This window comes from Bradyrhizobium sp. USDA 4502 (genome assembly GCF_054063355.1).
The window spans coordinates 3,917,633-3,973,742 of record NZ_JBSSGF010000001.1 but is presented as its reverse complement, the minus strand read 5'-3'; the positions used below and the strand labels follow the sequence as shown (position 1 = coordinate 3,973,742).

Below are 56,110 nucleotides of genomic sequence, written 5' to 3'. Positions count from 1 at the left end.
TGGTCGTGTCGTTGCCGCCCACGGTCAGCAGCACGACGTTACCCAGCAGCTCTCGACGGTCCATGTTCCGGGTTGCCGGCGAGTGCGCCAGCATGGAGATCAGGTCGCTTCCCGGTTCGGCGTTGACGCGCGAATTCCACAGGTCCGTGAAGTAGGCGAAGTACTCCGTCATCTCGGCCTGCTTCTGCTCGGCCGTGTCGACCATTCCGTATCCTGGAATCGCGGTCGATACGTCCGACCAGCGCGTCAGCCGCCGCCGGTCTTCTTGAGGCATGCCGAACAGGGTGGCCAGGGTCATGGCCGTCAGCTCCATCGAGACCTTGTCGACCCAATCGAAGGGCTGGCCGATGGGAAGGTCATCGAGAATGCGGGCCGCACGCTGTCGGATCAGCGGCTCCAGCTCCTTGAGATTGGGGGGCGCCAATGCGGGGCTGACCACCCGGCGTTGCGCGTCGTGCTTGGGAGGGTCCATTGCGATGAACATCTCCAGCCGCTCAACGTCCAGGCTGGCCTCGGCCAGGGTGATGGCCGGGGCGGAAGAGAACGCGCCGTGATCGAGCTCGATCGCCATGATGTCGTTGTATTTCGTGATCGACCAGTATGGGCCGTTCTGGCTCTCGGCCGTGTAGTGAACCGGGCTTTCCTTCCTCAATCGTTCGAAATACGGCCATAGCGTATCGGTCGCGAAAAGCTTGGCACGAGCCGGATTGATGTCGGCCAGCGGCATGGCGTAAGCGGCGAGCCGCGCCTGATCGGCGGCGGCGTTGGACACGGAAGTCATGGCAAGCCTCTCTGGTAAGTCGGTCGGTTGACGGTTTAGTGCTGCCCTGCGGGCAGCCGGACAATGAGCCGGGCGGGAGAGGCGCAAACCTTGATCTGACACGAAAGCCGCGAATTCGGTTCAGCCAGGTCCACCATCGAAAGCATTTCCAGTTCGCGATCGCTCGGAGCTGTCAGCCGCGCGGCGTCCTCGGCCGAAACGATGACGTGGCATGTCCCGCACGCAGCCTGGCCACCGCAGTCTCCGTCGATGCCCGGGATATTGTTCTGGACCGCTGCATCCATGACGCTCGTGCCAACCGGCGCGTCGACCTCAAACGAACGGCCGTCGTGAGTGCAGTAGACAATGCTCGGCATTCTTCCTCCTCTATCGCGCCGCGGCCGGGCGACGTCGATCGACGCAATCATCCGGGCGCTTCCGCGGCTACAAAAAATACGAATACGGTCCATTCAGAATTGAATGAGGCGTCGGAGGCCCCGAGTGGTCCTCCGACGCACGGGTGATCGAACCATGACGGCGCCGCCCGGGGCGCCGACTCAGCGTTCAGCTGAACGGTTGCGGCGCGGGCTATGCCGCTGCCGTGATCACGCCTCCATCGACGACGATGGTCTGCCCGGTCATGAAGGTCGAGGCGTCGGACGCCAGATATGCCACCGCACCTGCGATCTCGTCCGGCTCGCCGATGCGGCGGAGCGGCGCGGCGGCGGTGCGGCGTGTCAGGAGTGCTTCGTCCTCCCAGAGCGCGCGGGCGAAATCAGTCTTGACAAGGCCCGGCGCGACGCAATTGACGCGCACGCCCTTCGGCCCCCATTCGCCGGCGAGGCTGCGGCACAGCGCGAAATCGGCGGCCTTCGAGATGCCGTAGGCGCCGATCACCGTCGAACCGCGCAGGCCGCCGACCGAGGAGATGATGATGACGGAGCCACTCCCGCGTTCTGCCATCTGCGGAATTGCAAGTGCCGACAGCCAGATATTGCTCTTGACGTTCGAGCCCATGATCTTGTCGAAGGCCTCGTCGGTGATGTCGAGCAGGGGGCCGTAGTAGGGATTCACTGCGGCGTTGCAGACGAGGATGTCGATCTTGCCGTAGTGCTTGATCGCGCCGTTAACCAGCGCATCGACATCCTGCCTCCGAGCGATGTTGCAGGGAATGAAGATGGCATCACCGCCCGCGGCGTTGATGCCGTCGGCAACCTCCTTGCAGGCGTCGGCCTTGCGCGAGGAAATCACGACCTTGGCGCCGAGCTTGGCGAGCAGTTCGGCGGACGAGCGGCCGATGCCACGGCTGGAGCCGGTGATGACGGCGACCTTGCCGGTGAGATCGAAGGGGGTGTTTTTCATTATCAGCTCCTGATTTGAATTGTTCAGTCGTCATGGGCCGGCTTCTCCGAACCAACCATTGCAGCGGCGCCGCGTAGCCGGCGGCGCGCCCGATCCCCTCGTGCGAGGGCGCTATTCGTCGTGGCTCAGCTCAACCCGCCAGCCTCGGCAACACGGCGCTGGTGGTAGGCGGTGTCGCCAAAGGTGTTCTCGATCATGGTCAGGCGCTTGAAATAGTGACCGATCTTCGCCTCCATGGTCATGCCGATGCCGCCGTGAAGCTGGATTGACTGTTGACCGACGAATTTTAGCGACTTGCCGATCTGCACCTTGGCGGCTGCGATCGCGTTCGAGCGTTCCCCGGCATCCTTGAAATCCTTCGCCATGGTCGCAAACATCGCCATCGAGCGGGCTTGCTCCACGGCCACGAACATGTCGGCGGCGCAGTGCTGGAGGCTTTGGAACGAGCCGATCGCGACGCCGAACTGCTTGCGTGTCTTGAGGTATTCGACCGTCGTCTTGAGTGATTCGTCCATCAGGCCGACCGCCTCTGCACAAAGCGCGGCGCGCGCGTCGTCCACCACGCGCTCGATCAAGGCAAGTGCGTCCTCGGGATTGCCGATCGCCGCACGGCTATCGACCTCGACGCCGGTGAAGGAGAGGTCGGCGGCGCGCAGCCCATCCTGGGTCGGATAACCCTTCTTGCTGATCCCCTTGGCATCTGCCGGCACCAGGAAGACGCCAATGCCCGTCCTGTCGCGGCGCTCGCCGCTGGTGCGCGCCGTGACGATCAAGGTGTCGGCGTTCTCGCCGTTCAGCACGACGAACTTTTCGCCGTCGATGACGTAAGCCGCGCCCTTCTTTTTTGCCGTCGTGGTGACGTCGAACAGATCATATCGCGCGTTCTTCTCGAGCTGCGCGAAGGCAAGCGTCTTGCTGCCGTTGATGATGCCGGGCAGGTAGGCTGCCTTCTGCCCGTTCGAGCCGCCATGACGCAGGAAGCCTCCGCCGATCACCACGGTCGCAAGATAGGGTTCGAGCGCCAGCGCCTTGCCGAGCGCTTCCATCACGGTCATGGTCTCGACACCGCCGCCGCCGAAACCGCCATCGGCCTCCTCAAAGGGCAGTCCGAGCAGGCCCTGCTCGGCGAGCTTGCTCCAGACGGCTTTGCTCCAGCCACCGGTCTGCGTCATGTATTTCTTGCGCTGCTCGAAATCATACGAATCGGTCAGCAGACCGTCGATGCTATCCTTGAGAAGCCGCTGTTCCTCAGACAAGTCAAAATCCACGTTGCTCTCCAAGATCGAGGGTGGTGTCGCCCCTACCTCAAACGTGATCCCGCGAAGGCGGGATCGAGTAATCGCAGCCGGCAGGCACACGTGGCCGCCGCGGCGTACTAGGCCGCCCGGCTTCGCAGCGGACGGCGCCATTGTTACTTTGCTCCGGCTCTCACAATCCCAGCACCGCCTTGGCAATGATGTTGCGCTGGATCTCGTTGGAGCCGCCGTAGATCGAGATCTTGCGGGCGTTGAAGTACATCGGTGCGATCTGGGCGGTCCAATCCATGGCTTCGTTGGAGCCTTCGGCGCCGTGCACGTCGTAGGGCGTCGCGAATGGGCCGACCACTTCCATGAGCAGCTCAGTAATGGTTTGCTGGATGTCGGAGCCCTTGACTTTCAGGACCGAGGACGCCGGGTTGGGCTTGCCCTTGCCGTTCTTACCCTCGTCGGCGACGACCCGGAGCTGGGTGAGCTCGAGCGCCTTCAGCTCGATCTCGCAGGCAGCCAGCTTCTCGCGAAAGGCGGGGTCCTCGATGATGGGTCTGCCGCCTGACTGGATCCTGGCGGCGAGAGTCTTGATGCGGCGAATGCGCTCCTTGGAAGCGCCGACCCGCGCGATGGTGGTGCGCTCATTGCCGAGCAGGAACTTGGCGTAATCCCAGCCCTTGTTCTCCTCGCCGATCAGGTTCTCATAGGGCACCTCGACATCGTCGAGGAAGATTTCGTTGACCTCGTAGCTGCCGTCGATGATCTCGATCGGGCGTACCGTGACGCCCTTCGACTTCGTGCTGAACACGATAAAGGAGATGCCCTTCTGCTGCTTGGCGGCCGGGTCGGTGCGGCAGAGGCAGAAGATCATGTCGGCGTGCTGGGCGAGCGTGGTCCAGGTCTTCTGACCGTTGATGATCCACTTGTCGCCACGGCGCTCGGCCCTTGTCTTGAGGGAGGCGAGGTCCGAACCGGAGCCCGGTTCGGAGAAGCCTTGGCACCACCAGTCGTCGACGTTGGCGATGCGCGGCAGGTACTGCTTCTTTTGCGCGTCATTGCCGAAAGTATAGATCACGGGGGCGACCATGCTGACGCCAAAGGCAAGCGGCGGCGGTGCCGGATGGGACTGCAGCTCTTCGTTGAAAATGTAGTGCTGCACGGTGCTCCAGCCGGTGCCACCATATTCCTTTGGCCAGTGGGTGACGCCCCAGCCTTTCTTGTTCAGGATGCGCCACCAGGTGACCATCTCGTCCTTCGACAGATGGCGGCCTTCCTGCAGCTTGCGCCGCGTGTCCGGCGGCACGTTGTTCTTGAAGAACTCCCGCACTTCCTCACGAAACGCCATCTCGTCCTTGGTGAAAGCGAGATCCATCGAATCCTCCTGTGAGCGTCGCTCTGTTCTTGTTATCGTCTCAGTTGAGGCCGCGCTCCAGGGAACCGGGGGAGCGCGGCCCGCGGTCATCACGCGGCGTTTGAGGCCGCCAGCGAGGCGAAGGTCCTGCCTTCGTCGGCGAGCTTCTTGAGCAGCGGCGCCGGCTCGAGCGAGGGGTCGTTGGTCTCCTTGGCGTAGACGGCCAGGCGATCGGCGATGTGCTTGAGACCGACGGTGTCGGCCCAGAACATCGGGCCGCCGCGATAGATTGGCCAGCCATAGCCATAGAGCCAGACCACATCGATGTCGGACGGACGCGCCGCGATGCCTTCGGCGAGGATCTTCGCGCCCTCGTTGATCATCGGGTACATCATGCGCTCGAGGATCTCATCGTCGCTCACGACGCGCTTCTTGCGGCCGAGCCGCGCCAGCGTCTCGTCGATCAGCTTCTCGACCTCGGGATCGGGCAGCGCCGCGCGCGAGCCCTGTTCATACTTGTAGTAACCCTTGCCGGTCTTCTGGCCGAAACGGCCGGCTTCGCAGAGCGCGTCCGCGATCTCCGACTTGATGCCGCGATCCTTGCGCGAGCGCCAGCCGATATCGAGACCGGCGAGATCGCTCATCGCGAACGGGCCCATCGGCATGCCGAACTTCGTCACCACGGCGTCTATCTGCTGCGGCAGCGCGCCCTCGAACAACAGCTTCTCTGATTGCTTGGCGCGCTGCGATAGCATGCGATTGCCAACGAAGCCGTCGCAGACGCCGACCACGGCCGGTACCTTCGCAATCTTGCGGGTGATTGACACCGCGGTGGCCAGCGCGTCCGGCGCGGTCTTGTCGGCGCGCACGATCTCGCACAGCTTCATGACGTTGGCCGGCGAGAAGAAGTGCATGCCTAGCACGTCCTGCGGACGCTTGGTCGACTGCGCGATCTCGTCGATGTTGAGATAGGAGGTGTTGGAGGCGAGCACGGCGCCCGGCTTGGCGTATTGATCGAGCTTGCCGAACACTTCCTTCTTGATCGCCATGGTCTCGAACACGGCCTCGATCACGAGATCGGCGTCGCCGACGTTCTCGATGCCGACGACGCCGTTGATCAGCGCCATGCGCTTGGCCGGTGCATCCGCCGGAATGCCGCCGCGCGCGGCGGTGGCCTCGTAGTTCTTCTGCATGATGCCCAAGCCACGCTTGAGCTGCTCCTCGCCGGTCTCGATCAGAGTGACCGGAATACCGGCATTGGCAAACGACATCGCAATGCCGCCGCCCATGGTACCGGCGCCAAGGACGGCGACGCGGGCAACCGGACGCGCTTTGGTACCGTCTGGCACGCCTGCGATCTTGGCAGCCTCGCGCTCGGCAAAGAACGCATAGCGCTGCGCCTTGGACTGGTCGCTCGAGACCAACTTCAGGAAGCCCTCGCGCTCCTTCTTCAGGCCTTCGTCGAACGGCAGGTCGATTGCGGCGCCGACGGCGTCGGCGGCCGCAAACGGCGCCTCCAGGCCACGCGATTTCTTGGTCATCGCGGCGACCGCATTGGTGAAGATCGAGCGATCGGCCTTGGCCGCGGCGAGCCTGGAGTCATCATCCCGCAGCCGGCGCAGCGGCCACTTCGCCGCCAGCAGCTTGCGGGCAAAGGCCGCGCCGCCCGATGCCGGACCTTCGACGATCTCCTCGATCAGGCCAGCCTTGAGCGCCAGCTCGGCGTTGATTGGATCGCCGCCGATGATCATCTTGACGGCGAGCTCGGGACCGACCGCGCGCGGCAGGCGCTGGGTGCCGCCGGCGCCCGGCAGCAGGCCGAGCTTCACCTCGGGCAGGCCGAGCTTGGCGTCCTTGGTGGCGACGCGATAGTGGCAGGCCAGCGGGACCTCGAGGCCGCCGCCGAGCGCCGACCCGTGGATCGCCGCAACGATCGGCTTCGGCGAATTCTCGATCTCGAGGAGCACGTCGTTGAGGGCCGGCGGCTGCGGCGGTTTGCCGAATTCGGTGATGTCGGCGCCGGCGATGAAGGTCCGGCCGTCGCAAGCCAGCACGATGGCCTTGATCGCGGGATCAGCAACCGCGGCCTTGACGCCTTCCAGGATGCCGGCGCGGACGGCCGCGCTCAGCGCGTTCACGGGAGGGCTGTTGACCGTGACAATTCCGATTTCGTCATGACGCTCGAGTTTGACTACTTCGCTCACGGCAGATCATCCTTTGTTCAGTTTTACGATGCGGAATTTAATGCGCGCTTCGGCGGCAGAGTTATTTGGAGCAGATGATCCGCTGCATTTTTCGTGGCTTGTTCGCCGAACGCGCATCGCCAACCGACAGCAATCATTCCGGAGGCCGTCATGGCCATAAAAAGTTTTGAGGCGGCCTATTCAGAATTGAATGAGACATTCGCACTTCGGCTTGGTCTAATCTCGTGAAAGACCGAGCATGAAGAACCGGGGAGAGGCGTTCGCTCCGCGGTGCCTCAAAAGGCGCAATCCTTACGCCTCTGCGAAGCGGCTCTGCTTCTTCGCTTGAGGATCGCGACGCGCTCAAACAGGCGCGCTAAAAAATCTGACTGCTCATTATGCAGGATTAAGCTGGCCCCAGGGAGGAACGTTGAGATGACAAATTGCATAGTGATTGTTCAATTTGACCTGCCGAGGCGAACGCAGGAGCAGGCCATTGCTGGAGGCACAAGCTCGGCACCGATCTTTCGCGGGCTGGCCGAAAAAGGGTTGATCCGCAAAGATTACCTCAATGGGGAGGCCGGCACCGGTGGCGTCTATTTGTGGGAGAGCCGCGATGCCGCGGAGGAGTGGTTTACGGAAGCTCGACTGGCTGAGCTGACGGAGCGGTTCGGAGTGCGTCCCCGGCTCACCTGGTATGACACACATGTGACGGTCGATAATTTGAGCGGCGAAACGCGAGTCAACGGCGTGCCGCTTTCGATCGCCGCGGAATGAAAGCCGTGCGGGCGCTGAGCATGCAACTGCAGCTTGCGAGAGTACCCAGCGAAAGGTCGCCCCATACTCCGCGGCGTCTGTAACGGGCGAGCTCGCAGACGCCGCGCAGAAAGCAAAACCTGTGGTTATGGGTCCCGGCTCGCGCGTCGCTTGGCCGGGACGACGGTGAGGAGGAACACCCGCGTGTCTTTTCCACTGCGGATCGAACATCACGACGGGACAGATTGGGTCACGCTCAATCGCCCGGAGAGCCTGAACGCGCTTGATCCCGCGCTGATCGATGCGCTCAACGCCTACTTCCAGGGCCTGCAACGCGACCGCGACACCCGCGTCGTGGTGCTGAAAGGCGCCGGTGCCAATTTCTGCGCCGGCCTCGACCTCAAGCATGCGATGGCGCGCCGCGGCGGCCGGACCGAGTCGCCCGGCGTCACTGAATCCCTGGACTCGCAGCGCCGTATTGCCGACATCGTGATGCTGATGCGGCGCGCTCCGCAGCCGATCATCGCGCTGGTGCAGGGCGCGGCCGCAGGCGGCGGCTTCGCGCTGGCGCTCGCTTCCGACATCCGCATCGCGGCCAGCAATGCGCGGATGAACTGCGCCTTCATCAAGCTCGGCCTGGGCGGCTGCGACCTCGGCACCAGCTATTTCCTGCCGCGCCTCGTCGGTGTCTCCGTTGCTTCCGAGCTGATCCTTACCGGGCGCTTCATCAATGCCGACCGCGCGCTCGCGGTCGGCCTGGTGTCTGAAGTGGTCGATGCCGCCGATCTCGATGCCGCGGCGAATCCTTATGTCGACGCGATGACGACGGCTTCGCCGTTGGGCCTGCGGCTGTCCAAGGAATGCCTCAACATGAGCGTCGATGCCGGCTCGATCGAGGCCGTGATCGCGATGGAGGATCGCAATCAGATTCTCTGTAACCGCTCGGAGGATTTCCAGGAAGGAATCAGGGCGTTCCTCGAGAAACGAAAGCCTGTCTACATCAGGCGCTGAGCGAGATGTCCCCAGTCGGCGTGACTCCGGCCTCAATGCTTAATGCGAACATCGGCTGAAGCTGTGTTTTGACTGACGAAGGAGGGGCGGGCTCTCACGAGAGAATCCCAGGTCGTGGGGACCGATCGATCACGTTGTCCGCGCAAACCCGGCGCGCGAACGGCATCTGTTGGAACCGCAATCTGTTGGACCCGCAATCTGTCTCAATTCTCTGCGCGTTCGCCTCGCTCTTGCTCGTTGCAGGCGGTGTAGTGTAGCCGCGCGCTGCGAGTCTACGCTTCCGTTCACCAGCATGATCCGCCCGACAACCTGGCTGGCACGCAAGGCATCGATCCATTGCTGCACGTCCGCCATTGCTCGCTCCTCGATGGGAGGTGACGTAACCGTCCCGGAACCGCGCCAGCGCCCATCAGTTCCATGGCCTCTTGCAGCGTGCCGGTCATGAAGCCCTCGACGGTCATGCGCTCGTAGACCCATTGCACCTGCGGGACGCTGAAGGTGCCGCCCATCAGGCCCGACACCACGATCTTGCCGCCACGGGCCAAAACCGACATTGCGAAGGCCATCGATTTCTCGTTGCCCGCGAAATCCACGATCTGGTCGAACCCGCCACCGGTCTCGGCAAAGATGCGCTTGACGACATCCGGCTCGCTCGGGTCGTAGGCGAAGGAGACGCCGTTCTTGAGTGCCGTTTCGCGTGCCGGCTGGTGCGCCCTGCATGCGCCATGCTGATCTTACCTGGACGTCTATGCGGCGCGCTACGGCTCCTCGTACGCGCCGTCTCCACGCCATCAGCAAACGAAGCAGGGTTGCTTGGCTTATTTGGCGTCGAGCCCGGTCAGCTGTCAGTGCGATTGACGTGGGAAATAATCCCACGTATTATCGCCGCAACCAAACGCCAAAGCTCTGGCAGCAATCCCTTCCGGACAGGAGGGCAACGGCCCGCTAGTTGTCTCAGTATGTCGTCAGAAACTAGTTTCAATCGAGCCCAACCGCTTCCGCGTGGCTGGAAAACGCCGGTCGAAGTCTTGCCATCGCGGGTATCGGCGCCGAGCGCCGGTTCTCGACGATCTGTGGCGGCAGCCGGCGGCCAAGTGTGGGCACTCATCTGCAGTACAGAAATGCATGGTCGACGGATGCCACCACCATCCTGCGTAGAAGACGAAGCATATCTCGCGACGATTCAAAGCCCTAGCGGCTACGACGAAGCGCGGTGCGGGTCTGAGAGCCATTCCTTCCAAGAATCCGCGACCGTACCACGGCGTCGATTCTTGAACCGTCTTGGCGCATCAGCTGCACGCAAAACGTCAACCTTGAGGGGCGCCGCCAATGTATAACGAGACAGCGCACATGGATGCGCCGAAAGTATTTTTCGATATCTCGTCCATCGTCGAATATGTCGAGTATACTGATAGATACTCCGGCATTCAGCGTGTCGTAACGACGCTTGTCTGCCGGATGACGGACTATCAGGATCCGAAGAGCCTATACTTGTCATACGTTGACAAGAACACCGGACGCCACCTGTGCGTGGATTATGGTCAATTGGGACGAGCCGTCCTCGAATCTCCAGCACGGATGAGAGCGGCGTTTTTCCCTCGGCAGTCCAAAAGAGCTCCGGTGGCACTGGCTCTATTTCGTCGTGGGCGACATCCTATCAAGTATCTGTTCTATAAACTAAATCTCGCGCCCATGTACGCGACGACTCGCAAGTGGGTGGTTCGGCAATTTGGCTCGTCTGCGGAAGCATCGATAAGAGAGTTGGCCGGGCTCGATTCCCGAGAACCGTTGCCGCCAACCAATGCCGTCGTGCCGAGGGATTTCTCGTCCGTGGCGTCACCCTCTGACAAGATGCTCGTCCTCGACAGTGCTTGGAGTCCTCGCCATACAAAAGCTTTCAGGGAAGCGAAGGGCAGGGGCGTCGATATTTATACGCTTGTCCACGATTTGATCCCGCTGACAGCCGCCGGCGCAGTGTCGAGTGCAGCGTCCGAAAATTTCTACGACTGGCTTTTGAATTCGGCCGAGTACACGACCCGGTATCTTGCCAATTCGAAAGCGACCCACCGTGACCTGGTCGCCTTTTTGCAAGCGCACAAGAAATACAAGACTGTTACGACCGTTCCCCTGGCGCAAGAAGGCGTTCCGAGCGGAACCGGGCATCTGAGAAACGATCTCGGGAAGCGGACATGGCTGGAGACTTGCGGGGAGCTTTATCCTCTCGTATCCGTGACGCACCAATTCGGCGCAAGCGTTCGGCACTTGGCCATGTCACCTTATGTCTTGTGCGTGGGGACGATCGAGGCGCGGAAAAATCTTTGGCGTTTGGCGGCCGCCTGGAAAACGCTGATCGACAGCGGTAGATGCGACATTCCAAAGCTGGTCTTGGCTGGACGAAGGGGGGCGCTGAGGGATGATCTGGAAGACTTCCTGGCCAGCACCGGAAATCTGTTTGGATGGATTCGCGTCATCGAGGGGCCGAGCGACGACGAATTGGCGTTCCTTTACCGGAATTGCGAGTTCGCCGTTACAGTAAGTCTCTTCGAAGGGTGGGGGCTGCCCGTGGGCGAGGCTCTCGCTTACGGTAAGACGTCGGTGGTTGCCAATTCGACTTCCCTCCCTGAAGTCGGTGGAGACCTCGTCGAATATTGCGACCCCACATCAGTTGCAAGCATCGCGGAGGCGATCTGGCGGCTTTCTTCCGATAAGGAACGGCGCAAGCTGCTCGAAGCCAAAATCCGCGCAACACGGCTCAGAGGATGGAGCGATGTTGCCAAGGATGTCTTCAGCGCCGTGAGCGTCGCGCATCCCGATCCAAGGGTGTGCATGTCGAAGCAACATGCCGACAACTAGACTGGATGCCTCGCATCACTGCGGCTGATCGACCGATCTCCCGCAGTGTCCAAGAGTGCTAGCCACGTTGCATTGTATTCTCCGCGGGCCCTCGGCTTTCATTCCGCGGCAATTATCAAGAACGGCACGCCGTCAACGCGCGTTTCGTCTTTCACATTATCAACCGTGATATGCGTATCATACCAGGTGAGCCGGGGGCGCACACCGAACCGCTCTGTCAGCTCGGTGAGCCGAGCTTCCGTAAACCACTCTTCCGCGGCGTTGCGGCTTTCCCACAAGTAAACACCGCCGATGCCGGTCTCCCCGTTGAGGTAATCTTTGCGGATCAACCCTTTCCCGGCCAGCCCGCGAAAGATCGGTGTCGAGCTGGTTCCTCCGGTGATGGCCTGCTCCTTCGTTCGCCTCGGCAGTTCAAATTGAACAATCACTACGCAATTTGTCATCTCAACGTTCCTGCCTGTGGCATCTCTTGGATACGCTACCAAGCTGTCTCAATCTCCGCGCACGCCTCAGTCTTGGTCGCTGTAGGCGTCGATCCCGTTGAAACGACGTTCTGTAGCTGCGCTCTATCAGTCCACGCTCCCGTTCACGAGCATGATCCGCCCGACAACCTGGCCGGCACGCAAGGCATCGATCCATTTCTGCACGTCGGCCATCGCTCGCTCCTCGATGGGAGGTGCCGTAACCTTCCCGGACCGCGCCAACGCCATGAGTTCCTTGGCTTCTTTCAGCGTGCCGGTCATGAACCCTTCGATGGTCATGCGCTTGTAAACCCACTGCACTTGCGGCACGCTGAAGGTGCCGCCCATCAGGCCCGACACCACGATTTTGCCGCCACGGGCCAAAACCGACATTGCGAAGGCCATCGATTTCTCGTTGCCCGCGAAATCCACGATCTGGTCGAACCCGCCACCGGTCTCAGTGAGGATGCGCGTGACGATATCCGGCTCGCTAGGGTCGTAGGCGGAGGAAGCGCCGTTCTTGAGCGCCGTTTCGCGTGCCGGCTGACTGAGGTCGGCGACCGATATCTGCTGCTCGAACATCGCCCTGGCAAAGGACAGTCCCATCATCCCGACGCCGCCGAGCCCAATCAGGAGCAGGTTGCGCTGGCGCGGCCGATCCACCAGACGCTTGAGCGCGCCGTAGGCCGTAACGCCCGAGCACATCAGCGTCGCGGCGAGATTGACCGGGAGCGGGTCGTAGTCCAGCAGGTACTCCGCGTCGGGCACCAGCACATGGCTGGCGAACCCGCCGTCGACCGCAACCCCGAGAAACCGGTTCTTGAAGCAGAGATTCTCATCGCCACCGAGACAATAGGGGCATTTGCCGCAGCCAATCCACGGAAACACCGCCTTCTTGCTGCCGATCAATCCCGGCGAGGCGTCGGGGCCGACTTCCTCGACCACGCCAGCGATCTCATGGCCGAGCGTGAGGGGCAGGGTCATGCCGCGGGTGGTGTCGAGGCGCTTACCGCCCCCGATTTCGGCATAGCCGTCTTGGATGTGCAGGTCGGAATGACACAACCCACAGCATTCGATTCGAACCAGTACTTCCTTGCCCTGTGGTTTCGGTGTCTCCACGATCGTTTCGCAGAGCGGAGCGTCGAATTTGACGAGCGACTGGCGACGCATCAGTGACATGGTTCTTTTCCCGGCGGTTCAAAGTTTGCGCTCAGTCTGACGATTTACCGCCATCGCAAGGATGGCGCCTTCCTCCGTCCACCACGGCGCAGGGGGTGTACAGGCGATCGACGCAATCATCAGGGCACTCTCACGGCCACAAAAAATTCGCAGATGGTCAATTCAGATTTGAAAGACTCGCCAGTGGGGCGAGGAGGGCGCAGCCCCGCGCGACCAGATCAACGCCCGGAACTGCGTCCACTGCAAAAACCTGCAACGTGGAGGACCCCAATGGCAACGTCACCTAGGTTCCTCCGGAGGGCGGCGGCGGGGTCCGAATTACGAGGCGATGTGAGGGGGGATCTATTACGCGATGGTTCCTGAGCTCCGTAGCCGATCGATGGCGGTGTCATCGTAACCGGCTTCTCTGAGGATTTCTTCGCTGTGCTGCCCAAGAGCCGGCGCCTGCCGAGGCTTCACTTTATCAGCGCCATCCACGAAGAACGGGCTGTCGATCGTCATCATCGTTTCGCTTTCGAACGGCCTAAGAATGCCGGCGTCGATTAATTGCTTGTCCGTGCGAAGATCATTCACCTCGGCGACGCTCGCGAAGACCAAGCCGGCCTCGTCGAGCCGCCGGCGCCACTCGTCTCGATCACGCTTTGCGAATTCGGCATCCAGAACCGCGATCAACTCGGCCGACTGCCCAAAACGGTCAGCTTGCCTGGCAAACCTCGGATCCTCAATCAGGTCCGGTCGGCCAATGCACCGGGCGAATGTCGGCCAATCCCGCTCCTCGCTCACGATGGCCAACAGCAGCCAGCGTCCATCGCGGCAGCGGTAGTGACAACTCAAGGCATTGAAGAAGGTCTCTCGTGGTGGTCGTGGCGTGAAGGTGGCACCGCATAATGCCGCTTGCGCCATGACGCCGTTCGACCAAACACCATTGGCCAATAGCGACGAGCCGACTCGCGTACCGTGTCCGGTCCGCTCACGTTGATAGAGGGCGACTGCGATAGCAGCGAAAAGCGAAACCCCCGAGGGATGGTCACCCATGCCCGTGCTAGTCCTGGCTGGTGGAGCGCTTGCATCGCTGCGGACGATATCCATCAAGCCTGAGCGTGCCCAATAGGCAGTTGCATCGAAGCCGGGCTTACCAACTTCATCACCGCTCTCGCCGTAGCCAGTGAAGGATGCGTAGATTAGCCGGGCGTTCATTGCGGTTAGGCGGAGGTGATCAATCGCGAGCTTTCGACGCACGGCCAGTGGATAGTTGGTGATGAAGACGTCGGCTTGCGTGACTAATCGGTGCAGGACGGCCTGGCCGTCCTGCTTGGCCAGATCGAGCGCAAGCCCTCGCTTGCCCCGATTGTCAAGCATCCAACTATAGGAATGCTCGGACTTGGGAAGGCCGGGAATCTTTTGCAAAGCGCGAAGAGGATCGCCGGCGCCAGGCGGTTCAATTTTGATCACATCGGCGCCGAGGTCGCCCAGTATCGTGGCGGAGGTTGGCGCGGCGATATAGCTGCCGCAGTCAATCACCTTTAGACCCTTGAAAATCGTCATCAACCCTCCTTGAGGCATCACCAATTGCTCGAGCGAGCCAGTGATTGCTCGTCATTAACTAATGTTCTTATCGATGTTGTTCTGGGAACTGATTGCCGCACTTCACGTCAGCGTTCTTGAGCAGCGTGAGCTCAAAGCGCTCGAAGAGTCGGTTTGTCGGCATATGATTCTCTCTGGGGAGAGCGCCGTACTTTATGATCGAGGCAGTCCCGTTGTCCTTTAGACAACGCTAGTCGGTGGTAGACACGACTGCAAATTCACAGCTGAATAGGGCCCCCACAATAATGCTATGGCGTTTGTTGGAACGAAGCAATCTGGGTCGGCGGCAGTTCAGCTACAGGTACGTCGACAATGTTTGAGCCAGCTTGGCCAGAGCCGGCCCCCATTTGTTGGTCAGGGTTCGCCGATCCATAGCGAATGCCTGCGCCACACAGTTGATCGACATGCGAGCGGTACCATCACGAGACACTAGAGGCGCTGCGACGCTCCGAATGTTCTGGCGCCATTTTCTATCGACCATGCAGAAGCCGCGTTCCGCGACGTCCTGCCGCGCCTGATCGATTCCGACTATGAGGGTTTCCCAATCCTCAGGATAGCGTGGCGCCAACCTGGCGATCAACTCGTGCCGTTCGTCCGGTCTGAGCGCCGCAATATAAGCCCGCCCAGTTGCCGTGTGAGCCATATCGACCGCAGAGCCCACGCTAAAGAAATAAGGCATCGCCAGGCCGCTACAGCGGTCGACGTAGATCATGTGAGGCAGGTCGGGGCAGGCGAGTGATACGGTGCAGCCGCTGTCAGTCGCCAATCGTTGCAACTGCTCATGGGCCACCGGCAGAATCTTCATGTTGCTTAGCAGTGAAAAGCCCAAGGTCAGCACGCGGGGGCGCAACCGGTACTTGCCGCGGACGGTGTCGTAGTCGATGTAACCGGCATCGACTAGTGCTCGCGTGAGTCGGGAAACCGTAGCCTTAGGCAGACCAGTGGCTGCAGCGATCTCCGCATTTCCGAGAAGTTCGCGGTCCGGGCCGAAAGCTTCCAAGACATCGAGGCCGCGGAGCAGTGCGCCACTAGGATTGGTTGGCTCAGCGGACGTTGCCATAGATTGAACGGCGGGCGACGACCTTCGTCCAGGCATCTGTCTGGTCCTCCACCCGCAAAACGTCGGGCTGAAGCTTCATATCGGATTTAGGCCAACCTTGACCAAGTTTCGCCAGCATGATTAAGTTTCAATATACGGAACATATGGACCATATAATGAAACGTCAATCGGGCGGTGCTTTGGCAGGGTTTAAGGTCGTAGACCTTTCGCGAGTGCTCGCCGGGCCATTCTGCACGCAGATTCTCGGAGATCACGGCGCCGAGGTGATCAAGATCGAGCCGCCCGCGGGCGACGAGACGCGAGCTTGGGGTCCGTTCACGTCGGAGGGCAGCGCGTACTACAGCGGGATCAATCGCAACAAGCTGCACACTTCGATTGATCTGGCTAAGCCAGAAGGGAGGGCGCTTCTGTTTCGCCTGTTGGATGGGGCCGATGTACTCATCCACAACTTCAAGGCCGGTACCCTGGAGCGCTGGGGCATCGGGTACGAGGATGTCTTATCCAAGGAGTTTCCTCGCCTGATCTACTGTCAAATAACGGGCTTTGGAGAGGACGGTCCTCTTGGTGGCTTGCCTGGCTACGACTCGGTGGTTCAGGCCGTCGCAGGATGCATGAGCGTGAACGGCACTCCGGATTCCGGACCGGTCCGTGTCGGAATGTCGATTGTCGACATTGGTACCGGGATGAACGCCCTGGCTGCGATCCTGATGGCTGCGCTGGAACGTGAGCGCTCCGGACTAGGCCAGAAGATCGATGTTTGTCTTTACGACTGCGCTTTGGCCTACTTGCATCCGCAGGCGGTCGGCTACCTGCAAGCGGGACAATTGCCGGCTCGCAGTGGTAACCAGCACCCCTCCATTGCGCCCTACGAAGAGTTTCAGACCCAAACGGGTCCGATGTTTCTCGGCATCGGCAATAATCGGCAATTCCAACTGGCATGCGACTTCCTTCGTCGTGAGGACCTTCCGCAAGATCCGAGGTTTGCGACCAACGCGCAACGGGTTCAAAATCGAACCGCACTCAGGGAAATTCTCCAAGAGATCTTCTTGAGGCGCGATGGAAAGGAAATAAGCGAGCAACTCCTGAGAAAGGGCATTCCCGCCAGCGCCATTCTCGATGTGCCTCAGGCTCTAGCAGCTCCGCACACGGCCCATCGATCCATGATTTTGTCGGACGGCGATTACAAGGCGCTTGGCTTTCCGATCAAGTTTTCGCGGACACCAGGTAGTTTGCGATCGAAGCCCAAGCCGCTCGGTCAAGACACTCGCGCCGTCCTTCGTGAAGCGGGTCTCAGCGAAGAAGAGATAGACGCCAAGGTTCGCGAAGGCATCGCAATCCAAGCGGACGACCGGAACATCGCGTGAGCCCTCTCATGTCGAGAGTGGCCGGAAAATGCCAATTCGTGGATCCGGAGATATGGGAACGTTCCCACGGGAATCGCAGCGTATATGGGGATCGGTCCCCTTGACCTCAAAATGACGGAGTTTTCGATGAATGCGCCTTTCGATCCTGCTACGCATCGACGCTTTCCCAATCGATGGTTCGATGACTTCAAGATCGGAGAGAGGTTCATCCTTCCAAGCAGGACAATGACGGACGCGCTTTTCCTGGCGTTTCAGAGCGCTAGCGGAGACAATCATCCCATCCACTATGATGTCGAGTACTGTCGCAGGCGGGGGATGCCCCACATGCTGGCGCACGGGTATCAAGTGTTGATTCAAACTGCTGCCGGGGCCGGGGACTTCCCTTTTATGGTGGAGGACAGCCTAATCGGCTTTCTGGACCAGTCTTCAAGGTTTCTTCGTCCGGTTTACAGCGGCGATACCCTTTATCCCTCGCTTGAAGTCGTCGAATTATCACCCAACAAAACCACGGGCGTGATCGCGATCAAGAGCACGGTCTACAATCAATCATCTGTGCTGGTTCTCGATGGAATGCAGCGATACCTGGTCCGGAAAAAGAACTCAGAGTAGAGTTCCAGGGCGGCTCAGCGTTCGCTGCTGACCACGATGCTGTGGAGAGAGCAGTGGCCCAATTGGTGACCTTAGCGGCAAACTGGGATCTGTTTAGGATGTTCATCGGTGTGGTCCGAGCGGGCAGCGCCAGCCGGGCTGCGGTCGAGCTAGGCATAAGCCAGCCGACGCTGAGCCGACGGCTGGCAGAGTTGGAACGATATATTGGTGCACCGCTTTTCTACCGATCGTCGTCCGGGCTGAAACTGACAAAGGAAGGTGAGGAACTCCGGTACTCGACACAGTCGCTGACAGATGCGTTTGGAGCGCTCGAACGTAACCTTCGCGATCGTGTGGCCGCACGAAACTCAATCGTTCGTATCTCAACAACCGAAGCAATAACGAGGCATTGGTTGCTATCGCGCATCGCCATCCTTCAAAAGCAAAGGACCGACTTGAGCCTTGAAGTCGTATCGACCTATCGCAAGCAAGACATTCCCTCGGGTGACTTCGACTTTGTGATTCGCATAGGGAATCCCGATGACGAGGAGCTTATCGGCAAGCGTGTCGGTACAATTGCTTTTGGAATATTTGCTTCGCAGAAGTACCTGGACGGTTCGCCGACTATCGCCTCCGTAGCCGACCTAAAGAAGCATAAGATCATTGGAAGCGCTTCGGACTTTCCGGCGTTCAAAGGCGACGGCACTGAGCGGACACGGCTGATTGATCATTTTCGTGCGGCAGCACAGGGCAGATCAGCCGTTCGGGTTCTACCGATCATCAACCATTACGGCGCAGCGGTCGAAGGTCTCGGTCTGGCCTATTTGGCCGCTCCCTTTGCCGCAAAAGAGGGACTTGTTCGTGTCTTGCCCCGTGAGCGAGCGCTTATGGATGTCTGGCTGCTTTGGAGGAGAGAATGCGACCTGCGGAAGTCAGCTCGTGACGTCAGGCGCTTTCTGGAACAGGAGTTCGCGGCATCGGTCGGCTTGTTCGTTCAAGCTGGTGGCGAGCTCAGGCCGCCGCGCAAAAAGTAAGATCGGCCTGGCTTCCTCCGTTTGATTGTTGAGCTGTTGCTCCGATGTTGGGAGTCTAGATCGAAAGCGAGAAGCGTTCCGGGTAGTTCCACAGTAGTGGCTGGCCAAAAAAGGCCGGGATTCTTAGATCCCGGCCAGTCTTGGGAGGGAAGACCATATCGGTCTTCCTACCCCGAACCGAGTACCCAGCTCGGCTCGGGGATTCATCAAACTTCAATTCAACAGACCGCCGTCAACCAATCGCTCGATGCAGGCGCGCTCAATGGGCTTTTCGGATATGGTCTTGGGAATTTCGCCGAGGATCTGAATGATCTCGGGAACGTCTCGCTTCTGAAGCGTGGCGCGGCAATACTCAAGCAGTGCGCTTTCGGTGAAGTCCGGAATGCTGGGCACGACGGCAGCGACAAGGGTCTTTTCGCCCGCCACGTTCCGCGGCGTTGCAACGCCGTAAACGAAGACGTCGGATACCAATCCGGACTTGATCAATGCCGATTCGACCAGTGCCGTGTTGATGAAATCGCCATTGCGCCGGACGCCGCCTCCAGTTCGATAGTGGAAGAAGAACCAGCCGTCTTCGTCCATATGCACGACGTCGCCGGTCCGAAACCACCCATCCGCGACTTTGGCTTGGCTCGCCTCCGGATTCCTGAAGTAGGAAACCTCGATTGGAACGCCGTCCTTGCGCCGGAAGCGCAGCTCGCCGGGCTGCAGCGGCGGGCAACGCCTCCCGTCATCGTCGAAGACGGCCGCTTCAAGCTCGGGCGGCGGCTTGCCTAGGCTCCCGATTGGACCCGCTCCGGAAGGGTTGGTCAGGGCACCGCCGCCCTCGGTCGATCCATAGATTTCGCAGATCTTCACGCCATAACGGCGTTCATACTCGGTCCAGAGATCCGGGGGCATGCCGGCGCTGATAATGAGACGAACCGGGTTGTCGGCATCGTCCGGCCGCTCGGGGATGCTGTAGATCTCCGGGATCATGCCGCCCAGAATATTGAACATGGTGCAGCCAAAGCGTCGGCAGATCGCCCATAGATGCCGCTTGCTGAACTTACGGCTGATGACGACCGGCAAGCCCGATGTCAGCCCGATGCGGAGGGTACCCTGGGCATTGATATGCGTCAGTGACAGGCCGGTATACAGGACGTCGTCGGCGTTGAGTTCTATCCCATGCATGCCGCGGGCCCGGCTCATATAGGCTCCGTGCGAGATTGCCACGGCCTTGGGGTTACCGGTGGTCCCGGACGTGAACATCAACATCATCGCGTCGGTCGCCGAGACCCGGATCCGGGTCGGCGATCCGCCCTCGCTCAATGCCGCCACATAACTCAGGCGCATGGGTGCCAGCGGCGTAGGCTCCACCCCCGGATTGGTCAGGACGATTGCCCAGGACAGACCGGTGCGGCCAAGGCGGAGGATGGCGGCGCCGCAATCAGCCGAGCAGATGACGCCGCGGCATTTGGCGTGCTGCAGCATGAAGGCGAGCTTCTCGCCGACCGTCCTTGGATCGATCGGAACGAAGGTCGCACCGAGCAGGGCGGCCGCGAGCATCGCCTCGACGAATTCGGGTTGGTTTGCCATCATCAGGGCAAACGTATCGCCCCGCCGCAGCCCCAGTGCGGCGAGCCGTTTTGCGAGCGCTGCGGCGTTACGCTGCAGCTGGGCGTAAGAGCGCACCTCGATCAGATACGTGCCGTCCGAACTCACATCCACGAACGTCAAGGCCGTCTGGCCGGGACGTTTGTCAACATGCCCGGCCACAACATCGGCGATCGTATCGAAGGGAAGTGCGGTCTCCACGAGCATTATTCCTCGAAGCCGTAGTACTTGCGCACCACCGGCTCCCGCAGCTTGCCTGGTTCAAAGATCTCGATCACGACCCCATCCGGAGCGCCGAGCATGAAGTATCCGCCGCCGCCGCCCAGTCGACGAATTGGATTCGGAATGTGGAGGCCGGCGGCCTTCATGCGATCGTAGAGGTCGTCGATACCGACCACCTGCATACCCAAATGATGGACGGCATTCTTGCCTTCGCCACGTGGGAGCTGGTCGTAAAGATGAAGGGCGCCGATGCCAACTTTGATGAAGACGTTGCGGGCGCCGGCGACGTCGCCGTCCCACATCACCTCGGCGTCAAACCACTTCTCGTAGAAATCGATTGTAGCGTCGACGTTCGATGCAAAGAGATGGACGTGTTGCAGATGGTAGCGCTGTTTGGTGCCGTACGGATACTGCCACTCGGCTTCAGGCGTGGTCATGATTGCTCCTATATTCAATGAGGGATGATCACCGCTTAACGAGCGGACACGTGCTTTCCGAGAGCGGAATAGTCAGATCTTTGGCGGGGATGGTACGAATTATATTGTAGAGGTCCCACTCGCCCTTTGAGTCCTTTGGCTCCTTGACGCGCGCCAGATACATGTCGCGCACAACGCGACCGTCTTCTCGAATAGAGGCCCCATGCGTGAATGCGCTCTCGATCGGCGTGGCGCGCATCTTTGCGACCACCTTGTCGGCCTCATCAGTGCCGATCGCTTCGACCGCCTGGAGATAGTGACGAATGGACTCGTAAACGCCGATCTGCATGAACGTTGGGTGCTGACCTTTCATGCGAGCGGCGAACTTCTCCGACCACGCGCGGGTCTCGCCGTTGAGGTCCCAGTAGTAGGGGGTGGTGAGGAATGTGCCGTGGGTCGCGTGCAGGCCAAGGGAGTGAACGTCGGTAAGGAGCAGCAGCATAGCCGCCATCTTTTGGCCGCTCGCGGTCAGTCCGAACTCGTCCGCCTGCTTTATGGTCGAGATCGTGTCACCGGCTGCGTTTGCGAGTCCGACAATGTCCGCCTTTGAGGCTTGCGCCTGGAGCAGGAAGGATGCGAAATCGGTTGTTCCCTGAGGGTGTGCCGAAGTGCCGAGTACCTTGCCGCCGGTGGCTTCGACCACTGCGCTGGCATCCTTCTGCAGCTGATGCCCAAAGGCATAGTCAGCGGTGATGAAATACCAGGTCTTTCCACCGCTTTCGACGACAGCCTTGGCCGTTCCGCGCGCCAGCGCATACGTGTCATATGTCCACGCGATGCTGGTCGGCGAACAGTACTGATTGGTGAGCGCAGTGGTGCCGGGCGAAGAGAACAGGATAACCCGGGACCGGTTCCGGGCAACCTCCTGCACCGCGAGCGCGGCGGCCGAGTTTGGAATGTCGGCGATGGCGTCGACGCCGTCTTGTTCAAACCACCTGCGCGCAATGTTGGCGGCGACATCGGGCTTCAGTTGGTGATCAGCAAATACGATCTGGATGGGTTTGCCAGCGACACGGTTGCCGAACTCTTCCGCAGCCATCTGTGCGGCGACGACCGAGCCCTCGCCAGTGGCGTCCGAGGCAATTCCGGACATGTCGGTCAGGACGCCGATCTTAACAACGTCGCCAGAGATTTGAGCGTGAACTGACGCACTTCCGCAGAGTGCAAGAGCTGCGATGACCGATCTGAATGCTCGCCTCATCGATCGCTTCCCCCCATCATATTTTTGATGGAAGCGTCTGTGTCAGAGGTAACTCAGGCTGACAAACGAGGTTTTGGGATTGCTCCTTGAGTAAAACTCAACGCTAGTGCTCACCGTTTTGAACTACTTCGCCCCTTGGCCCGCGGCGCCTTACGGGTTGGCGGTGTATTTACCTCTGCCTCCTGCTGCCGGGTTGCGTTGCAGAGCCAATCGGCGAATGCCGCCACGGCGGTGTCATCCGCCATTCGTTGCTCATACTCGAGCACAAAGTGCCGTCTTGTCGGGCGTACGATGGCGTGGGCCTTGACCAGGCCGAGGTGAATAAGATCAGGCTCGAGCAGGCTTTCGATGGCGATCGTGGCACCAAGTCCGGCAGCAGCAGCTTCAATCGCAAGGCCGAGATTCTCAAAACTGCTACCACCCCCAACGGCCACATTGGAGAGCTGCGCATGGTCGAGCCAACGCCGCCAATCGTCAGGCCGTGGCCTGTTGTGAAGAAGCGGGACGGACGCGAAATCGAGAGCGCCGTTCTTCAGGAGGGCAGGGGAGCATACCGGCACGGTTGCAATAGGCAGTAAAGGCCGGGTCACCAATCCGGTCCGAGGCAGCCCGTCCGAGACAGCGATTACCGCATCATAACGACTAGCGAGAAGATCAACCGGATTTGCGCTGGTGTGCAGATCTAGCTCCAGTTCAGGGTGTGCAGCCTTCAGGCTCGCCCACTTTGGTAGAAGAAAGCGCGATAGGAAGAACCCGTACACGCCAACAGATAGGCGCCTGAACCGCCTTAGATGAAGACCTTCAGCGGCGGCCGCTATCCGATCTAGCGCATCTCGTGCGGACTCTGCGAAGGCAATACCCGCCGAAGTCAAGGCTAGTCCGCGTGGGCCACGCAGAAAAAGCGTCGTGCCCATGCGTGCTTCAAGCGCGCGGACGTGCCTGCTGATGGCTCCGACCGTCACGTTCAGTTCGTCGGCCGCACGCGTGATCGAAAGATGCCGCGCTGCGGCTTCGAATGCTCGCACCGCATGCAGCGGAGGAAGTCGTCGTGACGCCATTGTTGATCCCAGTCGAGGAGCGTAAAAATTCAACAAGTAAGAGAAGCGCGGTACGCGGAGCTATACGGGTCTCGGCACGAGCATTTACTTTCGCTCAAGCCGCCAACGAAAGAAGTCGTTTGCCCACGGTCGTGTCAAGTCATACCCGACCGCGAGTCGATTGCCGCGCTGCAAAACGACCGAAGAGAGCGCATGATTGTTTAGGCCATTTTGGCATCGCCAAGCATGCTCTGACGTTCTAAGTCGTCGTCACGATAAACCCTTGTCGCCACAAATTACGGGGAGGACGAACGTGAAGCAATTCCATGAGCTATCTGCTTGGGATCTTGCAGAAGGCTACCGCCAAGGAAGCTTCTCGCCGGTTGACATCACGCAAGCCATTATTGAGCGTGTGGGGCGGTATGACCCGCTCGTGAGGGCGACTTACGCGTTCGATCCCGAAGCCGCGATTGCCATGGCTAAGGCTTCGGAAGCGCGATGGCGAGCCGGAAGGCCGTTGATGTGCGGCGATGTCACGCTGGACGGGATCCCGGTGACGATCAAAGAGAACATCGCCACGCGGGGTGTGCCTGTTCCCCTCGGTACTAACGCGACTGATCTCAAGCCGGCCACCGCGGATGCGCCGCCGGCTGCCCGGCTGCGCGAAGCAGGATCCGTCTTCATTACAAAAACGACGATGCCCGAGTACGGCATGCTGTCCTCCGGATTGTCGAGTTTTCACCCGCTCACGCGGAATCCATGGAATCTTGCGATGAATCCCGGCGGCTCCAGTGCTGGCGCCGGCGCTGCCGCCGCCGCAGGGTTCGGGCCGCTCCACATCGGAACGGACATCGGCGGTTCCGTGCGACTTCCGGCTGCCTGGTGCGGGGCTTTTGGCTTGAAGCCGAGTCTGGGGCGTATTCCAATTGACCCGCCCTATATGGCGCGCGCTGCAGGTCCGATCACCAGGACTGCTCGCGATGCGGCCCTCATGATGGCTGTGCTATCCCAGCCTGATCCGCGCGACTACAGCAGTTTGCCCCCCGGTGCGATTGAGTGGACCCGGCTCGATCGAGATATCAAGGGGCTGCGGATCGGCCTGCTGCTCGACGCCGGCTGTGGAATGCCTGTGCACGCGCGCGTGCGAGAAGTCGTGGAGGCGGCAGCAGCGATGTTTGCTGCCGAAGGGGCCATCGTCGAGTTGATGACTCCCTGGATGACCCCCGAGATTCATCGCGGCATCGATACGTTCTGGCGCGTGAGATCCGCCGTGGACATCGGCGCGCTTAGCCGCGAGAAGCAAGACAAGCTGCTCCCTTTGGTGCGCGGCTGGGCGGAGACCGGGAGAGGTCTCTCGGGGGAGGCGGTATACCTTGCATATCAGCAGACCGTAAACGCGCGCTCCGCGACCGTCGCCGCGACGCAGCCCTTCGACTATGTGCTCTCTCCGGTGTCGCCGAATACGAGCTTCCCCGCGGAATGGGGGTGCCCGGTGCCGGACGTGGACAGCACCCAGGCGCATATCGGCTTTACGGTGCCCTACAGCATGAGCGAGCAGCCGGCGGCGTCCGTGTGTTGCGGATACGACGATAACGGCGTGCCGATCGGCCTGCAGATCGCCGGCCGCAGATTCGACGACCTTGGGGTTCTTCGGATGGCTCATGCGTGGGAGGCAATGCGCCCACCGCTGCGACCTTGGCCGAAATTCTGATCATCCCCAGCGACGGCGCCTGGCGCTCGCCATGGTGTGACAGCAAAGCGTCAGCCTGGACCGCAAGCCAGCTCACGATGCGTGCGCGTTGGGACCCGCGGCGGCGTCGAAATCCACCTCTTTTGACTTAGGTTCGCTGGCGCGCGGAGTTCGGCTCGCCAGCGCGTCAGGGCAATCTATGTACCAGATTCAATCGCGGCTTTGAGAACAAGCTCCAGCTCCAGCCTCACGTCATCCAGCGGTTGAGCGCTCCGTGAGGCCCGGCACATCGCTACAGTGCCCTCGATAGATGCAATCACCAACGTCGCGAGCCGCCGGGCACGCGAGGACGCCACACCCTGGCGTGTTATTGCAGACGACAGGATCTCCTGCCAATCGACAAATACGTCCTGGGCGAGCCCGAGTAGATGTTGCTGCGTCGGCTCGTCCGACGTGCCTGTTTCATCCGTGACGTCACTGACATATTGCTCGACAGCAACCGCGAGAACCGGGCAGCCGGCTTTGAAATCCGTCTTCTCCAAAACCTTCCGCCATAACTCGATGAAGGCACGCAAGCCGTCGATCGCGCCGTGCTCGATCGTCAATTGCCGCAGGGGGCCTGAGGCTTTCTGGCCGGCGAAAACGATCGCCTCTCCAATCAGCTGTTGTTTGCCACGTGGAAAGTGATGACTGATCGAGCCGCGAGGGGTGCCCGTATGCCGCACTACCTCGCGAACGCTGGTGGCGTTGACGCCTCTCCGGCTCATCAAGTCCGCTGCACCTGCAACCATTTTCGCGCGTGTATTCAAGGTCATAGCTATCCTCACTGTCGACTAACCTAAACTATGGCGCTTGACATATCCAGAAATTTGGAGGCTATGTCACGTGACATAACGATCGGGTGGTAGACGAGCAAGGAAGCTGACCTATGACCATCATCTACGTGATGACACCCCAGGGGCGCCTCGACGTCGCCCAACGACGTACGCTCGCTAAAACATTGACTGATGCGGTGCTCGTCCCTGAAGTCGGCCGGCAAGCTCCTGAAGCGCGCCGCGGCTATCAAGTTCATTTCATTGAGCGCCAACTCGACATGATGGCCCACGGTGGCGAACTGCTCGTCGACCGGCCGAGCGATGTGATGGTGGTTGATATCGTGGCGATGGAGTGCTGCTGGACGCGGGAAGATCGCGCGGCGGTGATCGGCAATATCCTGGCTGCGTTGACCCAGGCCTGCGGTGTTGAGGCGCCGTCGCCGACCTGGTGGGTCAACTTTCGTACCATCGAGGAAGGCGGCTGGGGATCCCGCGGCCGCGTGATCTCCTTCCTCGATCTGCTCGATCAGGGCGCGAGCGTATTCTCGCCGGAGCGAGCATCGGCCATCCGCACGGCACTCGCAATCAAATACGATAGATAGAAAGAGGAGACGTCAAGATGACTACCGAGGGTAAGATCCGCACTGAGACGCATGAGCATATCTTTAAGATCATCATAGATAACCCCGCGAAAAAGAACGCATTCTCGCCTCTGATGATGGATCAGCTTTCGGATGCGCTGACCGAGCTGCACAACAATGAGGCTCTGTGGGTTGGCGTCGTTTGCGCCGAAGGAAAGGATTTCACGGCCGGCCTCGACATGCCTAAGTTTTTCGGTCCGAATGCAGTGAAGCGCGAGTTCAAAGAGGGCAATGTCGACGTGTTCGGCCTCGTCAAGCGGTGCAAGAAGCCGATCGTCACGGCGACGCAGGGTATCGTCTACACCATGGGCATCGAGCTGATGCTTGCCGGTGATATCGTGGTGGCCGCCGACGACAGCCGGTTTTGCCAGATGGAAGCAAAGCGCGGCATTGCGCCGTTCGGCGGCGCACATTTCCGCTTTCTAACGCGCGCCGGCTGGGGCAACGCGATGTATCATCTCTTCCTCTGCGACGAGTTCACCGCTCAACGAGCTCAAGACGACGGCCTCGTCCAGGAGGTCGTTCCTGCCGGCCAGCAGATTGATAGGGCCATGGAGCTCGCAGCGATCATCGCACGCAACGCTCCGCTTGGCATTCAAGTCACCAAGGAAGCGGCGGCAAAATTTGTCGAGCAGGGTGAGGCCGCGGCGACAGCGTACATTCCAACCATTCGCGATAGGGTGCTCAAAAGTGCAGATGCGCGCGAAGGGGTTCAGTCCTTCATCGAGCGGCGTCCCGCCGTATTTCAAGGGCGCTGACACGGCGATCTCAAGTGCGATCTCGTAGTTGAGGATCGAACTCGAGATAGGATCCTTCCGGAGGGCGCCATCCAGATCGCTGGTGCCGACCGCTTGCGTACAGGCGGTCGTGCTCCTGCGATTACGTAGAGATCCGTGGAAGGAAAAGCGTAGCGGATCGGGTCGTGATGTGGTGCGTCTCGTGCAGCCGGGACGAGGGCGCATCAGCTTTCCCAACGAGTGCATCATCGACCAATCCCGGCCACGGTAGCACCCGGCCTTTGGTTTAGAAATTCGTCGCTGTGCGGGCGACCAGCTTGGAAGCAGTCGTTCCAAGGGGAATGCGGCTGAACCGGATGTGTTCTGACCAGCTCCAGGCGGAGCGCAAACTAGGGAGTGGGGCCCTCGATGACGAGGCACTGGCTAACCAGCTACGGTACGCAGATCCCAGCCGATATCGACCCGGACGCCCATCCGTCCGTGCTTGCCGTGCTTGAGGCGGCCATGAAGCGCTACGTCGATAAGCCGGCGTTCCGCTGCTTTGGCGAGACGCTCACCTTCTCCGACGTCGACCGTTTGTCGCGCAACTTTGCCGCATTCCTCCAAGAGAGACTTGGCGTCCGAAAGGGCGATCGCGTCGCGGTGATGTTGCCGAACGTGCCCGCGTTTCCGCTTGCCATGCTTGGGATCATCCGCGCGGGCGCCATCCAGGTCAATGTCAACCCGCTCTATACGCCGCGCGAGCTCGCGCATCAGCTCAATGATGCCGGGGTGAAGACAATCATCGTCTTTGCCGGCGTCTCGTCGACGCTGGCCGAGATCATTGACCAGGTCGGCGTCGAACAAGTCGTTAGCGTTGGCCTCGCCGACGGTACCAACGCGCCGCTCGTAAATCCGGCAGTCGATGCGAGGCTGAAGCATGTAACTCCATTCACCTTGGCGTTGGCGCAAGGCGCGGCGATTTCCTTGTCGCCCCCACGGCTTGCCGGCGATGACATTCTGTTCCTGCAGTACACGGGCGGAACGACCGGGCTTTCCAAGGGCGCGGCGCTATCGCATCGGAATCTCGTCGCCAACACCGAGCAGTTCAAAGCATTCATGCCTGATGCGCAGCGTGCTGGCGAAGAGATCGTAGTCACGGCGCTGCCGCTCTATCACATCTTCGCGCTAATGGTGAATTTCATCACCTACTTCTCGTTGGGGGCGGAAAACTGGCTGGTGCCCAATCCGCGCGACATGGAGGGATTTGTCGACATCCTGAAACGCGCGCGTCCGACCGTCCTGACCGGCGTCAATACGCTGTTTGCGGGGCTTCTGATGCAGCCCACTATCGGCGAGGTGGATTTCTCACGCCTCAAGGTCGCAATCGGCGGTGGCGCCGCGATCCTCCCGACGACGTCGGAGAAATGGAGGCGGCTCACCGGCAAGGACATCCTCGAAGGCTATGGCCTGTCCGAGACCTCTCCGACCCTCACCCTCAATCCGATGACGCGCGAGGGCTTCTCCGGCACGGTCGGTCTGCCGTTGCCCTCAACCGAGATCAAACTGCTCGGTGAGAACGATATCGAAGTCGCGCTTGGCGAGACCGGGGAAGTCTGCGCGCGTGGCCCGCAGGTGATGCGCGGCTACTGGCAGAAGGACGAGGCCAACGCAGCGGCGTTCACCGCCGACGGCTATTTCCGCACCGGTGATGTCGGCGTGTTCGATCGCAGCGGCTATTTGCGGATCGTCGACCGCAAGAAGGACATGATTATCGTCTCCGGATTCAATGTCTATCCAAACGAGGTGGAGGCCGTCGCGACCGCTTGCGCAGGCGTTGCCGAATGCGCCTGCGTCGGTCGTCCCGATGAGAAGTCCGGCGAATCCATCGTGCTGTTCGCGACGCGAATGCCGGGAGCCAACGTGAACGAAGCCGACGTGATTGCCCACTGCCGGCACGAACTGACCGCCTATAAGGTACCAAAAGAGGTGCGCTTCGTCGAAACGCTGCCGAAGTCCAACGTTGGAAAGATCCTGCGCAAGGATCTGCGCACGCTCATGTAACCAGGTATGAAATCGCTTGCGGATGGGCCTCACCGGGGCTTGGCGGCACAGGAGAGGATTAACTTCGTAAGCGGGACTGGCGGTTGGCGCTTCGGCTAGGCCACGGGCTCCTTCTTTGGCAATACGCGGAAGGTGGCGTTGGCGCGCGCGATCACGACGCCGTCAGCCTTGACCAGGCTCGTTGCAAAGCAGATGGTGCCGCCTGCCTTGATGACGTCGGTCTCGATCGAGAGCCATTGCCCGATATGGGCGCTTTCGATGTAATCGACCGCCAGTGAAATCGTCACCAACGACGAGTGCCAGCCCGTCCTCTGCGCGCAGCTGAGCCCCATCGCATTGTCGGAGAGGGTTGCTATCAACCCGCCATGGATCAGCCCGCGACTATTGGTATGTGGCTTTGCGAGACGCAGCCCAAGGATCACGCTCGTTTCGGTCTTCTTCGAATATATCGGCTGCCATGGGTCGGTGAGGGGGCTGTTGCGAAAGTGTGGCGAAAAACCCTCCGGGATTTCGGTGTTGAGAGAGCCATTTGTCGTCATGTGAGCGCTTTCATGCTTGTAAGGGGCATTCGTCATTGAACGTGATGTCCGCGATGGTTTCACCACCTACAAAGTTTTAAACACCCTTCCAGCATCTGTTTGAACCCGCATCTTATCATCGCGAGCAGGGCGAGCGACGAAGAAGCACCTGGCGACCCAAGTGTCGGCGTCGTCCATAAGCCCTGCGATAAGGCCAAATGTTGGTGCTCCTGCCGGGGAGCTGGTCGGGATCGCGGGCAGCGGATCACCATTTAACTAGAGAAACGGGAGCGTGCCGGGTTCCGTCGGAATGCCGCTCATCTTGTCGCCAATTGTGCGCCAATCGCGGTGGAGCATCAGGTGGCGAAACACGCTGACACACTGCTCGACAGCCACGCCAATGCGGGATGAGTTTCCTATTCTCAGATGTGATGCAGAACGTAAGACCACAGCGGAAGCGTCAGGAACGAAAGGCATATGCCAAGCCCGACCATCAACGATACCAGGGGTGGATTGAGGCCATGCTGTACGGCGACGATCGCTGCACCGATTTGCGGCCCCATCGCAGCCTCGAACAGCGTCACGCGCGTGGTTTGGTCCGTCGTGCCCAGGATACCAAAGTACAACAGCGCAAGCGCAGCCGGCGCGAGAAGCAGCTTGAACCCCAGGCCGGTCGCCAGGGCCGTCACGAGGCCACGGCCTTGATCAAACCTGAGTTGCAATCCGACCGAAACCAGGGCCAGCGGCGCGAGCGTATCGCCCAATCGCTTGAGCGTGTCAGCGATCCAGACGGGCAACGCGAACGGCATCAGAGCAAAGGCTGCCACCAGCGCGATGAGCGGCGGGAACAGGATAATCCGTTTGAGGATGGCGGCCTTCGAGTCCTTTGCGGCGGAATAGATGGCTGCGACGGTGATACCCAGCGTGCTCAGCACAAGATAGGTCCCGAGCTGGTCGATCAGAATGCCGGTCGCCATGCCGGGGGGACCAAAAAAAGCTTCGATCATCGGCAGGCCGACAAAAGATGTATTGGCAAGGCCACCGACAAGCATCAGTGCGCCGGTCGTTTCCCGTGAGAATTTCAAGCGGGCAGAGAGCGCCCAGAAGAACCCAATCCCCAGGCCGAACATCAGCCAAGGCATCGCAATGCCAAACAGCAGCGATGTCCGCAGCTTGACACTGTGGATTTGCAGGATGATCTGCGCCGGCAGCGATATATGAATGATGAATGCATTGAGCGCGATGTGTCCGTTCTCCGGAACTTTGCGGGCAATGCGGAGCACAATGCCGAGCAGCAGGCAAAAGAACAGCAGGATGATGTTGTTCATTGCATCTCCTCCAAACGTCGGCGCCATTGATTGGCAACTCTACAGGCCAAATATCTCGTAAACCTGCCATCTACCGTCGCTGGCCAGTTGGCCTCGACGATCACCCCGGATGAACAGCCTTGTTGGCGGGCAAGGGCTGGTCACAGCAATGCCGCATGCGAGAGGTCTGAGCCCGCTTTCTGCGTCCTGGAGCTCACTCGCAGTGCCCTGAGCGCTGCACGAGGGTCGTGCCGCCGGAAGGGGAGTCCTTCGAGCAAATCCGCGCTGTACCCGAGTGCTCTGCAATTGCTTTTGTCTGGAAGGACGCTGTCGACAGGAGCAGGAACAGGGCTCTGTAAGCCGCGTATCTTGCCTGCTTGCGACTGGGCGCTTTTCCCGCGAGCAGCATATCACCGTCCTGCCGGGACACTCGCCAGGTCCAAGTCGAGCGTTTGCGTTTTGCGACATTCATCTCGAACAACAAAAAATCGATCATTTCAAAAGACCTGGTTATTCAAAAGACTTGGCTATCAGTGGATGGCGCGCCGACTTGTGTTCAATCAACGCTGCCACCGCTCTTCACGGGTGGATACGTCCTTGCCTTCCCGAGCCTGCGGCAGGAGCATCAAGGAGCGGGTGTCAGCGCTATGCCGGCTCCGGTTTCTGGATCCGCATCGCAAGCTCATCCTTGGCCGAGCAGACCCAGGCGACAAAAGCCTTCATCGCCGGGTCTTCAGCAATCCGCTGTTCGTACTGCAGCACGAAATGGCGCCGGGTCTGTCGGACGTTGGAATGCGCCAGGACGAGCTTGCCATCTGCGAGGTCCGGCTCCAGCAAGGCTTCAATCGCCATCGCGACGCCCATTCCAGCTGCCGCAGCCTCAAGAGCCAGACTAAGGCTCTCAAAGCTGCTTCCTCCGCGCACCGAGACATCAGCGAAACGGGAGTTATCGAGCCATCGCCGCCAATCGTCGGGTCGTGGACGAGCGTGGAGCAGGGAGGCCGTGGCGAAATCGATTGGGCCATTCTTGAGCATGTCCGGCGAACATACGGGAACGGTTGCGATCGGCAGCAGGGGATGCGTAACCAGCCCGGTTCGGGGTTGCGCATCGGAGACTGCGATCACGGCGTCATATCGGCTTGGAAGCAGGTCGACCGGATTGACGCTCGTATGGAGGTCGGCCTCCAGGGCCGGCTGGGTGACCTTGAGATCCCTCCAGATTGGCAACAGAAAGCGCGACGCAACGAACCCGTAGACGCCGATGGTGAGACGCCGGAAGCGGCGGAGCTTAAGTCCCTCGGCAGCGTCGGCGATCCGATCGAGCGCCTCGCCGGCTGAATCCGCAAACGCCTTGCCGGCTGAGGTCAGTGCAAGCCCACGCGGGCCGCGGAGGAACAATGTAGTTCCAATTCGTGCTTCGAGGGCGCGCACATGCCGGCTCACGGCTCCCACCGTGACATTCAGCTCCTCCGCGGCCCTGGTAATCGAAAGGTGCCGGGCCGCCGCTTCGAACGCGCGAACTGCATGCAATGGGGGAAGTCGTCGCGGTGCCATCCCGGCCTACAGCTTTCTATAGTAGGTGGCCTGTGTCCCGCTCGCCACTAGCCGTCCATCGCGAGACCAGAGCTGGGCGGTCTGGTCTCCGTATCCGCTGCGGAATGAGTTGGCGTCCGCGATCCCGAGGATCCAGGAGGTGCCCTCCAATTCCGCGAGCGGCATATGAAAGTTGGTTGTCATTGTGACCGTGCCAAACGGTACGAGCACACCGAGCATGTGAAACAACCGAGCGAAGAATGCGTCCGACATGGACATGATGGACGTATAGTCAATCGGACGCGGCTCCAGGTCGCGCATCCAGAGCACCGACATTGCTGATTTCGGAGCAGCGTGAGGCTCGTCGCGCAACTCCGGATCAGGACCTGCAAAGCGCAGATCGTACTGCTTCACCCAATTGGGAGGAGGAGGCTCGGATTGACTCAAATAGGGCCTCAGGAGCTCTGGCGCTGGCGCCGCGGCCATCTTTGCCACTGTATGGCTCCAACCCTCTTGACGCACGACGCAGACCGCCGTCGCAGTCGCAAGTGGCTCGCCTTCAGACTGGAATAACTCGACGATCCAATGCTGGGTCGAACGGGTTGTCCGCACCGCGCGCGCGTCGATTCGGAAAGGGCCCTCGGCAATCCGGTCGCACATATTGACTGTCATGGATAGCGGCTCGCCGCGACGGTTGGGGTGATCCATGATCGCGCGCAGCATGGTGGCGGCAGTGATGCCGCCATAAGGGCCAATGAACCCCCAGTACTTCATCGACGTGTGACCGAGCCAGAAACCGTCGTTCCATGTCAGGCGAGTGGCTTCGTCGAAAGGATGGAGCTCCATTGGAGTCACGTGGCTTTCGAGTTACATTGATCAAGGCTAGCGAAGGCGCGGGTTAACTCTCGAAGACGGCCTGGCGGCCCACCAATCCGGGAGAGTTTGGGCCGCCAGTTGAAGCAGTGGCGATGGTGGCTGGTGCCGGTCACCTTCGGCTTGTCCCTGTCGTCGAAGCCGCCATCGTGGTTGCATTGTCGACCAGGAACGCGATCACGCCGCCATGAGCCGCCGGGCAGTTCTGCAAGAGTTCAGCTCGCCGCGGCACGCTCAACCTGCAATGACCTGGCGCCAATTCGAGAATCCCGGCTCCGACGAGTTTCGTGAACCCCTGTAACGCCACCCGCTCCCGGACAACAGTCAGCTCGTCCTGAACGTTCTTGGTCATCGAGGCCGTCCATTCTGGAGTTGGCGGTGTGGACTATTGCTCTAGAGCACCGATCTAGAATCCGCAAGCGCCCAAAGCGCCACCCCAGCGGATCGAGCGATTGGCGGTGCCGCCGCGACAATCAGATGAACGCTCCAGACGACCGAGCGCAGGCTGGCTGCACGATTTGAATTTCATCCAAACACGGCGAGTTGGCTCGTCTCCGAGACGCGACCTGTCAGGTTGACTGAAACTCAACACACCGTCCGAACAAGTCATTTGCGCGCGGCGCTCCGAGACCATACTCACGGAGCGGTGCCGGAGTTCATCCCCGACCCCTAAGAATTCAATGGAGGAGATTGCTCATGAACGTGCACGTCGCCCTGACTAGCCGGGAAGCCGCCGCACGGCGCGCTGCAGCACTGGCGCCGACGTGTCGTGGGTTGAACTACTACTCCATCGACAAGAGCGTGCAGCAGTTGCTTCCGCTCTACATGGATGCCGACCTTGTTGCGCATCTTAAGCCGCATTTGTCCGAGCTCGGCGAGTTGGCGGGTGGTCGATTGCATGATTTGTCGGACCAGGCCGAGCGGCATCAACCAGTGCTTCATGCGCGGGACGGGTACGGTCGTGACGAGGAGTGGATCGAGTATCACCCCGCCTATCGCGAAATGGAGCGCATCGCATTCGGCCGTTTTGGCATGCACGCAATGTCCCATCGCGGCGGCGTCATGGGGTGGGAAACGCCGATGCCGCCCATCGCCAAATACGTATTCCACTATCTGTTCTCGCAGGCTGAGTTCGGCCTTCTTTGTCCGGTCAATCTGACTGACAGTTCCTCGGAATTGGTTCGCCGATTTGGCAGCGAAGAGCTTCGCCAGCGCTACCTGGATCGGATGTGGAGTCAGGATCCGGCAACCCTGCTCAAATGTGCCCAGTTCATGACCGAGAAGACCGGCGGCTCGGACGTTGGTGCGGCTGAATTGACGGCTGTCAAGGAGGGAGACCATTGGCGGCTGTGGGGGGAAAAGTGGTTCTGCTCCAATGTCGACGCTGAGCTGTCGGTGCTGCTCGCGCGGCCCGAGGGCGCCCCGGCCGGCGGCCGCGGGCTCGGCTTGTTTCTGATGCCGAAGGTGCTGCCCGATGGGCAGCGTAACTCCTACCGGGTGATGCGGCTGAAGGACAAGCTCGGCAGCCGCACCATGGCGAGCGGTGAAATCGTGTTCCAGGGAGCGGTCGCCTACCAGTTGGGTGAGCTCGATCAGGGCCTCAAGCACATGCTTGTGATGGTCAATTCGAGCCGTGTCTCGCATCTTGCCCGCGCAGCCGGCATGATGCGTCGCTGCCTGAATGAAGCAACAGTCGCTGCGCGTCATCGGAACGCGTTTGGGAAAGCCGTCGTCGATCATCCGCTGATGCGGCGGCAGTTGTTGAAGTTGATGGTGCCGACCGAGCAGGCTCTGTCGGCACTGCTGTATTCGGCGACTGCGCCCGAGAAGGTGCTTCGTCTCCTGACACCGATCGTCAAATACCGCGCGTGCCGCGACAACGTCACGGTCGCGACGGGCGCGATGGAAGCGCGCGGCGGAAACGGTTACATCGAAGATTGGCCCAACGCTCGGCTCATTCGGGACGCTCATCTCGGCTTGTTGTGGGAGGGCACCAGCAATATCAACGCGCTGGATGCCGTGCAGCGTGCCGTCGGAAAAATCGGGGCTCACAAGGCCCTGCAGGAAGACATCGGCATTGGTCTGGAGAATGCCCCCGGCCTGGCCGGGCAATACCGGACCCGGCTCTCCGGAATCGTCAGTGATGCCATTCGGTTTGCAGAGGATGTTGCTGCCCGTCCGGAGAATGAACGCTTCTGCAGGATCGCCGCCGCCAAGCTTTATCATGCGACGACCGCGGCGCTTTTGGCGTCCGAAGGCGCCCGCTTGGGAAAGAATGGCGGCGATGCCCGGCGCCTCTTGCTGTCGAGGTTTGTCGTGGAGCATCGGCTTGCCGAACGTCCTTCAGCGAGTTTGGATGCGCAGCGCTGGGAGGACGAAGCGATTGATCTCTTGCTCGCGGACGAGCCGGTGACCCTCGCGAAGGCGACTTCGTTGGTGCAGGGCTAGTCCGATGGATGCTGGGTCACAGCGTGAACTGGCTTGCCTTCTGGCGGCCCTCCGCAAGGAGGGGCGTCAGAAGAGCGGGCTGGATCAGCGATTGGTTCCTCCGGACAAGGAAACGGCCTATCGCGTCGCGCGGATGGTGGAGGAGGAGCTCGGCTGGGAGGTGGCCGGGTGGAAGATCGCAGCCATGAAGGCCGATCTGCAGAAGGCACTGCGCACCGACTCGCCCATCTACGGCCGAGTGTACGCGCCGCTGGTCAGGCAATCGCCCGTTACGCTTGAGCATGCCCGCCAGTGTAGCCCGATCCCGGAAGTAGAATATCAGGCGGTGCTCGGTACCGATCTGCCGCCGCGCAAGGATCTCTACGCCATCGAAGAGGTGCGCGATGCCGTCGTATCGCTGCATCCCGGCATCGAACTGGCCGAATGCCGCTTCGTGCACGACGCCGCGTTTCCGCCGCTTCCAGCGATTTTGGCGGACGGAGCTGGCAGCGGGACCATTGCATACGGGCCGGCCATCGCAGATTGGCGGCAGCGCGACATTCCCGGTCAGGAGGTCTCGCTCTTCTGCAATGGGGTCGCGAGACGGAAGGGGAGCGCGGGCGTAGCGCTGGACCATCCGCTGGTGCCTTTGACCTGGCTTGCCAACGAGCTTTCCCGGACCGGTATCGGCATGAAGGCCGGACAGATCATCAGCACGGGGACGCTGACGGGCATGTTGAGGCCGAAGCCTGGCGAAACCTACGTCGCCGATTTCGGTCCCTTCGGCACGGTGACGGCCAGCTATGCGTGACCTCAATCGTTAACTCGCAAGGAAAATAGGGAGATGGAACATGTCTGAAGTGCTGCACGTGATCGAAGACGGCGTCGCGATTGTCACGCTCAATCGGCCGGAAAGTATGAATTCCCTGAATGGGGCGCTCCTTGGTCAATTGCTGGAGCTGCTGCCGAAACTTGCGGGCGACGAATCCGTCGGCGCGGTCGTTCTCACCGGCGCTGGTCGTGCCTTTTGCTCGGGCGGTGACGTGAAGGGCATGGCCCAGGCCACCGGGCAACCGAACTTCCAGCCAAATTTCGAAGAATCCGCCGCTCAGTTGAGGGCGAAGATGGAGATCTCGCGGATCTTGCGCGAGATGCCGAAGCCGACGATTGCGATGCTGAACGGAGCCGCAGCCGGAGCAGGCCTGGCTATCGCACTTGCGTGCGACCTGCGGTTCGCCGCCGAGTCGGCGCGGCTTGTGACGGCCTTCGTCAAGGTCGGTGTCTCGGGCGACTTCGGCGGAACCTACTTCCTCACGCGTCTCGTCGGAACTGCAAAGGCGCGCGAGCTGTATTTCTCCAGTGAACCGCTGTCGGCGAAGGCTGCCCACGAGAGCGGCGTCGTCAATCGGGTCTACCCGGATGCCGAGCTCCGGGAAGCCACCCTTTCCTATGCCAAGGATCTGGCGAAGGGGCCCCGGGTCGCGGTCGCACTCATGAAGCAGTGCCTCAATCTCTCCGAAACCGAGCCGATGTCACAGCTGCTCGACCTCGAGGCCCGCAACATGACGCGAGCGCGTTCGACCGAGGATCATCGCGAGGCCGCCAAGGCCTTTGTGGAAAAGCGCGCGCCCGTTTTCCGCGGTCGCTGATGCGGGCCACGCGCTGCCAGACATTCATTCATCTTTATCGTTGAGAGGAAATCCATGACGGACGCCGTAATCGTATCTACCGCCCGCACGCCAATCGGAAAGGCTTATCGTGGCGCATTCAACGCGACCGAGGGCGCAACGCTCCTCGGGCACGCCATCGGGGAGGCCGTGGCCCGGGCGAAGGTTGATCCCAAGGACGTTGAGGACGTGGTGATGGGAGTTGCCCACCAGCAAGGCGCGACTGGAGGCAACATCGCACGCAAGGCCTTGCTTCGGGCCGGCCTTCCGGTCGGTGTGGCGGGGACCACCATTGACAGGCAGTGTGCTTCCGGCCTTCAGGCGATCGCACTGGCCGCCAGATCCGTGATCTTCGACGGCGTAGAAGTGGCCGTCGGCGGGGGAGGCGAGTCGATCAGCCTGGTCCAGAACGAGCATGCGAACAAATTCCATACGCAGGATCCGGCCCTGATCAAGATCAAGGGCGACGTCTACTTGCCCATGATCGACACCGCTGAAGTGGTCGCAAAGCGCTATGGCATCTCGCGCGAGACGCAAGATGAATACGCCCTTGAGTGTCAGCGCCGCACCGCTGCCGCGCAGCAGGGCGGCAAATTCAAGGACGAGTTGGCGCCGATCGTGACCAGTATGGCCGTGACCGACAAGGCGACCGGCGCCGTGTCGTTCAAGGAGATCACTGTCTCGGCCGACGAGGGGCCGCGGCCTGACACCAACGCTGAAGGCCCTCGCTGCTCTGAAGGCCGTGCGCGGTGAAGGGTTCACGATTACGGCCGGAAACGCCAGTCAGCTTTCGGACGGCGCCAGCGCTTGCGTCGTTATGAGCGACAAGGAAGCGGCACGGCGAGGGCTCAAGCCGCTCGGTGTTTTTCGTGGTTTCGTTGCTGCCGGTTGTGAACCCGACGAGATGGGTATCGGACCAGTCTTCGCGATACCCCGGCTCCTTAAGCGGCATGGCCTGACCGTCGACGACATCGATCTCTGGGAGCTGAACGAGGCGTTTGCGGTGCAGGTCATCTATTGCCGCGACAAGCTCGGGATTGATCCGGAGAAGCTCAATGTGAACGGCGGCGCAATCGCGCTCGGACATCCCTACGGCATGTCGGGCGCACGGCTTACCGGCCACGCGCTGATCGAAGGTCGCCGGCGCAAGGCAAAGCATGCCGTCGTGACGATGTGCGTCGGCGGTGGCATGGGCGCCGCCGGCTTGTTCGAGGTGGTGCACTAACAGCAGTTGATGATACGCGGTCGCGTTCGGGCCAGTCCGGACGTGACCGCGATGCCTCACCTGAGTCCAACATGCCAATGACACCCCTCCGGGAAAGGGTGTCGTGGCGTCATCGCCGTGGCTTGCAAGGCTATGCTTGCATAACCCTGTCAGTTCAGAAAAATCGAGAGGAAACTTACATGATCTACATCGTTGCCACCTTGACCATCAAGCCCGAAACCCGCGCCGACTTCATTGCAGCCGCCATTCCCTGCATTGAGGGGACGCGTAAGGAGCCAGGTAACATCTCCTACGATCTCCATGAGAGTGTCAGCGATGCTTCCACGATGGTGTTTGTCGAGAAGTGGGAGAACGCCGAGGCGCTCGTTCCGCATCGCGGCACCGAGCACATGAAAGCGTTCGGCCGCGTTGCCGCCAAATGTCTCGTCGCGCCGCCCAAGATCGAAATCATTACCCCCGAAAAAGTCGAGACTCGGTAGCCATCAGGGCGCTGACGCCAGGAAATGGACGCAACCGTTTGGCTGCGTCGGCAACGATTCCGGTTCGATGATGACTGCGCAAGTAGCCCTCTGAAGTCGAACCAGGCGCGCGTCACCAAGCGCGCGCCCATGGCATGTGTCCAGCAGATCGCTCCGATATTGCAACGATCTGAACGTCACGAACGGTGTCTGCTCCGCCAGACATCGGAGAGAGCGTGAAGAACTGACGACCCGGATCGTCTCTAAGATACGTAAATCAAGGTAGATCGCTCATGAATTTCGATTTCTCCGACGAACAGAAGCAGATGCGCGACGAGGCGCGGAAATTCCTCAGCGAACAGTGCCCGCCGAAAGCCGTGCGCGAAGTGCTTGACGGCAAGGCGCCGTACGACAAGTCGCTGTGGAAGGGCCTCGCCGAGATGGGCTTCCTCGGGGTTGCGATCCCCGAACAGTTCGGCGGCGCGGGTGCAGGCCATCTCGAGCTCTGCGTGATCGCGGAGGAAATGGGCCGCGCGTTGGCGCCGGTGCCGTTCTCCTCCACGGTCTATCTGGCCGCCGAAGCGCTGCTGATCGCGGGCAGCGATGCGCAGAAGCAGAAATGGCTGCCGAAGATCGCCTCCGGCGATGCCATCGGCACGCTGGCGCTGTTCGAGGGCAAGGGCAATCCGTCGCCGAAGGCGGTCAAGGTCACGGCCAATGGCGGCGTGCTCAACGGCGTCAAGAAGCCGGTTGCCGATGGCGCGATCGCTGATTTCGCCGTCGTTGCCGCGCGCACTGGTTCGAGCTGGCGGGATTCCGACATTTCGCTGTTCATCGTCGACCTCAAGGCTGGCGGCGTCGAGGTCAAGTCACTGACCAACATCGATCCGACCCGCGGTCAGGCCGAGATCACATTCAAGAATGCCAAGGCCGAACCGCTTGGTGCGGTCGGCGAGGCCTGGAGCGTCATCACGCAGGTGTTTGACCGAGCTGCGGTGCTGATGGCGTTCGAGCAGGTCGGAGGCGCCGATCGTGCGCTGGAGATGGGCCGCGACTACGCGCTGGATCGTATTGCCTTCGGCCGCCCGATCGGCTCGTTCCAGGCTGTCAAGCACATGCTGGCCGACATGTACGTCCTGGCGACGCTGGCGCGCTCGAACTGTTATTTCGGCGCTTGGGCGCTCTCGACCAATGCCGGTGAACTGCCGGAAGCCGCGGCTGCCGCACGCATCAGCGCTACCCAGGCGTTCCAGCACTGTGCCAAGAACAACATCCAGGTGCATGGCGGCATGGGCTTCACCTGGGAGTTCGACTGCCACATGTACTACCGCCGCGCCAACGCGGTCGCGCTCGGTCTCGGCAGCCTGTCCTATTGGGAAGACGCGCTGATCGATCGCATGCGCAAGAAGAACGCCGCGTAATTTTTTTCGCACCGTCCGGGGATGATGGAAGCAGCTTGTCGCGCTCGCTCTCATCCCTCGAAATAACGACGAGAAGAGGAAGCCGCCATGAATTTCGACGATACGCAGCAGGAAGCTGAATTTCGTAAGCGCGCCCGCGAATGGGTCGACGCCAATGCGCCGAAGGAGTTCGAGGAAGAGTTATCTAAGGCATCGCTCGGTCGCATCCGACTGGCCAAGCATGACCTGGTTGAGGTCGGCAAGGCATGGCAGAAGAAGAAGTGTGAGGCGGGGTGGGCTTGCCTCCACTGGCCGAAAGAATATGGCGGCCGCGACGCATCACCGATCGAACGTGTGATCTGGCAGCAGGAAGAGGGCCTCTACAACCTGCTAACGCAGCCCTTCGCAATTGGTGACGGCATTTGCGGTCCGACCGTGATGACTTATGGCAGTGAAGAGGTTAAGCGGCGCTATCTGCCGAAGCTCGCTTCCGGGGAGGAAATCTGGTGCCAGCTGTTTTCTGAGCCATCCGCCGGCTCGGACCTTGCTGGTCTGCGTACCCGCGCCGAGAAGAAGGGTGACAACTGGGTCATCAACGGCCAGAAGACCTGGACATCAGGTGGGCACTATTCGGACTACGGACTTCTGATCGCGCGCACGGACCCGAACGTGCCGAAACATAAAGGCCTTACCGCGTTCTACGTCGACATGAAGGCTACGGGCGTGGAGGTTCGTCCGATCAAGCAAGCCAGTGGCTTGCAAGATTTCAATGATGTGTTTCTTACCGATGTTGTTCTCCCGGACAGCCAACGGCTTGGCGCCGTCGGCGACGGCTGGAACGTGTCGCTGAACACTTTGATGAACGAGCGCATGTCCATCGGCGCCCGGCTTGAGCTCGGGCTTCCCGAACTGATCGAGTTCTGTTCCAAACTGACGCTGGAAGACCACTGCGCGATCGACGATCCGGTCGTTCGCTCAAGGCTCGCGGACTGGGCAGCGAAAGCGAACGGTCTGAAATACACCAGCTTCCGTGCGATCTCGGCGCTGTCGAAAGGCGAGCGTCCCGGCCCGGAAAACTCGATCAGCAAGCTGGTGTCGGGGGTGATGCTCCAGGATATCGCAATCTACGCTATGGATCTGCAAGGAGCCGCCGGCGTCTTTACCGGTGAGGCGGAAGAAATGACGAACGGTCAATTCCAGCAGATGCTGCTCTCTTCGGTGGGGCGACGCATCGCCGGCGGCACCGACGAAGTGCTGCGCAACATCATCGCCGAACGCGTGCTGGGGCTCCCTGGCGATATCAGGGTCGACAAGGACGTACCCTTCAACAAAATTCCGACGAGAGGGCGATGAGGAGCGGGCCCCGGCCCAGCGCCGGAGTGCCAATTCAAGGCTGGTAGGCTGCGCGCTGGTCGCCGCAAGCAACGGAGGCATCAATTGAGCAAGGCAGATGAGGGCTTGGACGACATCCCTGCCTATCGGGCCCTGGAAAGGACATATCATTCGTACCTGACGGGTCTGATCCTCATGATCAGCTCTCGAGCAGGTGCGTCAAGCGCTGCTGATGTTGTCTTTCATATGTTCAGGCGGCATCAGCAGGCGAACTTCTTACCCGCTCTAAAAAAGTTGGGCCTTGAGAATCTGCCTCATGCGGTCGCGAGCGCCCAGTATCTATACATCGTTAACCGTCTCGGCGGCGTAAACGTCGAATATGTCTATGAGAACGACCAGAAGGCGTGGATCCGCTATCCGCCCCCGCGGTGGATCTGGTGGGGGACCGCGATCTGCGGCATTCCCTCCGAAATATCCCGCGCCATGGTTGCGGGTTGGCACGGCAATAATGGTCCCGCGCTCGGGAATCCGCGTCTTGGCTTCGTCTGCACCGGTCAAACTGTAGATGGTCAGCCGGGACTTGAGGGGTACTTCAAGGAATACGACCGCGACTTGTTGCCGAGTGAATTGCTTGTGTTCTCGCCCGGCGAGAGATGCCCGCGCTTTCGCATCGAAGATGCTCCAAAGGTGCCGGAATCCAGACTGTCGGAAGGGAAAAGGCAGAAGTCGCTGCGCAACTATGCCGGGACCTACATCAACGCCATTGTTCCCATCATGACGGAGCGCTTGGGTCCGGAGGCAGGAGGTCATTATGCCAAAGCGGCGGCCCGACTAACTGGCATGCATGTCTACGATGAAGTCGCTGCGCTGTTGGGGGGAATCGAGCCGGGACCACTAGGATTCGCGAAGGCTTTCGCTCGCTTGGCCGCCGGTCAAGGGGACGATGCCGTACTCGAGATACAAGGATCAACGGCCTACGTGCGCCATACGTCCTGGCGGCTAATGACGGGGCGCGAGCACCTGTCGCCGTCCGTCTTCGACGCGCTAAACGAGCTTTGGGTCGGCTTGGCGCTCGCGCATGACAGATTCACGCATTTCGACGTGATCGAGCGTCGTGACCGCGGTGAGGCGTATTGGGCTTGGCGGATTAGCTGATGCATAGAGGAAATGGGTGACAGCGATGAAAGGGGTGATCGCGCGCCGCTACGGCGGAATAGATGGCCTTCGGTACGAGAAGTTGCCCAGTCCGAAACTCGCGCGGGGGACAATTCGGGTTTTGGTGAAAGCGACTGGCGTAAGCTTCGCCAATCTCCTCATGATCGCTGGCAAGCATCAGAACAAGCCCGAGCTCCCGTTTATCCCGGGCGGCGAGATCGCTGGTATTGTTGCTGAAATCGCTTCGGACGTTAAAACTGAACTGAAGGTCGGCGATCGCGTCTGCGCAGCAGTGCCGTCCGGCGGGCTGGCGGAAGAATCCGTAGTAGACGCTACCAACGTCTGGGCGATACCAAACGCGATGAATTTCGAGATAGCTACGGCATTTCCGTCCATCTACGCCACAGCCTTTCTAGGATTGAACTGGCTCGCCTCCATGCGGGCCCGCGAGACACTGCTCGTCCATGGGGCGGCAGGCGCAAGCGGTCTCGCCGCTGTCGACGTTGGCAAGGCGATGGGCGCGCAAGTGATCGCGACAGCGGGCAGTCGCGAAAAGGTCATTGCTGCGAAGGAGCAAGGAGCCGATTACGCGATTGACTATAAGAACGAGGATTTCCGCGAGCGTGTTCTGGAGATTACCGGCGGTCGCGGTGCGGACGTGGTCTTCGATCCGGTGGGTGGGGACGTGTTCGATAGATCGCTGCGCTGTGTCGCGCCTCTCGCACGGCTGATCCCGATGGGCTTTGCGTCAGGTCGCATTCCTCAGATTCCGGCCAATCTAGTGCTGGTGAAGAGTTTGACCGTGATCGGGCTCTACTGGGGTTATTACCTGGCGTGGGGAAAAACCCAGGCGGACGCGGCGCTACGCTTGCGCGTGCGAGAAATGTTCAAGGAAATGTTCGCCCTTTACGAACGCGGTTTGCTGCGTCCGAGAGTAGAACGCGTGCTGCCCATGAGTTCTTTTGCCGAGGGGTATGGGCGCGTTGAGCGCCGGGAAGTCATCGGCAAGGTCGTGCTCGACCCGTCCCTTTGAATGTATCGTCGACACCCGGCCGCTTCGACCAAAAGCCTGACCGCGGGTCCTGCCGCGATGAGTGTTGCATCCACGCATCAACGGCTATCTGCGCCTCCCTCTCGCTTTCGTCGTCGAAGACACGACTGCCCGAACCGCGCAGTCAATGAGCTCCTGTGCATATTTGCCGGGATCGGTCCGATCGCGTCCGGAAAGCCAGGCGCGGCAAAATATCTGCACGGGGCCGATCACCTGATTTGCGAAAACAACGGCATTCATCGGCAGCAGTTGACCCCCCTCGACAAGGGGAAGCCGCCAGCGGTCCAGTTCTTGACCATAGATCGTATTCTCTGCCCGCAGAGGATCGACGATGCCCTGAAACCATTCCGAGCGCGCTTGTTCGAAGAGGAAGCGTGCTCGTGGTCGGTTCGTCGTTACCCACGCGATGTGGGTCCGGACGAGCGCTCCGACCCCGTCCGCAGCGCCGGCGTCGTCGCGGATGGAACGAAGCATCGCCTGATGATAGGCCCGAATGGCATCCAAGAAGAGGTCTCTTGCCAAAGTCTCCTTGGAGTCGAAGAAATGAAAGAAGCTCCCGTTCGAAACCCCGGCTCGCGTTCGGATCGCCGCAACGGTCGCGGCCTCGTAGCCGCGCTCGTCGATTAAATGGAGCCCTGCAGCAAGTATCCGCTCACGTGTTTGGGTGGTATCGATCATTGGAGTTATGCTCTGGAGCATTCCTCTAGCGAGTTAGTGGTGTCAAGGAGAGAATCATGCTCTCCGCAAGTTAAAATGAGCAAAGAACATGTCGGATAAATGCGTCGACGTTGAGTATGAAGTGAAAGGCACGACGGCGGTGATCACGCTTGCGCGGCCGCCCGTAAACGCTCTCAGGCTACAAATGATCAAGGGTGTGACCGCTGCCTTTCGGCGAGCGACGGTCGACGAGGGTGTGCGGGCCGTACTGCTGCGCAGCTCAGTACCTGATCGGTTCTCGGCAGGATTGGACCTCGACATTCTCCTGGGGCGAACCGGGGACGAAGCCCGCGAATTTGTCCAGGAGCTCTACGTCGCCCTGTACGATGCACAGTACAACCTCGGCAAACCTTCGATCGCGCTGGTTGGAGGCGCGGCGAGAGGTGGGGGCATGACTATGGCCATCTCTTGCGACGTCCTCATCGCGGGCGCATCAGCGACCTTTGGCTATCCTGAGATTGATGTCGGAGTACTCCCGGCGATCCATTTCGCCCACCTACCAAAGCTGGTGGGACGACATCGCGCGTTCGAACTTCTCTTCAGTGGTCGTTCGTTCGATGCTGAAGAAGCACGGCAGATAGGACTGGTGAGCAGAGTCGTTCCGGACGACGAGCTTGACAGCTGTGGTCGAGCTCTTGCTGCGACGTTTGCCGGAAAGTCAGCCAACGTGCTTCGGTTGGGGCGCGCGGCCTTTATGAGACAGAATGACCTTGATTACCGACGAAGCATCGCTGCGGCGGTGGAGGACTTCTGCAATGTCGCGGTGACCGATGATGCACAAGAGGGGCTGCGGGCGTTCGTCGAAAAGCGCCGGCCGCGATGGGGGTGATCATTGCGGGATGGGACGATCTGGGAAAAGAGTTGCAGGTGTGGAGTAATGCTCTAGAGTAACGATCTATTCACAATCGACTCGAGGATGACATGACGTCTCCCGTCACGGGCCTGGACCATATCGAACTGCTCGTCCCGCAAGGGGCGATCGCAGATTACGAAGCACTGTTGGATAGCGCCGCAGAGCCCGTCGGCAACGGTGTCGTCGCAATCGGGCTGGGGAATGTGAGAATCGTTCTTAGGCCAAGCTCCGAAGCCGATCAGCTTGGGCTCATCTGCTTCGCCATCGATGAGCCGGCCCGTATGGCCCGCCGGCTAAAGCGGGTAGGCTTGGCGACGGTCGAGAACGGTGCGGACGGAGCGGGGGCGGGGCTAGTTAAGCTCGACAAGAGCGGAACTTACTCGGTGCCCCTTGGTTACTCGATGGCCAGAACGAGCGAGGGCGACTCAAGTCGGAGCAGCGGCGAGATACTTGGTCTGGACCACGTTGTGATTGCCAGCAGGCACTCAGATCGCGCAGCCGCGCTCTATGGCGCACGCTTGGGTCTCGACATGAGGCTGGACTCGGTAAGGGCCGATCGAGGCCTGAGACTGATGTTCTTCCGATGCGGTGATCTGGTATTGGAAGTCGTTCAAAACCTCCGTGAAGAACTGTCCGGTGATGGCGATACTCTGTATGGCTTCAGCTGGCGCACGCGCGATGCCGACAAGACGCACGCAAGGTTGTCTCGGCTGGGATTCCAGCTCTCCGAGATTCGGCGTGGTCACCGTCCGGGCACCCGCGTTTTCACTGTCCGCAATCGCACTGCGGGTATTCCCACGCTGTTTCTTGAACTTCCCAAGGATGGGTCTTCCAAAACCTGAGGGTAGGGACCGAGATCGCCTGGACTATCGATAGTCAGGGCCGCGAAGGTTACTGCAAGCGAACTATGCGCTTAAGGCATCGGGAAGTCCGGCAGTCTGCCCGAACAGGATTATTCGATTACGGCCACTCCCTTTGGCCTGATAAAGCGCCTTGTCCGCAGCTTCGACGAGCGAGTCTCTGCTTTCCTCTGCTGACGGAACTATGCTGGTAGCTCCCACGCTTACCGTTGCTATCTTGTGGGGGTGATTTCCCTCGTGCCGGATATGAAGCCGCTCGAGGGATGTTCGGAGCCGTTCTCCGATCCGTTCGCAGGACCCCGCATCGGTATCGGGCAACAGCAAGGCAAACTCCTCGCCACCATATCGTGCCGCAAGGTCGCCCGGTCGTCTGGAGGCCGCACGTAGCAGGCGTCCAACCTCCTTCAGGCATTCGTCGCCGGCTTGATGTCCGTAACGGTCGTTGAAGCACTTGAAATGATCGACGTCCAATAGGAGCAGCGACAGCGGCCTGCCATCGATGGCGGCTTTGGCCCATTCATCGGCGAGGTATTCGTCGAAGTAGCGCCGGTTCGCAAGTCCGGTAAGCCCGTCTGAATTAGCGCGTACGGATAATTCCCGCTGCAGGTCTTTGTGCTCGGTGACGTCGCGGACTATCGCAACCGCTCCATCGATCTTTCCATTCGCGGGTGCTCTGGTCACGGCAAGACAGGATTCGACCCAAATCTCCGACCCATCCTTGCGCCGCTGGCGGTGGACGATCTTGGTTTCTTCGACCTCTCCGCTTCTGAGAGCGTCGATCCGTTTTAGGCAGTGCGGCATATCCTCCGAATTGATACCCTTCATCGGATCCGTCCCGAGAAGCTGATCAGCTGACCACCCGGTAATCTTGATGCAGGAAGGAGAGACGTAGAGTATCCGGCCATCGAACGCGAAACGAATGACCATGTCGGTCGACCTCTCCGCGATCAGCTTGAAATTGCGGATCTCGTCCGAAAGGGTCCTCTGGCGATTGGCAGACCGCCAGCCGGTCGCGGCCGCAATCACTACCGCAGCCGCCAACAGCGCGAGGACAAGCAGCGATACTATCGGGGCCATTCCTGCGGTCGCGCAAACAATCATGGTGATCGCGCACAGGAGCACAATCGACGCCGTCGCCAGATAGGGCGACCGAAATGCCAACGTCTCCCGTTCGCTCATGAATGGTTCCCTCTGCGTGCGATCCTAGGCCCTCGGACTTAACTCCTGGTTGTTCGTTGTTTGAAACCGAAGAGTTCGGTTAATGCCTCGCGAAGGCGACCCATAGGTTTCGAGTATTGCTGTGTTGTCACATTGCTTGAGAACCAAGCGGCCGTCGGACGTGGTGAGAACGCGCAGGAGCCTCATCGCCAACTCTGGAGAACGACCAAGAGGTCTTGTGTGCGGTGGCCGAACTACGCGCATTGCTCGCCAATGAAGCTGTGCGTGACATGCGGTTCGCGCCCCAGGTCGGGCCGACCGCACGACGTGGCACATGCCATGTTGTTACTTCTTGTCCGACGCGTCTGGCGGCCGGAGGCATATGGGCTGGCATAAACAGGGCCTCTGCCTCATCCGCCAAACTCCTCCTTGCCAATTTTGGTATGGTATGTTACCGTACCAAGTATGACTGACATGATCTCCGAACCCGTCCAGCATCGAACCGCCAGGGGAGCGGCACGCCTGCACGCGTTAACCGATGCCGCCGCGGATATGTTTCTCGATCAGGGCTATGAGGCCGTGTCGCTGGACACCCTCATTGCGAAGGTGGGTGGCTCTCGTCGCAACATCTACCAGCATTTCGGCGGCAAGGAGGGGTTGTTCATCGAAGTCGTCACGCAGCTCTGCGAGGAGATCTCGCAGCCTCTGGTCCGATTGAAAATAGACCATAAGCACGCCAGGCAAGCTCTGACGGATCTTGGACGGCAACTTTTGAAGCTCGTTCTGCAGCCACGGACGCTTGCGCTCCATCGTCTAATGGTTGCGGAAGGACAGCGCTTTCCTGAACTGGCCCAGTCGATTTGGCGTGCTGGCCCGAACAATGCAGTCCGTATCCTCGCCGGATGGATTGATCGCCGGCAGCCAGCTGAGTTCCGCCACGACATCAGCTCTGAGGTGCTGGCCTCGCAATTCGTCAACATGGTGGTGAGTGAACCTCAATTGCGGGCACTGGTCGGTCTCGATCCGAGGCCGCTCCGAAGTGGCCAAATCGCCAGGATGGTCGACGAGGCTGTCGAGATCTTCCTTGCCGGGGCCCTGAAGTAGGCGGTCAGAATGATACGTAACTTGTCCTGGAAGACTGTCGTGATCTGGTTGCTGGCGGCCTTCTTCGTCGTGGGTGGCTTCGGTAACATCTTCGCTTCAGCTGACATCAAGGCGGACTATCGTAGTTGGGGTTATCCCGACTGGTTCCACTACCTCACCGGGCTGCTTGAACTCACGACCGCATCCTTGCTGTCCGTCCGCCGAACCCGTCTCTGGGGGGCTGCACTCGGGAGCGCGGTCATGACTGCGGCCGGTGCGACGGTCTTGTTTCATGGCGAGTACGCGCACGCTATCGCGCCGCTCGCCGTGCTGTGCGCGCTGGTTTTGGCGGGATGGATCGCATTCCAAGACCGTCCCGCCTGAGGGAGCTACTCAGTCAAATCGCGACAAGCGAACGCCGCTGAAGCGCGTCTGACGGATCAGCGCCTCCCTTCTGGCGCTGCTGCACGTCGTCGGGGGCGCGTTCTGCCTGACAAACCTCGGAGGATCTGCAGGTCGCCAGCAGTCCACGCCCCCGGCCAGATGATGCGATCATCCGTAATGGATTGATCAGCGGATTTTTGAGCCGCGTCCGGCAAATGTCTCCGCACGATCGCACTGGACCGGCAAGGCTGCAATAACGCCATGAGTTTGAACGCAGCGTGCGCCACTCATTGGCTGCCGGGAAGCCAGTTTCGCAAGGCAAGGGACGCGGGTCAGGTCGGGTCCGGATCAGCACAACCGCTTCAGTCTCGAAAACATGATACCGTTATGGAATAATAACGGCGGGAGACTTCCTTGAAGCTGAACGAGATTCGCACGTTTGTGACGGTCGCGCAGACGGGCTCGGTGCAAGGAGCCGCCCGGCAGCTCCACATGACGCAGTCTGCGGTGTCGAGGCTGATTCAGCGGCTGGAACTCGATCTCGGAGTCACATTGTTCGATCGCCAAACCAAGCCGTTGGCCCTGACCCACGACGGTCATGCGGCGCTTCATCACGGGCGCCTGGTTCTCGATGCCGCAGAGGCATTTTCGGATGCTCTTTCTCCTGCCGCGCCACCGATGGGCGTCTTGCGCATTGGTACGGCTCATGCGCTGGCTGAAATTGTGGCGGAGCGGCCGCTCGATCAATTGCGGTCCGGCTTTCCGGAAGTTACGCTCCAGATTTCCATTGATTGGACCGCGCCGCTGCTGGAGCGGCTGCATTCCGGCACTCTTGATGCTGCCCTCATAACGCTGCTGACCGACGCCCCGCCGAAAACCGACCTGCCGGCGCGGTGCCTTGGTCGAGAGGATGTGTTGATCATCGGCGCCGCCAGTCATACCGCGGCGCGCCGGCGTTCGCTCCGTGCGCTGAACGAAGTAGGGTGGGTGATCCAGCCAGAGAGCTGTGGTTATCGCGTTGCCTTGACGCAGGCGCTCGAACGGGCCGGCGCGGGGGCACCCCGGATTATCGTCGAAGCGTTCGGCAAGAATCTACAGCTTTCCGTGATCGCGCGCGGCGCAGGTTTTGGGCTGCTGGCGGCAAGCCAGGTGAAAAAGATTCCAGCCAAGCAGAAGGTCAAGGCGTTCAACGTTCCCGATCTCCGGCTAACGGCTTCGACCTGGTTCATTCGCCGCCGCCAGCTCGGGCGCTTGTCGCGGCCGTTGGACGCGATGGAGCAGGCGCTCTCGAGAACACTCTACGAATGACGTTTCAGAATATTAATGTTGCCTATTATGAATTTGTAACAACCTGCGCCGTGGCGTAGTGGGACAGTCGACGCGCTGCAATCGCGGTCGCGAAGGCGTCGCTTGAACCGACATCTGGCTCGCGGCAGAGGAGCTTTCCATGAACGCCATTCCCAGTGAAACAACGCAATTCATTCAACCCGGCAACGATGCCGCGGCCGGCGCCGCTGGGCGTCCATCTTCCCCGGACCTGACCCATGCGCTGCAGAGATACTTCGATCTCATGTACGACTGCGATACCTCGCGATTCGACCAGGTCTTTCGGTCGACGGCCCAGTTGCACGGGTTTCGTGACGGCCAGATGGTGATGTGGTCCGCCTCAACCTATCGGGATATTCTTGACCGGCGTCAGTCTCCGAAGTCGCTGAACGCGCCTCGCGCGGATGAGATCCTCCTGATCGACTTTGCTTCTGCCAGCCTGGCATTCGCGAAGGTGCGCCTGCAGATCAACTCGATGACGTTTGTTGATTATCTGACCTGGCACTGCATCGACGGCAAATGGCTGGTCACATCGAAGGGATTTCATCTCGAACTCGACCGGGATTCTGCTGTTGTACAACGCTCGGGCAAGCCGTGATGAGGGCTGATGACCCGTACGGGTTCGGCGCCAATCGCGACAACCGGCCAGGCTGATCGGTTGTCCAGCATAAGCCTTGAGTGCAACTCAAGGCGACAGGCAATAATCTCCTTTGCAAATCAAGGCGGGGCAGGGCCACGTAGGGAGTTAAAGGAAACGTCAAAGAGGTCACGCCATGCCCATTCCCGATCTTCTCGCCGGACGCCTGTCCATCCCTGTCATCGGCGCGCCCTTGTTCATCATCTCCGGACCGGAGCTCGTCATCGCGCAATGCAAGGCGGGTGTGGTGGGGTCGTTCAACGCTATGAACGCGCGTCCGCAGGAGCTGCTCGATGAGTGGCTGACCCGCATAACCGAAGAGCTCGCCGCACACGACAAGGCCCATCCGGATCGCCCCTCTGCGCCCTACGCAGTCAATCTCATCGTTCACGGCAGCAATGCCCGCCTCGCGGAAGATCTCGCGACCTGTCAAAAGCACAAGGTTCCGATTATCATCACCTCGCTCGGCGCGAAGGAGGATGTCAACAACACCGTCCATGCATGGGGCGGGATCGTCCTGCACGACGTCATCAATCAAAAGTTTGCCCGAAAAGCCATCGAGAAGGGGGCCGATGGCCTGATCCTGGTCGCGGCGGGCGCGGGCGGACACGCCGGAACGATCTCACCATTCGCTTTCATTACCGAGACGCGGCAATGGTTCGACGGACCGGTGGCGCTGTCGGGTGCGATTTCGACCGGGAGGGCCATTCGGGCCGCCACCATGCTTGGCGCCGATCTTTGCTACATCGGATCTCCCTTTATCGCGACAACCGAGGCGAACGCGGTCGATGGGCACAAGCAAATGATCATCGCGTCAACAGCAGACGACATCGTCTATTCGAACCTGTTCTCCGGAATACATGGCAACTATCTGAAACCTTCGATCGCAGCGGCGGGGCTGGATCCGAACAACCTGCCTGATTCCGACAAATCGAAGATGAATTGGGAAACGGATGCGTCCGGAGAGCGCAAGCAGGTCAAGGTCTGGAAGGACATCTGGGGCGCCGGACAGGGTATTGGCAGCATAGACACGGTGGTGCCGGTATCCGAACTGGTCGCGCGGCTGAGCGACGAGTATAGAAAGACGCTGTAAATTGATCGCATGCATGGCGGCGCCAGTCGCTGCGGCTTGGATCGCAACCGCGGCGTGGAATGAGGAATCATGATAAAAATAGAGCATATCGCGGCGATCGAGGATCAGGCGCGGCGTCTCGCCGAGCAGCCGACGATCGAGGCCATACCGAACGAGTTCTTTTCGATTGGACTGCCGGGGAGCGCGAGCGGACTTGATAGCTATGAGGCGGTGGCGATGGCCGACTACGCCATCGTGGCGGCAACGGGATTGTCGGGTCTCGCGTCCGCATTCATGGCGCGCCAGCTGGTAGCCCGTTTTTTCCTCGCCGGCTTTGCCGATGCCGATCAAAAGCAGCGCTGGCTGCCAAGCATCGCCCGCGGCGAGCTCTGGCCGGTGATTGCGATCTCAGAACCCAACGTCGGCGCGCATCCCAAGCACCTGTCGACGACGGCCACCAAAGACGGAAACTCGTACGTCCTGAACGGCCGCAAACTCTTTGTCACCAACGGCATGAGGTCGGATCTGATCCTGGTGCTGGCCGTGTGCGGCGTCGAGGATGGCCGCAAGACGTATGGCCTGTTCGGCGTGCCCCGGGACACGTCCGGTTTCGATCTCATTCCCATGACCGGATTGGAGGCGCTAGCGCCGTCGACCCACGCCGAGATGATCCTGAATGATTGTCGCGTCCCGGCTGGCAACCGCATCGGCGGTCCCGCAGATGTCTACCCGACGATGGCGTTACCCTTCAGGGATGTCGAAGACGGGGTGGCCGCGAGCGGAGTTGTTGGTCTCACGGACTGGCTCATCCGAAGGACTTTCAACCACGTGGCGCATACCGAACAGAAATTTCTGCAGGCCGGGCGGCTTGCGGGGCTGCTGGAGCTTGCGCGCGCCGGCGCTGCGGCATCCGCGCAGATGCTGGACGCTGGCCAGAATCCCGTCTCGCTCGGAATAGGCCTGCGAGCAGCGGCCGCCGACATTGTGCTTGAACTGCGTGATCACCTGCCAACGGGAACGTTGGACAAGGACGAGAGATTGCGCTTGAGCTTGGCTGCTTTTGACCTCATGGCCACGGTAGCAAGGAGGCCGCGAGAGATCCGCCGTGCCAAACTAGGTGCGGCTTTTTTGGGACAGGCGAATTGACCGTCGAACCGTCGGAAACGTCTCGAGTCGGCTGCGCGTCTGGCTAGCCGCGAGGCTTGTAGCCTGACCCGGGCGTTTTTTACGCTAGTTACCAATAGCGCTTGCGGTTTCCGCGTCGAAATACGAGACGAGGTCACGATAGCTGTTGGTCCGGCAGCAAGCTGGAATGGCAATCATGAGATGGATGATCTCTAGCGCCCGGGGTCGAGTTGTAACCGCTAGCGCGGGTAAAGAACACAGCTTCAGCAAATCTCTCCGATCCCAGATCACGATTCTTGAAGGTCTCGGCGTTGAAGGGGATGCCCATATGGGCGAGACCGTGAAGCATTGATCACGGGTTGTTATCGATCCATCGCAGCCCAATCTCAGGCAGGTTCATCTAGGGGATGTCGTTCTCTCGGCCTTCAAGAGCGGTCATGGCTCCAGGAGCCCCGTACGTCTGAAAGGATTGCCTGGGTGTCCTGTCCAATACCAGGCGCAGGACAGAGTGCCCCCTCGTTGTCGCCGATCATGCCCGGTGTCCTTGCGGCGAATACGGCGCCAACGCCTGGTGTCTCGATCTGAACCGCGGCCTGAGTTGCCTGGATATGCTCGTCGGCCAGCCACCCCGAAGGGCTCAGGATTCTGTCAGCAATGATGTCCGCCGCGCGCAGACTCTGGAGCCACGATTCGGTGGCGTCGGTCGCAAAGACATCGCGCAACTCCGCGGCCAATTCGTCGGCATGGTCGGCACGGAGTGCGAAGCTGGCGAACCTCGGTTCCTTGGCGAGATCATCTCGCGATAACACCGAGCATAAGCGAACATATTGCGCCTCTGTCACCAGCGTTACCATCAGCCAACCGTCCCTCGTTCGGTAGCTTCCGGCCGGAACATTGAGCAGGCGTGGTACTCCGCCTTCGAGGGCGTATTCGGCAAACTTATGGCCTAACAGCGCGGCTGTGGATTGCGACAGGTTGACATCGATGTGGCGGCCTCTGCCGACGCTGACGCGTGCGAACAGCGCTGTCGACACGGCCTGAAAGGCGTACATGCCGGTGCAGACGTCCGATAGGGTTGCGCCCACCCGATGCGGAATTCCGTCGACACCAACGTTCACCGAGACCAGGCCTGAGAATGCTTGAGCGACCGAGTCGGAGCAGGGGCGCTGCGCGTAGGGACCTTCTTGTCCAAAGCCACTGATGGACAGGTAAATCAGTCGGGGATTGATGCGGCTCAGTTCTGCGTAGCCCAGGCCAAGGCGGGCCATCACGCCGGGCCGGAAGCCTTCGATCAGCACGTCTGCATTCGCGGCCAGCCTCCGCGCGATCTCAATCGACTCGCCCTGCTTGAGATCGAGCGCCATCCCACGCTTTCCCCGGTTGTAGACGGCTGACAGAGCCGAGTGGCAGCCATAGGTCGTGCCAAGGCGGCGGGACCAATCGCCTTCGGGCGGTTCGACCTTGATCACGTCCGCCCCGTTGGCGGCGAGCAGATAGCCTGCGTAGGGGGACGCCACGCCCTGGCCGAAGTCGAGCACACGCAGTCCTCGGAAGGGTGTTTCATGGCTGGACTGAGGGGGCTCGATCATGATTGTGGCTCCGGGACAAGGGCGATCTTGCCAACCACTTCGCGGCTTTCGACGCTTCGCAGGGCGTCCGCGAACCTGGCAAGCGATAGCGAGCGATCGACGGGCGCACGTAATTTCCCGGCCTCAAAAAGATCGAATAGCTCATTGAACAGGGTGGGGACGCGTTGACGCAGAGCGGCGTCCGCCTTGCTCTTGCCCCACGCCATGTAGAATCCCCAATAGAGACCGATCACCGTCAGGTTCTTCACCAGCACGATGTTGGCCGGAATTTCGGGGATGCGTCCGGACGCGAAGCCAATCGGCAGCAGCCGACCGAGCGGTGCGACGCAACGCAGGGATTCGTCGAAGACATCGCCTCCGACAGGATCGAACACGACGTCCGCACCGCGGCCATCCGTGAGCTCAAGCACGCGATCGCGGAAGGGGCCCTTTCGGTAGTCGATCACATGATCGGCGCCGTATTCTCTGACCGCTGCGACCTTGCGCTCACCACCGGCGGTCGCAATGACCGTCGCCCCAAGCGCGCGGCCGATCTCTACTGCCGCCAGACCGCTGGCACCCGCCGCGCCATGGACCAGAAGAACCTCGCCAGCACGCAAGTCGGCGCGCCACTTCAGGCCAGCATAGGCCGTCGCGTAGATGGTCGGAAATAGCGTCGCGCCTGCGAAGCCCAAGGATTCTGGGATTTTGAAGACGTTTGCCGCATCCACGATCGCTTCTTCAGCGAAGCCGCCGGACGGCAGGCCCGCGCACACCCGGTCGCCGATCTCGAGCGTGCTGCGGACATCGGGCGCGATCTCGCTGACGATGCCGGAGATCTCGGTGCCAGGGATGAAGGGAAGGCTCGGCCGGTTCTGGTGCTTGCCCGCGATGAACAACAGGTTCGCGAAGCTGACGCCTGCCGCGCGCACCGCGATACGGATAGCCCCTGGCTCGAGGGGAGGTGCAGCGGTCGTGTCGTAGACGAGGTCGTCAATTCCACCAAATCGGCGGCCAATCACGGCTCGCATATCTCAGTGCTTTCCGATCACGCCGTGACGCCCGGATCCCGACGCGAAGCGGCTCGCACCGGCCTGGGCCTCCTTACGGCGAGCCTCGACCGAGAGCTC

Annotated in this window: 52 protein-coding genes and 4 pseudogenes (2 of these 56 cut by a window edge); 29 read left to right on the top strand and 27 right to left on the bottom strand. The window is 60.6% G+C overall.

The features are described 5' to 3' along the window. From ACVW1B_RS18405 to ACVW1B_RS18380, 6 genes are all read right to left on the bottom strand, one after another. Positions 1-781, bottom strand: partial view of a cytochrome P450 gene (locus ACVW1B_RS18405; protein ID WP_456821967.1) — the 5' portion only. 476 nt of this gene lie to the left of the window's left edge; the window shows 781 of its 1,257 coding nt (coding positions 1-781); the start codon lies at positions 779-781; the stop codon falls past the left edge of the window. 35 nt (positions 782-816) lie between these two features. After that, positions 817-1,137, bottom strand: a complete 321-nt coding sequence (locus ACVW1B_RS18400) for a 2Fe-2S iron-sulfur cluster-binding protein (protein WP_456821966.1) — start codon at positions 1,135-1,137, stop codon at positions 817-819. A 211-nt stretch (positions 1,138-1,348) separates the two neighbouring features. Next, on the bottom strand, positions 1,349-2,122 hold the full coding sequence (locus ACVW1B_RS18395; RefSeq protein ID WP_456821965.1) for an SDR family NAD(P)-dependent oxidoreductase: 774 nt from the start codon (positions 2,120-2,122) through the stop codon (positions 1,349-1,351). A 125-nt stretch (positions 2,123-2,247) separates the two neighbouring features. Further along, on the bottom strand, positions 2,248-3,390 hold the full coding sequence (gene pimD / locus ACVW1B_RS18390; protein ID WP_456821964.1) for a pimeloyl-CoA dehydrogenase small subunit: 1,143 nt from the start codon (positions 3,388-3,390) through the stop codon (positions 2,248-2,250). 160 nt (positions 3,391-3,550) lie between these two features. Beyond that, complete coding sequence (gene pimC / locus ACVW1B_RS18385; RefSeq protein ID WP_456821963.1) at positions 3,551-4,741, bottom strand: pimeloyl-CoA dehydrogenase large subunit; 1,191 nt, start codon at positions 4,739-4,741, stop codon at positions 3,551-3,553. Positions 4,742-4,830: 89 nt separating this feature from the next. Further along, positions 4,831-6,924 (bottom strand): 3-hydroxyacyl-CoA dehydrogenase NAD-binding domain-containing protein, encoded by a 2,094-nt coding sequence (locus tag ACVW1B_RS18380; RefSeq protein WP_456821962.1) that lies wholly within the window; start codon positions 6,922-6,924, stop codon positions 4,831-4,833. Between the two features lie 414 nt (positions 6,925-7,338). On the opposite strand from ACVW1B_RS18380, the gene ACVW1B_RS18375 reads away from it, so the two are divergent. Together ACVW1B_RS18375 and ACVW1B_RS18370 are read left to right on the top strand one after the other, a co-directional pair. After that, positions 7,339-7,680: a monooxygenase gene (locus ACVW1B_RS18375; protein WP_456821961.1), complete on the top strand. Its 342-nt coding sequence runs from the start codon at positions 7,339-7,341 to the stop codon at positions 7,678-7,680. Between the two features lie 183 nt (positions 7,681-7,863). Continuing rightward, positions 7,864-8,670 carry an enoyl-CoA hydratase/isomerase family protein gene (locus ACVW1B_RS18370; RefSeq protein WP_456821960.1) on the top strand — a complete coding sequence of 269 codons (807 nt, stop codon included), beginning with the start codon at positions 7,864-7,866 and terminating at the stop codon, positions 8,668-8,670. Positions 8,671-8,952: 282 nt separating this feature from the next. On the opposite strand, the pseudogene ACVW1B_RS18365 reads toward ACVW1B_RS18370, so the two are convergent. Next, positions 8,953-9,371, bottom strand: a pseudogene (locus ACVW1B_RS18365) (zinc-binding dehydrogenase); the annotation flags it as partial. Positions 9,372-10,020: 649 nt separating this feature from the next. On the opposite strand from ACVW1B_RS18365, the gene ACVW1B_RS18360 reads away from it, so the two are divergent. Further along, complete coding sequence (locus tag ACVW1B_RS18360; protein WP_456821959.1) at positions 10,021-11,523, top strand: glycosyltransferase family 4 protein; 1,503 nt, start codon at positions 10,021-10,023, stop codon at positions 11,521-11,523. Positions 11,524-11,621: 98 nt separating this feature from the next. Here the strand turns inward: ACVW1B_RS18360 and ACVW1B_RS18355 are convergent, their stop codons facing one another. Together ACVW1B_RS18355 and ACVW1B_RS18350 are read right to left on the bottom strand one after the other, a co-directional pair. Beyond that, positions 11,622-11,966: a monooxygenase gene (locus ACVW1B_RS18355; protein WP_456821958.1), complete on the bottom strand. Its 345-nt coding sequence runs from the start codon at positions 11,964-11,966 to the stop codon at positions 11,622-11,624. Between the two features lie 126 nt (positions 11,967-12,092). Further along, positions 12,093-13,163 carry an alcohol dehydrogenase gene (locus tag ACVW1B_RS18350; protein ID WP_456821957.1) on the bottom strand — a complete coding sequence of 357 codons (1,071 nt, stop codon included), beginning with the start codon at positions 13,161-13,163 and terminating at the stop codon, positions 12,093-12,095. A 181-nt stretch (positions 13,164-13,344) separates the two neighbouring features. Here ACVW1B_RS18350 and ACVW1B_RS18345 point away from each other — a divergent pair. Beyond that, positions 13,345-13,450 (top strand): annotated as a pseudogene (locus ACVW1B_RS18345) (4Fe-4S dicluster domain-containing protein); the annotation flags it as partial. A gap of 58 nt (positions 13,451-13,508) precedes the next feature. Here ACVW1B_RS18345 and ACVW1B_RS18340 read toward each other — a convergent pair. From ACVW1B_RS18340 to ACVW1B_RS18330, 3 genes are all read right to left on the bottom strand, one after another. After that, a complete protein-coding gene (locus tag ACVW1B_RS18340) occupies positions 13,509-14,708 on the bottom strand; it encodes a CaiB/BaiF CoA transferase family protein (RefSeq protein WP_456821956.1) in 1,200 nt (399 codons plus the stop codon). A gap of 334 nt (positions 14,709-15,042) precedes the next feature. Next, entirely contained in the window at positions 15,043-15,807 is a 765-nt protein-coding gene (locus tag ACVW1B_RS18335) for an IclR family transcriptional regulator (RefSeq protein WP_456821955.1), read from the bottom strand. Then, positions 15,791-15,925 (bottom strand): hypothetical protein, encoded by a 135-nt coding sequence (locus ACVW1B_RS18330; RefSeq protein WP_456823101.1) that lies wholly within the window; start codon positions 15,923-15,925, stop codon positions 15,791-15,793. The genes ACVW1B_RS18335 and ACVW1B_RS18330 overlap by 17 nt, the downstream gene beginning before the upstream one ends. A gap of 37 nt (positions 15,926-15,962) precedes the next feature. On the opposite strand from ACVW1B_RS18330, the gene ACVW1B_RS18325 reads away from it, so the two are divergent. From ACVW1B_RS18325 to ACVW1B_RS18315, 3 genes are all read left to right on the top strand, one after another. Beyond that, positions 15,963-17,171 (top strand): CaiB/BaiF CoA transferase family protein, encoded by a 1,209-nt coding sequence (locus ACVW1B_RS18325; protein ID WP_456821954.1) that lies wholly within the window; start codon positions 15,963-15,965, stop codon positions 17,169-17,171. 126 nt (positions 17,172-17,297) lie between these two features. Further along, positions 17,298-17,780 carry a MaoC family dehydratase gene (locus ACVW1B_RS18320; protein ID WP_456821953.1) on the top strand — a complete coding sequence of 161 codons (483 nt, stop codon included), beginning with the start codon at positions 17,298-17,300 and terminating at the stop codon, positions 17,778-17,780. Positions 17,781-17,833: 53 nt separating this feature from the next. After that, on the top strand, positions 17,834-18,793 hold the full coding sequence (locus ACVW1B_RS18315) for a LysR family transcriptional regulator (protein WP_456821952.1): 960 nt from the start codon (positions 17,834-17,836) through the stop codon (positions 18,791-18,793). 213 nt (positions 18,794-19,006) lie between these two features. On the opposite strand, the gene ACVW1B_RS18310 is transcribed toward ACVW1B_RS18315, so the two are convergent. The 4 genes from ACVW1B_RS18310 to ACVW1B_RS18295 all read right to left on the bottom strand — a co-directional run bounded on the left by ACVW1B_RS18310 (position 19,007) and on the right by ACVW1B_RS18295 (position 23,346). Continuing rightward, positions 19,007-20,596 (bottom strand): AMP-binding protein, encoded by a 1,590-nt coding sequence (locus tag ACVW1B_RS18310; protein ID WP_456821951.1) that lies wholly within the window; start codon positions 20,594-20,596, stop codon positions 19,007-19,009. Then, a complete protein-coding gene (locus tag ACVW1B_RS18305; RefSeq protein ID WP_456821950.1) occupies positions 20,596-21,048 on the bottom strand; it encodes a VOC family protein in 453 nt (150 codons plus the stop codon). The genes ACVW1B_RS18310 and ACVW1B_RS18305 overlap by 1 nt, the downstream gene beginning before the upstream one ends. A gap of 28 nt (positions 21,049-21,076) precedes the next feature. Next, positions 21,077-22,288 (bottom strand): ABC transporter substrate-binding protein, encoded by a 1,212-nt coding sequence (locus tag ACVW1B_RS18300; RefSeq protein ID WP_456821949.1) that lies wholly within the window; start codon positions 22,286-22,288, stop codon positions 21,077-21,079. Positions 22,289-22,398: 110 nt separating this feature from the next. After that, on the bottom strand, positions 22,399-23,346 hold the full coding sequence (locus tag ACVW1B_RS18295; RefSeq protein WP_456821948.1) for a LysR substrate-binding domain-containing protein: 948 nt from the start codon (positions 23,344-23,346) through the stop codon (positions 22,399-22,401). Positions 23,347-23,638: 292 nt separating this feature from the next. Here ACVW1B_RS18295 and ACVW1B_RS18290 point away from each other — a divergent pair, with 292 nt between their 5' ends. Then, positions 23,639-25,036, top strand: coding sequence for an amidase (locus tag ACVW1B_RS18290; protein ID WP_456821947.1), 1,398 nt, complete (start codon positions 23,639-23,641; stop codon positions 25,034-25,036). Between the two features lie 176 nt (positions 25,037-25,212). Here the strand turns inward: ACVW1B_RS18290 and ACVW1B_RS18285 are convergent, their stop codons facing one another. Then, on the bottom strand, positions 25,213-25,830 hold the full coding sequence (locus ACVW1B_RS18285; RefSeq protein WP_456821946.1) for a TetR/AcrR family transcriptional regulator: 618 nt from the start codon (positions 25,828-25,830) through the stop codon (positions 25,213-25,215). A 113-nt stretch (positions 25,831-25,943) separates the two neighbouring features. Here ACVW1B_RS18285 and ACVW1B_RS18280 point away from each other — a divergent pair, with 113 nt between their 5' ends. From ACVW1B_RS18280 to ACVW1B_RS18270, 3 genes are all read left to right on the top strand, one after another. Beyond that, positions 25,944-26,432 carry a tautomerase enzyme gene (locus ACVW1B_RS18280; RefSeq protein ID WP_456821945.1) on the top strand — a complete coding sequence of 163 codons (489 nt, stop codon included), beginning with the start codon at positions 25,944-25,946 and terminating at the stop codon, positions 26,430-26,432. Between the two features lie 17 nt (positions 26,433-26,449). Beyond that, the gene (locus ACVW1B_RS18275; protein WP_456821944.1) at positions 26,450-27,229 is read left to right on the top strand and encodes a crotonase/enoyl-CoA hydratase family protein; all 780 of its coding nucleotides are present in this window, start codon (positions 26,450-26,452) and stop codon (positions 27,227-27,229) included. 387 nt (positions 27,230-27,616) lie between these two features. Further along, positions 27,617-29,251, top strand: coding sequence for an AMP-binding protein (locus ACVW1B_RS18270; protein WP_456821943.1), 1,635 nt, complete (start codon positions 27,617-27,619; stop codon positions 29,249-29,251). A 95-nt stretch (positions 29,252-29,346) separates the two neighbouring features. Here the strand turns inward: ACVW1B_RS18270 and ACVW1B_RS18265 are convergent, their stop codons facing one another. The 5 genes from ACVW1B_RS18265 to ACVW1B_RS18245 all read right to left on the bottom strand — a co-directional run bounded on the left by ACVW1B_RS18265 (position 29,347) and on the right by ACVW1B_RS18245 (position 33,834). Then, entirely contained in the window at positions 29,347-29,790 is a 444-nt protein-coding gene (locus ACVW1B_RS18265) for a PaaI family thioesterase (RefSeq protein ID WP_456821942.1), read from the bottom strand. A 401-nt stretch (positions 29,791-30,191) separates the two neighbouring features. Then, on the bottom strand, positions 30,192-31,097 hold the full coding sequence (locus tag ACVW1B_RS18260; RefSeq protein ID WP_456821941.1) for an AEC family transporter: 906 nt from the start codon (positions 31,095-31,097) through the stop codon (positions 30,192-30,194). Between the two features lie 624 nt (positions 31,098-31,721). Next, positions 31,722-32,630, bottom strand: coding sequence for a LysR substrate-binding domain-containing protein (locus ACVW1B_RS18255; RefSeq protein ID WP_456821940.1), 909 nt, complete (start codon positions 32,628-32,630; stop codon positions 31,722-31,724). Between the two features lie 6 nt (positions 32,631-32,636). Further along, positions 32,637-33,455: an acyl-CoA thioesterase gene (locus tag ACVW1B_RS18250; RefSeq protein ID WP_456821939.1), complete on the bottom strand. Its 819-nt coding sequence runs from the start codon at positions 33,453-33,455 to the stop codon at positions 32,637-32,639. 139 nt (positions 33,456-33,594) lie between these two features. Further along, entirely contained in the window at positions 33,595-33,834 is a 240-nt protein-coding gene (locus ACVW1B_RS18245) for a PaaI family thioesterase (protein WP_456821938.1), read from the bottom strand. A gap of 344 nt (positions 33,835-34,178) precedes the next feature. Between ACVW1B_RS18245 and ACVW1B_RS18240 the strand changes: the two genes are divergently transcribed. The 9 genes and pseudogenes from ACVW1B_RS18240 (at position 34,179) to ACVW1B_RS18200 (ending at position 44,179) form a co-directional block, all read left to right on the top strand. After that, entirely contained in the window at positions 34,179-35,930 is a 1,752-nt protein-coding gene (locus ACVW1B_RS18240) for an acyl-CoA dehydrogenase family protein (protein WP_456821937.1), read from the top strand. Positions 35,931-35,934: 4 nt separating this feature from the next. Further along, the gene (locus tag ACVW1B_RS18235; RefSeq protein ID WP_456821936.1) at positions 35,935-36,720 is read left to right on the top strand and encodes a 2-keto-4-pentenoate hydratase; all 786 of its coding nucleotides are present in this window, start codon (positions 35,935-35,937) and stop codon (positions 36,718-36,720) included. 40 nt (positions 36,721-36,760) lie between these two features. Continuing rightward, the gene (locus ACVW1B_RS18230) at positions 36,761-37,558 is read left to right on the top strand and encodes an enoyl-CoA hydratase-related protein (protein ID WP_456821935.1); all 798 of its coding nucleotides are present in this window, start codon (positions 36,761-36,763) and stop codon (positions 37,556-37,558) included. A gap of 54 nt (positions 37,559-37,612) precedes the next feature. After that, positions 37,613-38,801, top strand: a pseudogene (locus ACVW1B_RS18225) (acetyl-CoA C-acyltransferase). A 179-nt stretch (positions 38,802-38,980) separates the two neighbouring features. Then, positions 38,981-39,280, top strand: coding sequence for a putative quinol monooxygenase (locus ACVW1B_RS18220; RefSeq protein ID WP_456821934.1), 300 nt, complete (start codon positions 38,981-38,983; stop codon positions 39,278-39,280). A gap of 272 nt (positions 39,281-39,552) precedes the next feature. After that, positions 39,553-40,680, top strand: coding sequence for an acyl-CoA dehydrogenase family protein (locus ACVW1B_RS18215; RefSeq protein ID WP_456821933.1), 1,128 nt, complete (start codon positions 39,553-39,555; stop codon positions 40,678-40,680). A gap of 87 nt (positions 40,681-40,767) precedes the next feature. Then, positions 40,768-42,012 (top strand): acyl-CoA dehydrogenase, encoded by a 1,245-nt coding sequence (locus ACVW1B_RS18210; RefSeq protein ID WP_456821932.1) that lies wholly within the window; start codon positions 40,768-40,770, stop codon positions 42,010-42,012. An 84-nt stretch (positions 42,013-42,096) separates the two neighbouring features. Further along, the gene (locus ACVW1B_RS18205; protein WP_456821931.1) at positions 42,097-43,146 is read left to right on the top strand and encodes a hypothetical protein; all 1,050 of its coding nucleotides are present in this window, start codon (positions 42,097-42,099) and stop codon (positions 43,144-43,146) included. A gap of 25 nt (positions 43,147-43,171) precedes the next feature. Then, on the top strand, positions 43,172-44,179 hold the full coding sequence (locus ACVW1B_RS18200) for an NADPH:quinone oxidoreductase family protein (RefSeq protein ID WP_456821930.1): 1,008 nt from the start codon (positions 43,172-43,174) through the stop codon (positions 44,177-44,179). 84 nt (positions 44,180-44,263) lie between these two features. Here the strand turns inward: ACVW1B_RS18200 and ACVW1B_RS18195 are convergent, their stop codons facing one another. Then, positions 44,264-44,875: a TetR/AcrR family transcriptional regulator gene (locus tag ACVW1B_RS18195; protein ID WP_456821929.1), complete on the bottom strand. Its 612-nt coding sequence runs from the start codon at positions 44,873-44,875 to the stop codon at positions 44,264-44,266. An 88-nt stretch (positions 44,876-44,963) separates the two neighbouring features. Here ACVW1B_RS18195 and ACVW1B_RS18190 point away from each other — a divergent pair, with 88 nt between their 5' ends. Both ACVW1B_RS18190 and ACVW1B_RS18185 read left to right on the top strand, forming a co-directional pair. Beyond that, the gene (locus ACVW1B_RS18190) at positions 44,964-45,743 is read left to right on the top strand and encodes an enoyl-CoA hydratase/isomerase family protein (protein WP_456821928.1); all 780 of its coding nucleotides are present in this window, start codon (positions 44,964-44,966) and stop codon (positions 45,741-45,743) included. Between the two features lie 92 nt (positions 45,744-45,835). Further along, positions 45,836-46,609 (top strand): VOC family protein, encoded by a 774-nt coding sequence (locus ACVW1B_RS18185; RefSeq protein ID WP_456821927.1) that lies wholly within the window; start codon positions 45,836-45,838, stop codon positions 46,607-46,609. Positions 46,610-46,672: 63 nt separating this feature from the next. Here ACVW1B_RS18185 and ACVW1B_RS18180 read toward each other — a convergent pair whose 3' ends face one another. Beyond that, on the bottom strand, positions 46,673-47,806 hold the full coding sequence (locus ACVW1B_RS18180; protein ID WP_456821926.1) for a sensor domain-containing diguanylate cyclase: 1,134 nt from the start codon (positions 47,804-47,806) through the stop codon (positions 46,673-46,675). A 453-nt stretch (positions 47,807-48,259) separates the two neighbouring features. Here ACVW1B_RS18180 and ACVW1B_RS18175 point away from each other — a divergent pair, with 453 nt between their 5' ends. The 7 genes and pseudogenes from ACVW1B_RS18175 to ACVW1B_RS18145 form a co-directional block, all read left to right on the top strand. Continuing rightward, on the top strand, positions 48,260-48,889 hold the full coding sequence (locus tag ACVW1B_RS18175; RefSeq protein ID WP_456821925.1) for a TetR/AcrR family transcriptional regulator: 630 nt from the start codon (positions 48,260-48,262) through the stop codon (positions 48,887-48,889). Positions 48,890-48,928: 39 nt separating this feature from the next. Continuing rightward, entirely contained in the window at positions 48,929-49,252 is a 324-nt protein-coding gene (locus ACVW1B_RS18170) for a DoxX family protein (protein WP_456821924.1), read from the top strand. Positions 49,253-49,666: 414 nt separating this feature from the next. Then, positions 49,667-50,560, top strand: coding sequence for a LysR family transcriptional regulator (locus ACVW1B_RS18165; RefSeq protein ID WP_456821923.1), 894 nt, complete (start codon positions 49,667-49,669; stop codon positions 50,558-50,560). 139 nt (positions 50,561-50,699) lie between these two features. Further along, positions 50,700-51,176 (top strand): nuclear transport factor 2 family protein, encoded by a 477-nt coding sequence (locus ACVW1B_RS18160; protein WP_456821922.1) that lies wholly within the window; start codon positions 50,700-50,702, stop codon positions 51,174-51,176. 175 nt (positions 51,177-51,351) lie between these two features. Continuing rightward, positions 51,352-52,308, top strand: a complete 957-nt coding sequence (locus ACVW1B_RS18155; protein WP_456821921.1) for an NAD(P)H-dependent flavin oxidoreductase — start codon at positions 51,352-51,354, stop codon at positions 52,306-52,308. A 69-nt stretch (positions 52,309-52,377) separates the two neighbouring features. Then, positions 52,378-53,433, top strand: a complete 1,056-nt coding sequence (locus ACVW1B_RS18150) for an acyl-CoA dehydrogenase (protein WP_456821920.1) — start codon at positions 52,378-52,380, stop codon at positions 53,431-53,433. A 184-nt stretch (positions 53,434-53,617) separates the two neighbouring features. Then, positions 53,618-53,761 (top strand): annotated as a pseudogene (locus tag ACVW1B_RS18145) (MOSC domain-containing protein); the annotation flags it as partial. Between the two features lie 76 nt (positions 53,762-53,837). Here ACVW1B_RS18145 and ACVW1B_RS18140 read toward each other — a convergent pair. The 3 genes in view from ACVW1B_RS18140 to ACVW1B_RS18130 are tightly spaced (at most 3 nt apart) and all read right to left on the bottom strand, a layout consistent with a single transcriptional unit that may run on beyond the window. Then, positions 53,838-55,001 carry a CaiB/BaiF CoA transferase family protein gene (locus ACVW1B_RS18140; RefSeq protein ID WP_456821919.1) on the bottom strand — a complete coding sequence of 388 codons (1,164 nt, stop codon included), beginning with the start codon at positions 54,999-55,001 and terminating at the stop codon, positions 53,838-53,840. Continuing rightward, positions 54,998-56,011, bottom strand: a complete 1,014-nt coding sequence (locus tag ACVW1B_RS18135) for an NADPH:quinone oxidoreductase family protein (protein WP_456821918.1) — start codon at positions 56,009-56,011, stop codon at positions 54,998-55,000. Before ACVW1B_RS18135 ends, ACVW1B_RS18140 begins: the two co-directional genes overlap by 4 nt. A gap of 3 nt (positions 56,012-56,014) precedes the next feature. Beyond that, positions 56,015-56,110: the 3' end of a crotonase/enoyl-CoA hydratase family protein gene (locus ACVW1B_RS18130; protein ID WP_456821917.1), read on the bottom strand. 678 nt of this gene lie beyond the right edge of the window; 96 of the gene's 774 nt are visible here — the last part of the coding sequence; the start codon falls outside the window, past its right edge; the stop codon is at positions 56,015-56,017.

What these genes read in the sequence shown, in the direction of transcription:
- ACVW1B_RS18200 (WP_456821930.1), top strand. Translation starts at nt 43,172, where the DNA reads ATGAAAGGGGTGATCGCGCGCCGCTACGGCGGAATAGATGGCCTTCGG.
- ACVW1B_RS18310 (WP_456821951.1), bottom strand. Translation starts at nt 20,596, where the DNA reads ATGCTCGTGGAGACCGCACTTCCCTTCGATACGATCGCCGATGTTGTG.
- ACVW1B_RS18300 (WP_456821949.1), bottom strand. Translation starts at nt 22,288, where the DNA reads ATGAGGCGAGCATTCAGATCGGTCATCGCAGCTCTTGCACTCTGCGGA.
- ACVW1B_RS18325 (WP_456821954.1), top strand. Translation starts at nt 15,963, where the DNA reads ATGAAACGTCAATCGGGCGGTGCTTTGGCAGGGTTTAAGGTCGTAGAC.
- ACVW1B_RS18155 (WP_456821921.1), top strand. Translation starts at nt 51,352, where the DNA reads ATGCCCATTCCCGATCTTCTCGCCGGACGCCTGTCCATCCCTGTCATC.
- ACVW1B_RS18250 (WP_456821939.1), bottom strand. Translation starts at nt 33,455, where the DNA reads ATGGAGCTCCATCCTTTCGACGAAGCCACTCGCCTGACATGGAACGAC.
- ACVW1B_RS18395 (WP_456821965.1), bottom strand. Translation starts at nt 2,122, where the DNA reads ATGAAAAACACCCCCTTCGATCTCACCGGCAAGGTCGCCGTCATCACC.
- ACVW1B_RS18340 (WP_456821956.1), bottom strand. Translation starts at nt 14,708, where the DNA reads ATGACGATTTTCAAGGGTCTAAAGGTGATTGACTGCGGCAGCTATATC.
- ACVW1B_RS18400 (WP_456821966.1), bottom strand. Translation starts at nt 1,137, where the DNA reads ATGCCGAGCATTGTCTACTGCACTCACGACGGCCGTTCGTTTGAGGTC.
- ACVW1B_RS18350 (WP_456821957.1), bottom strand. Translation starts at nt 13,163, where the DNA reads ATGTCACTGATGCGTCGCCAGTCGCTCGTCAAATTCGACGCTCCGCTC.
- ACVW1B_RS18355 (WP_456821958.1), bottom strand. Translation starts at nt 11,966, where the DNA reads ATGACAAATTGCGTAGTGATTGTTCAATTTGAACTGCCGAGGCGAACG.
- ACVW1B_RS18375 (WP_456821961.1), top strand. Translation starts at nt 7,339, where the DNA reads ATGACAAATTGCATAGTGATTGTTCAATTTGACCTGCCGAGGCGAACG.
- ACVW1B_RS18285 (WP_456821946.1), bottom strand. Translation starts at nt 25,830, where the DNA reads ATGACCTTGAATACACGCGCGAAAATGGTTGCAGGTGCAGCGGACTTG.
- ACVW1B_RS18235 (WP_456821936.1), top strand. Translation starts at nt 35,935, where the DNA reads ATGGATGCTGGGTCACAGCGTGAACTGGCTTGCCTTCTGGCGGCCCTC.
- ACVW1B_RS18335 (WP_456821955.1), bottom strand. Translation starts at nt 15,807, where the DNA reads ATGGCAACGTCCGCTGAGCCAACCAATCCTAGTGGCGCACTGCTCCGC.
- ACVW1B_RS18330 (WP_456823101.1), bottom strand. Translation starts at nt 15,925, where the DNA reads ATGCTGGCGAAACTTGGTCAAGGTTGGCCTAAATCCGATATGAAGCTT.
- ACVW1B_RS18280 (WP_456821945.1), top strand. Translation starts at nt 25,944, where the DNA reads ATGACCATCATCTACGTGATGACACCCCAGGGGCGCCTCGACGTCGCC.
- ACVW1B_RS18265 (WP_456821942.1), bottom strand. Translation starts at nt 29,790, where the DNA reads ATGACGACAAATGGCTCTCTCAACACCGAAATCCCGGAGGGTTTTTCG.
- ACVW1B_RS18295 (WP_456821948.1), bottom strand. Translation starts at nt 23,346, where the DNA reads ATGGCGTCACGACGACTTCCTCCGCTGCATGCGGTGCGAGCATTCGAA.
- ACVW1B_RS18270 (WP_456821943.1), top strand. Translation starts at nt 27,617, where the DNA reads ATGACGAGGCACTGGCTAACCAGCTACGGTACGCAGATCCCAGCCGAT.
- pimC (WP_456821963.1), bottom strand. Translation starts at nt 4,741, where the DNA reads ATGGATCTCGCTTTCACCAAGGACGAGATGGCGTTTCGTGAGGAAGTG.
- ACVW1B_RS18320 (WP_456821953.1), top strand. Translation starts at nt 17,298, where the DNA reads ATGAATGCGCCTTTCGATCCTGCTACGCATCGACGCTTTCCCAATCGA.
- ACVW1B_RS18210 (WP_456821932.1), top strand. Translation starts at nt 40,768, where the DNA reads ATGAATTTCGACGATACGCAGCAGGAAGCTGAATTTCGTAAGCGCGCC.
- ACVW1B_RS18230 (WP_456821935.1), top strand. Translation starts at nt 36,761, where the DNA reads ATGTCTGAAGTGCTGCACGTGATCGAAGACGGCGTCGCGATTGTCACG.
- ACVW1B_RS18255 (WP_456821940.1), bottom strand. Translation starts at nt 32,630, where the DNA reads ATGGCACCGCGACGACTTCCCCCATTGCATGCAGTTCGCGCGTTCGAA.
- ACVW1B_RS18180 (WP_456821926.1), bottom strand. Translation starts at nt 47,806, where the DNA reads ATGAGCGAACGGGAGACGTTGGCATTTCGGTCGCCCTATCTGGCGACG.
- ACVW1B_RS18150 (WP_456821920.1), top strand. Translation starts at nt 52,378, where the DNA reads ATGATAAAAATAGAGCATATCGCGGCGATCGAGGATCAGGCGCGGCGT.
- ACVW1B_RS18275 (WP_456821944.1), top strand. Translation starts at nt 26,450, where the DNA reads ATGACTACCGAGGGTAAGATCCGCACTGAGACGCATGAGCATATCTTT.
- ACVW1B_RS18260 (WP_456821941.1), bottom strand. Translation starts at nt 31,097, where the DNA reads ATGAACAACATCATCCTGCTGTTCTTTTGCCTGCTGCTCGGCATTGTG.
- ACVW1B_RS18215 (WP_456821933.1), top strand. Translation starts at nt 39,553, where the DNA reads ATGAATTTCGATTTCTCCGACGAACAGAAGCAGATGCGCGACGAGGCG.
- ACVW1B_RS18360 (WP_456821959.1), top strand. Translation starts at nt 10,021, where the DNA reads ATGGATGCGCCGAAAGTATTTTTCGATATCTCGTCCATCGTCGAATAT.
- ACVW1B_RS18305 (WP_456821950.1), bottom strand. Translation starts at nt 21,048, where the DNA reads ATGACCACGCCTGAAGCCGAGTGGCAGTATCCGTACGGCACCAAACAG.
- ACVW1B_RS18220 (WP_456821934.1), top strand. Translation starts at nt 38,981, where the DNA reads ATGATCTACATCGTTGCCACCTTGACCATCAAGCCCGAAACCCGCGCC.
- ACVW1B_RS18140 (WP_456821919.1), bottom strand. Translation starts at nt 55,001, where the DNA reads ATGATCGAGCCCCCTCAGTCCAGCCATGAAACACCCTTCCGAGGACTG.
- ACVW1B_RS18190 (WP_456821928.1), top strand. Translation starts at nt 44,964, where the DNA reads ATGTCGGATAAATGCGTCGACGTTGAGTATGAAGTGAAAGGCACGACG.
- ACVW1B_RS18135 (WP_456821918.1), bottom strand. Translation starts at nt 56,011, where the DNA reads ATGCGAGCCGTGATTGGCCGCCGATTTGGTGGAATTGACGACCTCGTC.
- ACVW1B_RS18195 (WP_456821929.1), bottom strand. Translation starts at nt 44,875, where the DNA reads ATGATCGATACCACCCAAACACGTGAGCGGATACTTGCTGCAGGGCTC.
- ACVW1B_RS18245 (WP_456821938.1), bottom strand. Translation starts at nt 33,834, where the DNA reads ATGACCAAGAACGTTCAGGACGAGCTGACTGTTGTCCGGGAGCGGGTG.
- ACVW1B_RS18240 (WP_456821937.1), top strand. Translation starts at nt 34,179, where the DNA reads ATGAACGTGCACGTCGCCCTGACTAGCCGGGAAGCCGCCGCACGGCGC.
- ACVW1B_RS18160 (WP_456821922.1), top strand. Translation starts at nt 50,700, where the DNA reads ATGAACGCCATTCCCAGTGAAACAACGCAATTCATTCAACCCGGCAAC.
- ACVW1B_RS18175 (WP_456821925.1), top strand. Translation starts at nt 48,260, where the DNA reads ATGATCTCCGAACCCGTCCAGCATCGAACCGCCAGGGGAGCGGCACGC.
- ACVW1B_RS18185 (WP_456821927.1), top strand. Translation starts at nt 45,836, where the DNA reads ATGACGTCTCCCGTCACGGGCCTGGACCATATCGAACTGCTCGTCCCG.